This is a genomic window from Aeromonas sp. MTB, assembly GCF_056632455.1.
The window spans coordinates 230001-287671 of record NZ_CP147026.1 but is presented as its reverse complement, the minus strand read 5'-3'; the positions used below and the strand labels follow the sequence as shown (position 1 = coordinate 287671).

Sequence of the window (57671 nt, the reverse complement as noted above, 5' to 3'; positions counted from 1 at the left end):
TAAACCAGCGCTGATCCCGGCCAATCTCGCGCTGCACCTCGCCATCGATGGCCCGTTCGGTACGCCCCATGCAAAGCAGCAGGGTGAGGCCGACTGCCGCATAGCCGATGGTCGCCAACACCAGCGGCCCGCCGAGGGCGGCGCCAATGCCTATCTCCTGCTGGGCGGTTGTGTTGCCCATCAGCAGGGCGGTGAGGGTCACGATACACTCGGGCAGTGCCGTACCCAGTGCCGCCAGCAGGGAGCCGGTGGCGCTTTGGGAGAGTTTGAAGTGGTGACCGATCCACTCGATGCCGTTGACGAAGTATTCGCAGGCAAGGTAGATGGTGACCGCAGAGACGAGAAATAACAGCAGGGTAATCAACATAATAGATACCGCCAGGCGAGCAGAATAACCGATGGACCCGACATGGCTCGCCCGGCTGGCGTGCATATCGAGGCCAAAGGTCTTGCAGAGCGATAGTGCCTATCGCCGCCCATGCCATGGATACGAGGATCCAAGAGTGTTGACATGGGCCCGGCCCGGAATGCGGGCGGGTTGCTACTCCCCAATGACTGAGGGGACGTTTTAGCAACTCGACCGCCGCCTCACAAGGCAAATTAATGACAACTCATTCAATAAGTTGTAAGGGAATGTAACCTCGCCAGCCCCTCCTCCCCACCGCCATTGCGCTGTTGGCACACTGATTGCTCTAGGTAGTTCACTATCCACAACAGTTTGGGAAGGATGAACAATGAAACGGTGGATCCAACATTTCTATCAACTGAACCGCCTCAACTGGCTGATGGTCTGGTTGTTGCTCTGCTGCAGCATCATTCTGCTGTTTCCGGCCGGGCTGATGAAAGGGGCCGTCAGCCAGTGGGCTGCGGATCATGCGGCCTGGCTGGGGGTCGGTATGCTGATCGCCATCTCCTACTTCTGCAGTCAGGGCTTCCTGATCGCTTGGGAGTGGGCCTGTGAAGAGTGGCAGGCGCGCCGTCAGCAGGACCAGCTGGCCCAGATGATCGGCTTCCTCGACTTCAACGAGAAAGCGGTGCTGCGCGAGTTCGTGCTACAGCGTAAAAGCGTCATAAACTTGCCGATCACCGAGCCCGCCGTCAAAAACCTGATGGATGCCGGCGTCCTCACCTACGCCTACGGCAAGCCGACCCGGGAGAAGGATGACGAGAACCAGATCCGCGCCCTGATGATCGCCCTGCCCGCCCGACCGCTGCTCACCTACAAGGTGCTGGGGCTGTCGCGCGGCAAGATGAGCGACGAGCAGGTGGAGCAGATCATGAACGCCCGTCCCAAGTTCGCCCAGAAGGGGTTCCAGCGCTAACCGCCGCCCAACCGCCAGATGCAAAAGAGCCGGACACTGTCCGGCTCTCTCGTTTCTGCGCGACGCTCTGTACCATCCCTTCCGTCTTGCTGCGTCCTACCCCTTTAGGCTGGAGCAAAAGCTGACATCGTCCTGCACAGGATCATCGCTCATGCTGTGATAAAGCTCGAAGCAGGGACCATTGCCAAACTCCAGCCCGGCAACAACGATGTCGCCGATATGCTCCTGCCAACGCGGGCCATACTGGCTGCGGTCGGTAATAAGATAACGGGACTGGGCATAACGACCGGCGGGAATAAGCTGGATCTCGACCGCTCCCATCCCCACCGTCCCCGCAGGCACCGTCACACCGATGTCAGTGCGACACTGGGCTGGCGGAGTCACCTCGGGGTTATCGTGATAGATGAAGATCCACTCCCCACCTTCCAGACCGCGGGCGCTGGCCCACTGATGCAGCTGGCTGCAGACGGGGTCATACCCCTCGCCATATGGGCCGGTGACACGTATATAGGCCAGAGTGCGGGCGTCCATCTCGATAGTTTTCATGGTATTGCTCCTTGCTGATGAGTGACCCTCAGCATAAGGATTCGGCTGCACAAGTGCGTGTCCATCCTTGCTCATCAAGTGTCCATTCTTGCTCTTGTCGCGGCGAAACTCTCCCGGCGTGCAACCATAGTAACGGCGAAATACCTTGGCAAACGCCTGGGAGCTGGCGAGCCCCGCCCCCAACGCAATGGCCGTGACACTGACATCGGTATAGCAGAGCTGCCAAGCAGCCCGCTGGATGCGCAGACGACGACACATCTCCCCGGGCGTCTCCCCCGCCACAGCCGTAAACACCCGGTGAAAATGGTAGAAAGACAAGCAGGCACTGCTTGCCAGCGTTTCGATGGAGAGATCGGGATTCTGCTCCAGCGCCCGGATCACCGGGCGCAATCTGGCCTGATAATCGACCATACCGTTAGCGGCTGGCGCTCCCCGCAACTCTGGCCATATAGAGCGCATCCACATAACGCCCTTGGCGGAAGGCATAGTCACGGGCTCGCCCCTCCTCGGTAAAACCGAACTTGCGATAAAGCGCCTGTGCGGCCTCATTGTCGGTATAGACGGTCAGCTCAATCCGGTGCAGGTTGAGCCAGTTATCGGCCAGATCCAGCGCCGCGGCCATCAGGGTAGAGCCAACTCCCTTGCCAGCCCAGTCATCCCGTACCCCCATGCCAATCCCGGCCACATGCTTGCGTCTGGGATTGGGTTCTACGTGCAAGGAGATCTGGCCCACCAGCAGCCCCTCTACCTCCGCCACCCAGGCGACCACATCACTGCTCTCCAACCGCTTCTGCCACTGGCTAAGGGGAGGTGTGGGCAGGTGCAGAGTGCCCGCCTGGGCATTAGGCATGGCGTAGAGATCCCGCAAGGCGGGGGCATCGGTGGGTTCGGCATGACGGATAGTAATCTGCATATGAGGCTCCTTCTCGAAACCACCATCATGCAATATCCGGCGCGGTTACACATCCCCCAGCAACACCCATTTGTCTTGCCTATCAAAGGGCGAGGAAAGGCCCATTGGCCGAGCACGGCGCAGATCCGTAGGCTGACCCTATATCAACAAGGAGAGAAGCCATGACTGACAAGACCCTGCACAGCGCCAACGGCGCCCCCGTCGTCGACAACAACAACAGCCTCACCGCCGGCCCGCGCGGCCCCATCCTGATGCAAGATATCTGGTTGATGGAGAAACTCGCCCACTTCGACCGCGAGCGCATTCCCGAGCGGGTGGTTCACGCTAAGGGCTCGGGCGCCTACGGCACCTTTACCGTGACCCACGACATCAGCCAGTTCAGCAAGGCCGATCTGTTCAGCGCCATCGGCAAGCAAACACCGGTGTTCCTGCGTTTCTCCACCGTAGCTGGTGAGAAGGGCGCCGCCGATGCCGAACGCGATGTGCGCGGCTTCGCTCTCAAGTTCTATACCGAGCAGGGCAACTGGGATCTGGTGGGTAACAACACCCCGGTCTTTTTCATCCGCGATCCGCTGAAATTCCCTGACTTCATCCACACCCAGAAGCGGGATCCGCGCACCAACCTGCGCAGCGCCACCGCAGCCTGGGACTTCTGGTCACGCCATCCGGAATCCCTGCATCAGGTCACCATACTGTTCAGCGATCGCGGTATCCCCAAGAGCCTGCGGGAGATGAACGGCTACGGCAGCCACACCTTCAGCTTTATCAACGGCGCCAACGAGCGCTTCTGGGTCAAGTTCCACTTCAAGACCGAGCAGGGCCACAGCTTCTACACCGATGAAGAGGCCGCCACCGCCGTCGGGCAGGATCGGGAGACCAGTCAGGCGGACCTGTTCAACGCCATCGAGCGGGGCGACTTCCCGCGCTGGAAGGTCTATGTGCAGGTGATGCCGGAGGCCGAAGCCCAGACTTACAACATCCACCCGTTCGACCTGACCAAGGTGTGGCCGCACAGCGACTACCCGCTGATCCCGGTGGGCGTGCTGGAGCTCAACCAGAACCCGGACAACTACTTCGCCCATGTGGAGCAGGCCGCCTTTACCCCGGCTAACGTGGTGCCCGGGATCGGCTTCTCGCCGGATCGCATGTTGCAAGGGCGACTCTTCTCCTACGGTGACACCCAGCGCTATCGCCTTGGCGTCAACCACGGTCTGCTGCCGGTCAACGCCCCGCGCTGCCCGTTCCATCACGGAGCCCATCGTGACGGTGCCATGCGGGCGGACAGCAATGGCGGCGCCAGCCCCAACTATCAGCCGAACCGTTTCGGCACCCAGCAGCCGAGCGAGCAGCACGAACCGGCGCTGAGTCTGGAAGGGGCAGCCCTGCACTACGACTTCCGTGACTACGACAGCGACTACTACAGCCAGCCGGGTAACCTGTTCCGCATCATGGACGAGGGGCAGCGTTCACGGCTCGCCGCCAACCTGGCCCGCTCCCTTATCAATGTGGAGGATGACGCCATCGTCGCGGCCCAGCTCAAACACTTCGAGCAGGCCGACCCCGAGTATGCCAAACGGGTCGAACTGGCACTGGCCGCCTTGCAGCGCTAAGTCGCAGGCAGGCAACATCTGCAAAAACAAAACGGGGGCCTGATGGCCCCCGTTATTTTGCTATTGACGGTGAGAAATAGAAAACGGAGCCCGAGGCTCCGTTTTTTCAATGCTGTATCAATCCCGGACGGAACGCGCTTCACGCTCTTCCCGCTCCCTTGCCAACAGGCGTTTGTACCACCAGCTACTGCGACGACGTTGTGCATTGGAAGAGCGACGAGCCATTTCTTAGGTTCCAGCCAATAGAAGAAAGGAGCTGCATTATGCGACAGGGATCACGTCCATGTCTTTAGCTGGATCAAGAAAAGCCTCACTGACCCACGGAAATCGTCTTCTGATCTTTCGCACCACGGGTGGCAGGCAACACCACCGCAGGAGAGCGCCAGGCCAGCGCGCCATTGCTCTCGAGGTCGTTCTGCGGGCCGCACTCCAGCCAGATATCTCCTTGCAGAATGCGGGCCCCTTCGGAATATTTCTGATCCGCAAACCAGCAGACCCGCTCGGGCAATGAGCCCAGCGGCAACACCAGCTCGGGACTGGCAGACTCGCCCACCACAGTGGTTTTGGACGCAGCCAGAGCGGGGGTGAGCCAGAGGGAGGCCAGCAGGCAGAGCAGTACATTTTTCATGAGGGGGATCCTGTTGCGATGGGAGGCACTCTCGAAGAGTCGACCAGCCCCGGGGTTTACTTGACTGACAATCATACTGCCTGCTGGCATTGTGGAACCAATATGGTAGCCTGCCAGCGCCTGCGGGCAGTCTCTCGCTGCCACGCGCAAACTTCCGGTGAATTTGTCACGTCCTGGCAAAATATAACCTTATTTATCAAATCGTTATTTGGATATTATCCCAATGCGTATCATGCCGTTGCTTCAGGCGGCCTGCCTGAGCCTGATGTTGTCCGCCTGCGTTGCCCCATTGCTGATGATGAGCCCCACCAGCCAGCTGATGTGGGCCCTGCTCAAGCCGCTGGTCGGCTTTGACCCGAACGAGGTCAATCTGTTCGAACAACCCCTGATCAAGGATCGGATGACCGCCATCCTTGGTCCCAACTACGACAGCACCATGCAGTTGCTCAAGACTGCCGACAAGTTACAGCAGGAGGGGCCGCTTTTCTATGTGGTCTCCGAGTATGCGCCCGTGCCGGATATCGCCAAGCAGGCGGGGATGGTGTGGAACTCGCAAACCAACCAGATGTCGGTATTGCTGCAAAAAGGGGATGGCACCACCCTGACCTTCGGCGAAAATCTGGCGGGCACGGCACCGACCTGGCCAACCGCCATGCAGGGCTGGCAGACCCCCACCAACCAGCTCACCCCGGCGGCCAATGCCCTGACCGGGGCGGCGACCAGTCAGAGTGGCGCCTCCCCCTTCTCCCTTGGCAGCGCGCTGGGCACAGTGACCCGCGGCGTCACCGGCTCGCTGACCAACAGTGCAAGTCAGGCTATCAGCGGCGCAGCCTCCCACGCCACCAGACAGGCCACCGGACAGGCCACCCAAGCGGTGAGCCAGAGCGCGACCGACCTGACTCGCAGTGCGACCACCGCAGTCACCGCACCGGCCAAACAGGCGGTGAGCAGCACCACCGCCACCGTGACGCAAGAGGCCACCAAGGCCGTTGCCACTCCTGCCAAGCAAGCCGTCAGCAGCACTGCTGCCACCGTGACGCAGGAAGCCACCAAGGCTGTTACCGCGCCGGCCAAACAGGCAGCCAGCAGCGCCGCTGCGGCCGCGACCCAAGAAGCGACCAAAGCCGTTACCGCTCCTGCCAAACAAGCCGTCAGCAGCGCCGCTGCGACCGCGACCCAAGAAGCCACCAAGGCTGTTGCCGTTCCTGCCAAACTGGCTGTCAGCAGCACTGCTGCCACCGCGACGCAAGAGGCAACCAAGGTTGTTGCCGTTCCTGCCAAGCAAGCCGTCAGTAGCGCCGCTGCGGCCGCGACGCAAGAGGCAACCAAGGCCGTTGCCGATCCGGCCAAACAGGCTGTCAGTGCCGCATCCCATACGGCCGGAGAGAGCGTCGCCGATGCCGCCAGAGCGGCGGAAGCCAAGGCGCGCGCCAAGGCAGAGGCGGAGATGGAAGCCCTGCTCAAATAAACCGACAGGCCACCGCAAGGTGGCCTGTTTTTTATCCCGCTACCGGATCATGACGTTATGGAAAAGGCCACATAGACTGTTAGGTAACTGCCCGCACAAGGAGTGCATCATGCGTCGTCTACTCCCTGCTCTCGCTTCTCTCGCCCTGTTTATCGCGCTCCCTGCTCCGGCACTTATCTACTATTCGGAGCAGAACATGCCGCTCAATGGCCAGGATAAAAATGGTCAGCCAGTGGGGTTGGCGGTCGAGTTGCTACGCCTGATGTGGCGTGAAATGGGAGAGCCGGAGCAACCCATCCACTTTCTGCCCTGGGCCCGCGGCTGGTATCTGCTGACCCAACAGCAAGAGGCCGTGCTCTTTACCACGGCGCACACCAAGGAGCGGGATCCCCACTTCCTCTGGGTCTGCCCCATCAGCCACTCCAGGGTCGCGCTGGTCGGCCGCAAGCAGGATGCCCCCAAAGTGGCCAGCAAAGCGGATCTCGCCAAGCTGCAGATCGGTGTGATGCAGGCGGATGTCGGGGAGCAGTTGCTGCTCAACCGCGGGATCAGCCCGGGCAATATGATGTCGGTAGAGCGCATGGATCAGGTGGTGCGCCAGCTCATCATGGCACGCACCGATCTGGTGGCGGGCAACGAGGTGATGCTGCGCCATCAGGCCAAAGAGCTGGGTTTCCCCAGCGAGGATTTTGTCACCGTCGCGATCATTGAAGAGCAGGATAACTGCTTCGCCTTCAACCTGAGGGCAGACAAGCAACAGGTTGCCCGCCTGCAACAGGCGCTGGACAAGGTCAAACAGGGGGATGAATACAAGCAGTTGATGAAGCGCTACCAGTTGCTCAGTATCCTGCCCGAAACCACTCCCACCATCCCGCGCCTCGAGTAACCCCGGCCCGCCCTATGGCGGGCTCGTTGTATCTCCCATCGATGAAACGGGGGATGCCTCCACCGGCGCAGTAATGAGGTGGTTCAGAAAGAGATTGAACAGCTCGGCCCGCGAGCCGAGCCGCAGTTTGCCATAGAGATGCTTGCGGTGATTCTTCACCGTGCCACTGCCAATCCCGAGCTCCGCGGCAATCGCCTCGGTATCCAGCCCCTGCAGCAGCAACTCCGCCACCTGCCGCTCGCGCCGGGTAAGCCTATCGCCCCCGACACTCGCCATCGCCAGCTCCACCGCGATCTTGAGGCTGGCGCTATCTGGCAGTGCCGTGCTCTGGGCCAACAACGGCTGGCTCTGCCGCCACTGCTGACGACAGAGCGAATGCACCAGCGGGAACAGCTGCTCCAGCCTCGCCAGCTCGTCACGGCTGAGGGTACTGCGCTTGTCGAGTCGCCCGAGAAACAACATCAGCGTCAGTCCGTCCCGCACCGGCAGGATCAGTCCCACCTCTTCCTGCCAGCCGGTGGCCTGATAGAAGTGGTAGCGATATTCGGGATCGAGCCGCCCTTGGGAGACCTGCGCCAGGGTCCAGACGCCAGCAGGCAAGCCCTGCTCCAGCGCCTGCATAAAGGGATCCTGACTGAAGTGGCTGGTGAGGTAGCGATCAAACAGCAGAGCCCGCTGATGATTGAGGTTGTCGTAGAGGTAGACGGGCCGCTGCCCCACCCCGAGCAGCAGGGCACAATCAAACGCCACCTGCTGCTGGATCAGCCGCACCAGCGCCGCCGCAAAGGCGCTGCTGTGCAGGGCATCGACCACCTCGGTCATGCTGCGGGTCAAGGCATCTGTGGTGAATGGCTGGGTCATGGTGGCACGTTTCCGGCGACGGGGAGCGATTCCCCGCTATGGCTGAATGCTAGCACGAGAGTGGCAAAACTGTCCCTGAGGGGACATATCCGCCACCAGCCAGAACGGCGAGGATGACGGCTTTTCCCCCTGTTGTTGGAGCACCCATGATCAACCCCCACCTGCTCGATGAGCTGACCGAGCGCGGCCTTGTGGCCCAGAATTCCGACCCGGCGGCCCTAGCCGATCATCTTGCCACCCCGCGCACCGTCTATTGCGGGTTCGATCCCACCGCCGGCAGCCTGCATATCGGTCATCTGGTGCCGCTCTTGATGCTGCGCCGCTTCCAGCTGGCGGGCCACACCCCGGTGGCACTGGTGGGCGGGGCAACCGGCCTTATCGGCGATCCCAGCTTCAAGGCGACCGAGCGCAGCCTCAACAGTGCCGATACCGTGCAGGGTTGGGTCGCCAGCCTGTCGGCCCAAATCAGGGCGCTGCTGCCCGCCGATGAGGGCCTGTCGGCCCCGCAACTGGTCAACAATGGCGACTGGATGGGGCAGATGTCCGCCCTCGATTTTCTGCGGGATATCGGCAAGCACTTCTCGGTCAATGCCATGCTGGCGCGGGAATCGGTGCGCCAGCGGCTGGCTCGCCCGGATCAGGGCATCTCGTTCACCGAGTTCTCCTACGCTCTGCTGCAATCCTACGACTTTGCGGTGCTGCACCAGCGGCTCGGCTGCACCCTGCAGATTGGCGGCAACGACCAGTGGGGCAACATCACCAGCGGCATGGATCTCACCCGTCGCCTCCATCAGGCGCAGGTGCACGGCATGACCCTGCCCCTTATCACCAAGGCGGACGGCACCAAGTTCGGCAAGACCGAGGGTGGAGCCGTCTGGCTCGATCCGGCGCTCACCTCCCCTTACGCCTTCTACCAGTTCTGGCTCGGCACCGCGGATGAGGATGTCTACCGCTTCCTGCGCTACTACAGCTTTATGCCGCTGAGCGAGATTGATGCACTGGAGGCGGAAGACGCAAAGCGGCAGGGGCGCAAGCAGGCCCAGCAGGTGTTGGCGAACGAGCTGACCGAGCTGGTGCACGGCAAAGCGGCGCTGGCAGCGGTGCAGCGCATCAGCGAGCTGCTGTTTAGCGGCGATGTGGCCCGCCTCGGCGAGAGCGATCTGGCCCAGCTGGCGCAGGATGGCATGCCGAGCAGCACCGTCAGCGGCGAGACGGATCTGGTCAGCCTGCTGGTCAGCTGCGGTCTGGCGAACTCCAAACGCATCGCCCGCGAGCTGCTGGCGGCGGGGGCCATCAGCCTCAATGGTGTGATCAAGCAGGATGAACAGCTGAGTGCCGATGATCGGCTGTTTGGTCGCTACCTGCTGCTGCGCCGGGGCAAGAAGCAGTATCACTTGGTGGAGTGGCAATAAGCCGCAGGGCGGGGAGCACAGCCTCCCCGCCCGTACCCTCAATCCCTTTTGAATCCCGAGTTGCGATCCCCCTCACAGCCTCTCCCGTCAGCAGCCACCATACTGGCACCGGCGAACATGGAGTACGCCACACAATCTGTTCCTCACGAATCAACAAGGATGCTGATAAGGATGCTGATGATAAAGAGATGGCTTCTGGTGCTGCTCTGCACCCTGCCCATGCTGGCACACGCCAGCGGATACACCCAGACCCGCTACCCCATAGTGCTGGTGCACGGCCTGTTCGGCTTCGACAAGCTGCTCGGGGTCGATTACTTCTACGGCATTCCCCAGGCCCTGAGCCGGGATGGTGCCAAAGTCTACGTGGCCCAGGTGTCAGCCACCGCCAGTTCGGAGCAACGGGGGGAGCAACTGCTCGCCCAGGTCGAGCTGCTGCTGGCGGCCACCGGCGCCGAGAAGGTCAACCTGATCGGCCACTCCCACGGCGGCCCCACCATCCGCTATGTCGCCTCGGTCGCCCCCGAGCTGGTCGCCTCCGCCACCAGCGTCGGCGGCGTCAACTACGGCTCCGAGATTGCCGATCTGGTGCGGGCCAATGCCGCCCCCGGCAGTGCCGCCGAGAAACTGGCGGCCGCCGCGGCCCACGCCCTCTCCGGCATGATTTCACTGCTCTCGGGCGGGAGCCAGCTACCGCAAGATCCGGTCGCCGCCCTCGATGCCCTCACCAGCAAGGGGGCCAGCCAGTTCAACCAGCGCTACCCGGAGGGGCTGCCCAGCCGCTATTGCGGCGAGGGGCCGATGCAGGCCAGCAACGGCGTCTACTACTTCTCCTGGAGCGGACGCGGCAACCTGACCAATCTGCTGGATCCGGTGGATCCTGCGCTGGCGCTGACCGGCGCCTTCTTCAAGGAGCCCAATGACGGGCTGGTCGGGGTCTGCAGCAGCCACCTCGGCAAGGTGATCGGCACCGACTACCGGATGAACCATCTGGACGAAGTGAACCAGTCCTTCGGTATCCACCATCTGTTCGAGACCGATCCGGTCACCCTCTATCGCCAGCATGCCAACCGTCTCAAGGAGCTGGGACTATGAAGATAGCCACCCTGCTCGTCGTGCCCTGCGCCATCACCCTGCTGCTTGGCGGGGTGTTGCTCTGGCCCACAGCACCGACGGCAGACTCATCCCCCGCTCAAGCCAGCCAGCATGCACAGAGCCACCCGCACGATCCCGAGCAGGAGGCCGCCGATGCCCTGCAGGCGCGCTATCGCACCTTTGTCTCCGCCCAGAGCAGCCTGACGGTGCCCACCGAGATCTCCCTCGCCAGCCTGCAGATCCTGTTTGACGAGCGGGAGCAGCTGCGCCAGCAGAGCTTTACTCCGGCCGAGCAGGCCCAGCTGTTTGCCGAGGATCGGCTGATGGAGCAGCTGACCCTGCGCCGCAGGGCGCTGGCGGAAGCAAGAGACAGCGACAAGTCGCAGCTGGCCAGCGAGCTGGATCTCTGGCTGGCGGAGCAACCGGGCTGGTTTCGCGAGGCGGAGGCCAACAGCCGTCTGCTTGAGGAGTTGCAAGAGCTGGCGCAGATGGACCCGGCCAAACGGGAGGCTCTGCTGCTGGAGACAGGGGGGCCGGAAGCGGTGGATCGGATGCGCCAGCTGGAGCAGAACCGGCAAGGGTTCGAGGAGCAGCTCAGCGGCTTTCTGGTCGAGCTCAGACAACTGCCGAACGAGGCCCGGGCCGAACAGCAGCAGGAGCTGCTGGCCCGCTGGTTCGAGCCCGGACAGTGGCGCCGGGTCGAGGCACTCACCCGGCTCAAGCTGGGGGAGCCACACACCAAATGAGAAGGGGGCCCGTTATGGGCCCCCTTGCTATTGCGCTTATTGCGGCTTGTTGGCACCCGGCAGCGGATGCCAGGTGAGGCGGGTTACCTGAGTGCCCTGCACCTCGCACTTGAGGCTCAGCTCCTGCCACCCCTTATCCTGACGCAGGGAGACCTCCCCCTCGATCCCCTGCTCGCCAATCTTCAGCTTATCCTGCTCGAAGATCACCTTGTCGCCGTGGGCGAGATCCATCAGTTTGCCGTTGCAGAGCCAGTGAGCGAGATCCGCCCCCTTCAGCTTGACGCCCCCCTTGGCCACCTTCTGTTCGGCCGCGCTCACCACAAACAGCTTGCTCAGCTCGGCAGCCCGCTTGGTGAGCCACTCCTGACGCTGCTGCATGCTCATCTTGCTGACGAACTCGGCGGGCTGCCCCTTCTCGTCCAGCCATTGGGTCAGCTTGCCGCTGTCATCAAAGGCGAACTGGGCGGCGGGCTCTTTGACCCCGAACAGCTTGCCGCCCTTGAAGTAGTAGCGGCTCTCCCCTTCCAGCTTGCCCAGCTCGTTCATGATGGGCACGGCGATGATGACGGGGGCGCCATCGATCCAGGCCTTGATGTCGACGCCGTCATGGCTGAATTGACGGGTATCGAGGGCGCTCTCGGCCCCCTTCTCCATCAGGGTAAACTGCTCGGCGAGAGAAGCGGCCAGAGAAGGGAGGGAGCAGAATCCCAGGGTCAGCGCGATCGCTGTGTTGCGCATTGAGTTGTACATAACACTCCTGTGATGGGCCATCCGGCCCGTGGTTAACTCTCTGTCAGCCAGGCCCGCAGCCCTTCCCGGTGAGCATCGCTCAGGGGCAGGGATTGGCGGGCCCGGTAGTCAAAATGGATCAGGGTCGTTTCGGCGGTGACGGCCAGTTCGCCGCCCTGCCAGGCCTCCTGCCAGACCGTAAAGGAGCTGGTGCCGATGCGGCGCACGCCGGTCTTGATGGTGACCGGCTGGCCGTAGAACAGCTCCCGTTTGAACTGCACCGTATAGCCCGCGATGATCAGGTGCCAGTTATGCACATCCAGATCGGGGGAGAAGATCCGGAACAGGGGATCTCGCGCCGATTCGAACCAAACCGCCGGCACCGTATTGTTGATATGGCCGAGGGCATCCGTCTCCTGAAAGCGGGGTTGGATCTGCATTTCCAGCATGAGTTGACTCCTTGTCTCTTTGTTTCTGTCCTTGTCCGTTCATGGGACATCAGTGGCCAATGGGTGGCCGCCGGGCATCACCAGCGGATCAGCATGTTACATGATACTGCTGGCCCAAGCACAGGGATGCCCACGACCCTGCGATACCGGCCAGCAGGTGTCGCAGTGCGGCGAGTTTTGGTGCTCTGCAAAAAAAGCGGGCAGTAAAAAGCCCCGCACATCTTGGGTGTGCGGGGCTGGTGCAGATAACCAAACGGCTTGGGGACTAGCCGAGCAGATCGAAGCGATCCGCATTCATCACCTTGTTCCAGGCGGTGATGAAGTCACAGACAAACTTCTCCTTGTTGTCATCCTGGGCATAGACCTCGGCATAAGCGCGCAGCACCGAGTTGGAGCCGAACACCAGATCCACCCGGGTGGCCGTCCACTTCAGCGCGCCGCTGCGGCGATCGCGGATCTCGTAGAGATTGCTCGCTTTCGGCAGCCACTGGTAGCCCATGTCGGTCAGGTTGACGAAGAAGTCGTTGCTGAGCACCCCGACCCGATCGGTAAAGACCCCGTGCCCGGAACCGCCATGGTTGGTGCCGAGCACCCGCATCCCGCCGACCAGCGCCGTCATCTCGCAGGCGGTGAGCCCCATCAGCTGGGCGCGATCCAGCAGCAGCTCCTCCGCCGTCACCACATAGTCCTGCTTCAGCCAATTACGGAAGCCGTCGGCCAACGGTTCCAACACCTCGAACGAGGCCACATCGGTCTGAGCCTGAGTGGCGTCCCCCCGGCCCGGCGCAAACGGCACGCTCACCGTCACTCCAGCGGCCTGGGCAGCCTGCTCGATGGCGAGGTTGCCCCCCAGCACAATGAGATCCGCGACGCTGACGCCACACTCGGCCGCGAGCTTGTCATAGACCGCCAGCACCTTCGCCAGCCGCGCCGGTTCATTGCCCGGCCAATCCTTCTGCGGCGCCAGCCGGATGCGGGCGCCGTTGGCACCGCCCCGCTTGTCGGAGCCACGGAAGGTACGGGCACTATCCCAGGCTGTAGTGACCCGCTCGCTGATGGAGAGGCCGCTGGCGGCAATCCTGGCCTTGACCGCCGCCACGTCATAATCGGCACGGCCGGCAGGCACCGGATCCTGCCAGATCAGATCTTCTGTCGGCACATAGGGGCCGACATAGCGGCTCTTCGGCCCCATATCCCTGTGGGTCAACTTGAACCAGGCGCGGGCGAAGGCGTCGGAGAAGGCCGCCGGGTCATCGCGGAAGCGCTCGGCAATCTTGCGATACTCGGGATCGAATTTGAGCGCCATATCGGCATCCGTCATCATGGGTTTGCAGCGGATCGACGGATCCTCCACATCCACCGGCATATCCTCTTCGGCGATATTGATCGGTTCCCACTGATGGGCCCCCGCCGGTGATTTTTGCAACCACCAGTCGTACTTGAACAGCAGCTCGAAGTAGCCGTTGTCCCATTGGGTCGGGTGGGTGGTCCAGGCCCCTTCGATGCCGCTGGTCACTGTGTTGCGGCCGATGCCGCGGCTGTGGTGATTGATCCAGCCGAGCCCCTGCTCCTCGAGGCTGGCCCCTTCCGGCTCGGGGCCAAGCTGTTTGGCATCGCCGTTGCCGTGAGCCTTGCCGACGGTGTGGCCACCGGCGGTCAGCGCCACCGTCTCTTCATCATCCATCGCCATGCGGGCGAAGGTGACTCGCATATCCTGCGCGGTTTTCAGGGGATCGGGCTGGCCATCCACCCCTTCCGGGTTGACGTAGATAAGCCCCATCATCACCGCCGCCAGCGGGTTTTCCAGATCCCGCTCGCCGGAGTAACGACCGCCCGGCTTGCCGCTGGGCGCCAGCCACTCTTTCTCCGATCCCCAGTAGATATCCTTCTCCGGGTGCCAGATATCCTCGCGGCCAAAGGCGAAGCCGAAGGTCTTGAGCCCCATGGACTCATAGGCCACGGTGCCCGCCAGAATAATCAAATCGGCCCAGCTGATCTTGTTGCCGTACTTCTTCTTGATGGGCCACAGCAGGCGACGGGCCTTGTCGAGGTTAGCGTTATCCGGCCAGGAGTTGAGGGGGGCAAAACGCTGGTTGCCACTGCCGCCACCGCCACGACCATCGGCGATGCGATAAGTCCCGGCCGAGTGCCAGGCCATGCGGATCATCAGGCCGCCGTAGTGACCCCAGTCGGCGGGCCACCACTCCTGACTGTCGGTCATCAGGGCGGTCACATCCTGCTTGAGGGCCGCCATATCGAGCCCCTTCAAGGCTTCCCGATAGTTGAAACCGGCCCCCAGCGGATTGGTCTTGGTATCGTGTTGGTGAAGAATGTCGAGGTTGAGGCTCTTCGGCCACCACTCCATTCTGGACGTCTCGACGGAGGTGGTTCCCCCGTGCATGACCGGGCATTTTCCTGCGGAACTGTCTGAATTGTTGCTCATCGTTTTCCTCATTTGCTCTGCTGTCCATAACCTGAAACAGCATGGCACAGAGGCGTGACACAAACTGTGCAGCAGCGGCCGATTTACGAATCTTTCACGCAAGCGGCCCCGGAGCACTCGTCGGCCGCGACAGAAATTGGACGAACTATGGCGCCTCTGCGGGCTGATGGGGCGGCTCGGGCCGCAGCCAGGCGCTGCGAAAATCGAACCAGCCGAGCGCCGTCATCCGCACCCCGTGCACGCCGACCCGGCTCTCCAGCTCCAGCCAGTGGTGAAACAACGGCACAAACCAGCTCTGCTGCTGCACAGTTGCCAGCAGGGCGCGGGGGCCGGGCTCCTCACCGCTGGCGCGCCACTGCATCAACCCTTGCCACAACTCATGCTGACTGCTCCACACCTTGCGCAGCAACGGGGTGCCCTGCAACCAGGCGTAGGGGGCAAAGGGGCCGGCATGTTCGAGGTTGAGGGTGCCGAGCCAGAGATCCACATCTTCATCCTCGCCACTCACCCAGCGACCGTAATCGAGGGTGCGCACCTCCAGCCTGATCCCCTGTTCGGCCAGCAGGCTGCTCATGGCGTTGGCGCACTCGTTGAACTCCAGATGCTGGTTGAAGCAGGCAAGCACCAGTCTTCCCGGCAACTGCGCCGGTGTGGGCAAGGGCGCGGGCAGCGCTTCGCGCCAGTGGGGCAACAGGCCGAGGGCGCTGGTCCAGCCCCGTTGCAACTCGGGGGCGACCCGCCCCATCAGAGCCACCGGATTGAGCAACTGGCCGAGCCACTGGCGCAGGGCGGGATCCTGCAAGGATCCGGAACGATCGTCCTGCAGCAGGAAGTAGCAGCCCGACTCCAGCTCCGATTCGCCGCGCATGGTACCGAGCTCAGGGCTGTCGCGTCCCAGCTGCAGGTGGGTCTCCAGCCGCTCCGCCAGTTCAGGCAGCATCCAGATATCGATCTCGTCGAGCAGGGCGCGCAGGCCGAAGTAGTCGTCAAACGCCGCAAGGCAAAGATGCAGGGGATCGTTGGCGGCCACCCGGTAAGGGCCGGTGCCCACAGGTTGCAGGGCAAAGCCCGCCTCCCCCTTGAGCTCCCGTGGCAAAATGGTCGCCACCGGCTCCGCCAGCAGGTGGGGCAGCCAGGGATCCGGACTGTCGAGATAGAGATCCAGGGTGCGCGGCCAGGGGCTCTCCAGCCGAACCAGATGGGAAAACAGCGGGCGATCCCGCAGGGCCTGCAGACTCTCCATCACATCTTCCACCACCAGCTCGCGACCGTGCTGAAAGCGCACCGCCGGACGCAGGTAGAAGCGCCAGTGGCAGGGGCCCAGACACTCCCAGTGGTGGGCGAGATCCCCTTCGATTTCCCCATTTTCCTCATTTCGCCGGGTGAGACCGTTGAAGATCTGGCGGCTCAGGTGAATTTCGGAGCGGCGCATCGGGCCGGTGGGCAGCAACTGCGGCAGCGGTCGGTAGTAGGGCACCCGCAGGATCTGGCGCCCCTCGCGGGTGGCCTGACCGAGCTGTTCGATCAGCAACGGAGTGAGAAGATCGAGGCGATCCTCGGCCAGCCGCACCGCCTGCGCCAGCTGGCCCTGACTGAGCAGATCCCGCAAGCGGCGCCGGGTCAGGCTCTCCTGACTGTCGAGCAGGGTGAGCCGGGAGCGCCTCCCCCGCCCCGCTTCCGCCGACCAGCTGAGCCAGCCCTGATCCTGCATCCGCCGCAGCAGCAGACGGGCGTTGCGCGGGGTGCAGCAGAGCAGATCCGCTACCTCGGCGAGGCTGATCTCCTGCTCGTCGCTGCCAAGCAGCTGGGCGAGTCGTTGAAATTGCTGGTAGAGGCGACCGGTCGGCATAAAAGAGGAAATCCTGTTGCTGTAAGTCATCAGTTTTTACTTCCGCATTTTAGCTCAATACTGCTGATGAACGTGAGAACCACAGCAGAGGAGCACCATCATGAGCCACGCCAACCCCATCAAACCGAACCGGATCCAGCAGACCTTGCGCCGTTACTTCAAGCGGATCCTGCCACGCCCCTTGCCGCTCATCGAGGATCCCATGCAGCAGCTCAACCACCTGATGCAGTGGGATATGAACCAGATCGATGACAAGGAGTATCGCCGTCGTCTCTGAGTGCGGGCCATGCCAACCACTCAGGAGGCGCATCCCCTGCAGGCGACATTGCTTTGCCGGATCTTGCTGTTTACATCGGCCACGGGCCTGATAGATTGGACGTCTATCCATCTATAACTGCGACAAGCAACATCCAACAAGGAGTGTGTGATGAAAGATGCGACCCTGGCCCTGCACCATGGCTTTTCCAGCGACCCCACCACCAAGGCGGTCGCCGTGCCCATCTACCAGACGGTGGCCTACGAGTTCGAGAGCGCCCAGCACGGGGCGGATCTGTTCAATCTGGCGGTGCCGGGCAACATCTACACCCGCATCATGAACCCCACCAACGATGTGCTGGAGCAGCGGATGGCCGCGCTGGAAGGGGGGATCGCCGCGCTGGTGGTCTCGGCAGGTTCCGCCGCCATCACCTACGCCATTCAGGCGCTGACCGCCGCCGGTGACAACATTGTCTCCACGCCCCAGCTCTATGGCGGCACCTACACCCTGTTCGCCCACATGCTGCCGAGTTTCGGGGTCGAGGTGCGCTTCGCCAAGGATGACAGCGCCGAGGCCATCGCCGCCCTGATCGACGACAAGACCAAGGCGGTCTACTGCGAGAGCATCGGCAACCCGGCGGGCAACATCGTCGATCTGGCCGCGCTGGCCAAGGCCGCCCACGCCCGCGGTGTGCCGCTCATCGTCGACAACACGGTCGCCACCCCGGTCTTGTGCAAGCCCATCGAACATGGCGCCGACATTGTCGTTCACAGCCTGACCAAATATGTCGGCGGCCACGGCAACTCGCTGGGCGGCGTGGTGGTCGACTCGGGCAAGTTCCCCTGGGCGGATCACGCCGAGCGCTTCCCTCAGCTGACCAAACCCGAACCCTCCTACCACGGGGTGGTCTACACCGAGGCCTTTGGCCCCGCTGCCTTTATCGGGCGGGTGCGTACCGTGCCGCTGCGCAATACCGGCGCGGCGCTGGCGCCGATGAACGCCTTCCTGCTGCTGCAAGGGCTGGAGACCCTGAGCCTGCGCATGGAGCGCCACGTGGATAACGCCCTGCGGGTTGCCAACCACCTCAAGCATCACCCCAAGGTGGCCTGGGTCAGCTACGCCGGTCTGCCGGGTCACCCGCACTATCTGCTGGCGGAGAAATACATGGCCGGCCGCCCCTCGGCCATCCTCTCGTTCGGTCTGAAGGATGGCTACGAGGCGGGCGTGCGCTTCTACGATGCGCTGAAGATCTTCAAGCGGCTGGTGAACATCGGCGATGCCAAGTCGCTGGCCTGCCACCCCGCCTCCACCACACATCGCCAGCTGAGCGAGGAGGAGCAGGCCAAAGCTGGGGTGAAACCCGAGATGATCCGGCTGTCGGTCGGGATCGAGGCGATCGAGGACATACTGGCGGATCTGGATCAGGCGCTGGAGGCCTGAGTCAGTCAGCAAGGGAGCGGGCATCAAGCCCGCTCTTTTTTAGCCATCGGTGAACCGCCCCCCTCGCCTGCTCGTATACCCCATCCTGCCACCGAATCGAGGTCGTTATGATAGTCCTGCACCACCTGAACAAATCCCGCTCCCAGCGCATCATCTGGCTGCTCGAAGAGCTGTGCCAGCCCTATGAGATCAAGGCGTATCAGCGCGATGCCACCACCTTTCTGGCACCGCCCGAGCTCAAAGCCATTCACCCTCTCGGCAAGTCGCCGGTCATCGAGCTCGACGGCCGGGTGCTGGCCGAATCAGGTGCTATCACCGAGTACCTGATTGCCCGCTACGCCCCGGATCGGCTGGCACCGGCACCAGATAGCCCGGAGTATCCCGAATACCTGCAGTGGCTTCACTTTGCCGAGAGCTCCGGCATCCTACCGCTGCTGCTCGACATGTTCGTGCGCAAGGATGGCAGCCCGATGCGCTTCCTGCCGGACTACGCCAAGGCGGAGTGTGCCAAGGTGCTGGGCTACCTCAATGAGGTACTGGCGAGTCGCCACTATCTGGTGGGGGATCGCCTCTCCGGCGCCGACATCATGAACTCCTTCCTGGTGGATCTGCTGGCGCAAAGTGGTCAGCTGGCCCACTTCTCGCACCTGCAAGCCTATTGGCAGCGTCTCAATACCCATCCGGCCCGTCAGAAGGCGGTAGAGCTGGAGCGCGAGCTGGATCAGCGCCCCTGATCCAAACAGCCACCATGCAAAACGCCCCGACAGTCGGGGCGTTTTGTTATGCTGCGAGCGCGGTTTACTTGGTCACAGGCACCTTGTCTCGGCGCGACTTCCACCACCAGCGCAGCCGGATTTGAGAGATAAGCATTCCCGCCAACATCAGGGCGCAACCGGCGATAGCGCGCTCGTCCAGCGTCTCCCCCAGCAGCAACACGCCACCCACGGCGGCAAACACGGTCTCCAGACTGAGGATGATGGCGGCGTGGGCCGGATGAGCGCCCCGCTGCCCCACCACCTGCAGGGTATAACCGACCCCGACCGATACCAGCCCGGCATAGAGCAGCGCCTGCCAACCGGCCGCTGCGCCGCTAACAGTCGGGGTTTCGATAACAAAAGCAGTGGCGAGGCTGAGCAGGCCGCAGACCACGAACTGCACCCCGGCGAGCTTGATGGGGGCAACCCGGTTGGAGTAGTGATCCACCAGCAGCAGATGCACAGCCCAGAAGAGAGCACCGACCACCTGCAACAGATCGCCAAAGCCGATGGTGAACTCGTCGGTGACGCTCAACACATAGAGACCGGCCAGCGCGATGATGGCGCCGATCCAGGTATTGAGGCCGCTCTTGTGGCGCAGCAGTAGCCCCAGTACCGGCACCAGAATGATGTAGAGCCCGGTGATGAAACCGGCCTTGGCGGCAGTGGTATAGAGCAGCCCCACTTGCTGCAGGGAGGCGGCACAGAACAGCACCAGCCCGGCCAGCACACCACCGATCAGCAGTTGGCGATGGTCGCCCGCGATGGCAACAGGTTGTCGGGATTTGAGCCACCAGAGCAGCGGCAGCAGGGAGAGGGCGCCGAGCAGAAAGCGCAGGCCATTGAAGGTATAGGGCCCCATGTGATCCATCCCGAGGCGCTGGGCGACAAAGCCCATACCCCAGATGGTGGCAGCCATCAGCAACATCAGATTGGAGCGCATGGCGATTCTTCCTTAAATCGGCGCGTGACGGGTTATCCGCTCCAAGATACCCGCCTCCCTATCCTCTTGTCTCCACTCTTTGTCTTCGTTCTCGCTCTCCACGCTCTGCATCGCACTGCTTTTGAGCACAGCGAGTGTTACAGCAGCGAAGGCTTGGTGAACACGGCCAACAGGGCAATCAGTAGCAGATTGCCACGCAGGATCCACACCACCCGGAAGTGCTGCTGAATGGAGATCATCGGCGCCTTGCCCAGACGCAGGGCGCGACGCCAGCGATAGAAGAGGCGGCTGGGATAAACGAGGGAGCCGACAATCAGCAGAAACAGCCCCATCTTGAGGCCGTGGGCAGGATGGGCAAAGATCTCTGCCACCGAGCTGGCATGCTCGAGGGCCAGCAGAGACCCGGTGGCAAAGATAGAGAAGAGCGCCAGCGCCGCCACCCCATCTGCCAGCAGCAGGCGGCGCACTCGCAGCATGTTCAGGCCGCGCCGAAAGATCAGATACTCGACACAGAGGGCAAGGATCAGCACCGCTATGCTGCCATAATGAATCATTGAGAGCAGAGTGTGGTTCAGCATCGGAAACATCTCATTTTCTGCCTTTAGACGAGCCGCACAGCATCATATATGCTGGTGTCACCCGAGACGAAAAGGATCTGTTCATGTCCCCCGCCAAGCCCAAGAACACTTGGTCTTTGATCACCCGCATGCGGCTGGGCCTCCTCTTGCTCTTTATCCCTGTGTTACTGCTCGGCAGCATCTACTACCTGCATATGGAGCGCACCCTGCGCCACGAGCAACAACAGAACCTGATTGCTCGCAACACCCAGTATTTCCATACCCTGATCGAACCCTATCTAGCGACCCTCAAACGCCAGTTTACGCTCATTTATCAGCAGGTAAATTATCGGGATTTCAGCGGCCCGGAGATCCGCAACGGCGAGCGCTACCTGCAACAGTGGCAGGCCTATCACAAGGTGATGGAGCTCGATTACGTCTACGTGGGCACCGAGCATCGCAAGATGCTGATCCACCCCTCCTGGCAGGCCGACGAGAAGTTCGATCCCAGAACCCGCCCCTGGTATCTGCTGGCATCCAGCCATCCCGGACAGATTGTCTGGACTGATCCTTATTACGACTACACCTTGGGCACTCTCACCATGGCGCTGGCCAGGGTGATTGAAGATCCTGACGGCAAGCGGGTTGGCGTACTCTCGCTGGATACCCAGCTCACCCCCCTCACCAGCTGGCTCAACAACAAGCATGATGAGACTCACCCTCTGGGGGCTGGCTATCAGATCCTGCTCAACCATGACGGACTGGTGCTGGCCCATCAGGATCGCGAAAGGGTATTCAAACCCCTCGCCCACCCCGACTGGCTGGCCCGGATGCAACTGCCACAGGGCTTTTTCCTCGATGATGCCAGCGGCCTGATGGTCTCCTACTACCGCATCCCCGAGCAGCGCTGGATCCTGCTCAGCGTCGAGCCGACTGCCAGCATGCAGCAGGTGATCGACAGCGTCTCCATCAACGTGCAGCTGATGATTGCCGTCGCCTGCATCCTCTATCTGCTGCTGGCCCTGCTCTGGTCCCGTTACTTCCGCCGCATGCTGGGGGAGATCACCCTGCTGATCCGCGCCAGCCGCTCTGGCGGTATCGCCTACAACGGCCGCCGTATGCTGGAGCTGGCCAAGGTCTATGAAGAGATGGATGCCGCCAGCCAGGACTTTGCCCAGATCCGCCTGCAAGCCCATCAGGACAAGCTCACCGGGCTCTACAACCGCCGCTTCTTCGACGAGTGCCTGCAGAAGCAGCTCAACAGTGGCGCCCCCTTCGGGGTGGTGATGTTCGATCTGGATGATTTCAAGCGAGTCAACGATACCCATGGCCATCAGGCAGGGGATGTGGTGCTCAAGCGGGTGAGCAAGCTGGGCATGAATCTGTTCCACGAGTGGGGCTGGTTCTGCCGCTATGGCGGCGAGGAGCTGGTGCTGATCTTCCGTTACGGCGAAGAGCAGCCGATGCTCCCCTCCCTGCTGGAAGCGTTCCGGCTCGGGGTGGAGCAGCTGGAGTGGCGCGAATCCGACCTCACCATCACCATCAGTGGCGGGGTGGCCTTCAGCCGCTCCGGGCTCTCGGCCAAAGAGCTGGTGGAGCTGGCCGACAAGGGGGTCTATCAGGCCAAGCGGGAGGGGAAAAACCGTATCTGCTTCCCGCTGCGCCACGCCCCTCACCAGAGTGCCGAGGAGGACATTCCCGCCTTTGGCGAGCCCCGGCAACAAACCAACGAGGGGTAGCCACCGCCGCCAACATCAACCACAACGCCGTCAGCAAAAACAAAGAGAGAGGCTCCAGCCTCTCTCTTTGTTTTTCGTGCTTCTTGCCGCACGTTAAGCCTGTGTGGCGCGCGACTCAGCGCTGCCACTCCCACACCGGCCAGCCCAGCTCCTCGGCCTGCAGGCGCAGCACGGGGGCCGGATTGACCGCATGGGGATGGCTCACCGCCCGCAGCATCGGCAGATCGTTGTGGGAATCGCTGTAGCCAAAGCTCCCCTGCCAGAGATGGTCCCTGCCTGCAAACAGCTGGTTGATGCGGGCCACCTTACCCTCGCGAAAGCTGAGGGTGCCGCGGGTCTGGCCGGTCAGCATCCCCTCCTCCTCATCGAGCAGAATGGCGACGCAGTGATCCATCCCCAGCATCTTCGCCATGGGGGCCACCAGATGCTCGCCGGAGGCGGAGATGAGCACCAGATCGTCGCCCCACTCCCGATGCCATTCGATACGCGCCAACCCCTCGGGGTAGAGGCGCTCGCGCAGCACCTGCTCGGCAAAGCGGGTAGAGAGCGAGTCGAGCCACTGGCGCGTCTTGCCCGCCAGCGGTTGCAGGGTGAAGGCCATGTACTGGTGCATATCCATCTTGCCCTGATGGTAGAGGGACATCATGGCCTGCTCCTCCGCGATCATGCTGGCAGGAGCCAGCTCCTCGGCCACCATGTACTCCAGCCAGAGGCTGGCGGAATCCCCCGCAATCAGGGTCTCGTCCAGATCAAACAGTGCCAGTGCCATGAGGGCTCCTTGCGGTAACAACGAAAATGAAACGAGGCGTCATGCTACCTCACAGAGTTGATCCCGGGCCACCGCCAGGGTCACGGCACTCCCCGCGGCCAGCAGATCGCCAGCCGAGCGGTTGAGGCAATCCACCGTCAACAGCCCCGCCTCGCACTCCACCTGATAGCGGATCACGTTGCCGAGCAGCTGTTGCTGACGAACGATGCCGGGCAGGCTGGGTTCGCTGCTGGTCGCCCCTGCGGGCAGCAGGGTAATGGACTCCGGCCGCAGCGCCAGCGTGCCCTGAAAACGGGGGCCGAACAGCGACTTGCCCTGCTCGGCGCCAAGCAGGTTGTAGTTGCCGATAAAGCCCGCCACAAACTCGCTGGCGGGACGGGTGTAGATCTGCTCCGGCGTGCCGCTCTGGACGATGGATCCCTTGTTCATCAGGAAGATCCGATCCGACATGGTGAGCGCCTCCTCCTGATCATGGGTCACAAAGATGGTGGTGAGTTCGAGCCGCTGCTGGATCTCGCGGATCTGCTGGCGCAGGCTGCGGCGGATGCGGGCATCCAGTGCCGAGAGCGGCTCGTCCAGCAGCAGGATCCGCGGCTGCACCACCAGCGCCCGGGCCAGTGCCACCCGCTGGCGCTGGCCGCCGGAGAGCTCGGCCGGATAGCGGCGCTCGAAACCGATCAGCTCCACCAGCTCAAGCGCCTCCTGCACGCTGGCGGCGAGATCCCGTCCCGGCTGGGGTTTCATCTTGAGGCCGAAGGCAACGTTGTCCCACACCGTCATGTTGGGGAACAGCGCATAACTCTGGAACACCATGCCGATACCCCGCTTCTGGGGCGCCTGCCAAGTAATGTCTTCACCGGCCACCCGCACCTGACCGCCATCCACCGGGGTGAGCCCGGCCAGCGCCCGCAGCAGGGTGGACTTGCCACAGCCGGAGGGGCCGAGCAGGGTCACCAGCTCCCCCTTGCGAATGCCGAATTCGATCCCCTCGAACACTCTGGTGTCGCCGTAGGATTTGTGCAGTTGATTCACTTCTAGATGGAACATGTTGATTCACCGATGAAATCTGTTGGCCGCCCAGGTGAGCAGCAGGGTCAGCAGGAAGTAGCTCATCACCAGCGCACTGGTGAAGTGGCCCGAGGTTGAACGCATGTTGTAGAGGTAGACCTGCAGGGTCTCGTAACGGGTGCCCACCAGCATGTTGGCAAACACGAACTCGCCGAGCAGGAAGGAGAGCGAGAGAAACAGCGCCGCCAGCAATCCCTTGCGCAGGCAGGGGATCACCACCAGCAGAAAGGCGCGGCGACTGCTCGCCCCCAGCAGGTGGGCGGCATCCATCAAATCCCTGAGCGGTACCCCTTGCAGGCTGTTGGCCAGTGCCCGGTACATAAAGGGGAGCACCACTGTGAACCAGGTGCCGATCAGGATCCATGGCGTACCGATGATGGGCAGGACGCCGTCGGCGTAGATCTGCAGCAACCCCACCGAGGAGACCACCGGCGGCACTGCGAAGGGGAGCAGGATCAACAGGTTCATCCAGGGATCCAACTTGGGGAAGTAGTAGGCCACCACCAGCACAGTCGGTACCAGCACCAGGGTCCCCAGCAGCAGGGTCGCGAAGCAGACCAGCAGACTGCGGCCAAACGCCGCCAGAAAGCGCGGGTCGCCCCACAGTTTGAGATACCAGTCGAGGGTGAAGCCATCCGGCAGCAGGGTCGCCCCCCAGCGGGTGGAGATGGAGTAGAGAAACGTGGCCAACAGCGGCAGCAGCAGGGTGGCAACCAGCCCACCCAGCACCCACTTGGGCCAACGCGGCGTCAAATCATGCATGGGATTGCCCCTTGTTCACATAGCTCTTTTTCAGCAGCCACTGGTTGGCGGCCGTCACCACTCCCAGCAGCACCATCAGGATCACCGCCAGCGCCGCCGCCATATTGGGCTCGAGGAAGATATCGCCGGAGACCAGACTGGCCACCCGGATGGTCACCAGATTGAAGTTGCCGGTGGTGAGTGCGTAGGCGGAGGCATAGGCCCCCACCGCGTTGGCAAACAGGATGATCAGGGTACCGAGCAGCGCAGGCGTCAGCACCGGCAGCGCCACATGCCACACATACTGCCCCTTGCTCGCCCCCAGCAACGCGGCAGCCTGCGGCCACTCATCCTGCAGCGCATCAAACGCCGGGTAGAGTAGCAGCAGGGCGAGCGGGATCTGGAAGTAGGTGTAGATGAGAATAAGGCCGCTACCCGAGTAGAGGTTGAAGCCGTCGATCAATCCCCATGATTTCAGCAGCAGGGTCACCGCACCATTGATGCCGAGAATGATGATAAAGGCGAATGCCAGCGGCACCCCGCTGAAGTTGCCGGTCATGGTGACAAAGGCCAGCAGCACCCGTTTGACCCGCTCGCCACTGTGGCGCAGCGCAGCGGCCCCGAGGGTGCCGATAGCCAGCCCCGCCAGACTGGCGATACCGGCGATACGCAAGGAGTTGGCGAACGATTGCAGGTAGAAGGGAGAGCCCAGGATCTCCCGGTAGTAAGCGACCCCCCAACCATCCGGGGTTTGAAAGCTGCCCACCAGCACCCACACCATGGGGGCGAGCTGGAACAGGATCATCAGCAGGATAAACGGCAGCAGCACTAGCGCGGGCAACCAGTGACGGCGCCGCTTGCGCCGGGTGGCGACAGCTTGATCCAGCAAGATCTCGGTGGTTGCAGGCATCATCAGTGCACCTCGCGCATAAAGGTCGCCTTGAGCAGCGGAGGAGCCACCGGCTTGTCGTGGGGAATGCCCAGCAGATCCGCCATCAGGGCGCAGAGCTGGGTCTGGGCGATCACCACCCCATCAGGCCACTGCTCGATAAAAGCGTCGCCAAACAGCCAGAGCGGTACAGTGCGCTCTTCGGGCAAGGTGCCACCGTGGCTCAAGTCGTTGTTCATGCCATGATCCGAGGTGATCACCACCTGATACCCCTCCGCCAGCCACTGGGGCAGCAGATCGGCCAGCAGGCTGTCCATCCGGCGCGCCTGATTGCGGTACTGGCGGGAGTCGAGGCCAAACTTGTGGCCTGCATCGTCCACCCCCATCGGGTGGATCAGCAGAAAATCGGGATCGTACTGGCTGCGCAGCCACTCGCCATCCATCAGCAGATGGCTGTCGGGGTAGTTGTCATCCCAGTAGAAGCAGCCGTACTGGATGGGCAGCTGCTCGTCGTGGGTAAAGCGATCGCGGGCCGCCAGCCAGGGGCTCTTGTTGTAGAGCTCGCTCACCCAATGGTAGGCCGCCGCTGCGGTGCGTTTACCCGCGGCGCGGGCCAGATGGAAGATGGAGTCATGCAGACTGAGACGGCTCACCCCGTTGTGCGTGATGCCGCTCGCCACCGGCGGTACGCCGGTCAGGATGCACTCGTAGAGAGGCCGGGAGAGGGATGGCAGAGCGCAGCTGAGGGTCGTATAGAGGCCGCGCTCCGCCTCCACCATGCCTGCGAGGTAGCCCATCCCATGGGCTACCCCGGCAGAGAGGCCATCCACAAGTACCACTATCACCTTGTGTTGCACTGGATTCCCTTACTGCATGTAGATCATGACGTTCTCTTGCCACTGACGCGGCAGGGCCTTGGAGCTCTGCTCCCAGGCGGCGTGATCCTGCACCGGCTTGGCCTTGGCATACTGCTCGGCCGGCAGCAGCTTGGCCTTCACGTCATCCGGCAACGCAACGTTGCTGCGGATCGGGCGGGCGTAGCCACGGGCCAGGTTGATCTGACCGGCATCGGAGAGGATGTATTCACGGGCCAGTTTGGCGGCGTTGGGGTTCTTGGCCCACTTGTTGATGATGGTGGTGTAACCGGCGATGACTGAACCGTCGCTCGGGATCACCACATCAAACTTCTTGGGGTCGATCTGGTCGCGGTAGTTGAGGGCGTTGAAGTCCCACAGCACCCCCACTTCCACCTCGCCCTTCTCGATGTTGGCGATGGTCGGGTCATTCAGCGACAGGCGCCCCTGCTGGGCCAGCTTGCCGAACAACTCCAAGGCGGGCTTGAGATTCTTCTCGCTGCCACCGGTGGCATAGGCCGCCGCCAGCACGCCGTTGTTGGCCTGGGAGGCAACACCCACATCACCCAGGGTCACCTTGTAGTCGCCACCCAGCAGGGATTGCCAGCTGGTGGGGGCGGCCTTGACCAGATCCTTGTTGATCAGGAAGGCGATGGTGCCGGTATAGGCCAGCATCCAGTGACCGTCGGCGTCCTTGGCCCAGTTGGGAATATCGGCCCAGGTGGAGGGCTTGTAGGGTTGGGTAACACCCTGCTTGACCGCAACCGGACCGAAGGCGCCGCCCACGTCGCCGATATCGGCGGTGGCATTGGCCTTCTCGGCGGCGAACTTGGCGATCTCCTGCGCCGAGCTCATGTCGGTATCCTGATGCTTGATGCCGTAGATGCTGCCCAGCTGCTGCCAGGTATCCTTCCAGTTGGCCCAGCTGTCGGGCATGCCGATGCTGTGGAGCTGGCCTTCGCCACGGGCGGCCTTTTCGAGATCCGCGATATTTTCGGCGGCAAACAGCGGTTGACTGATGGCCACCAGGGCCAGTGCACTTGCGATCACGCTTTTCATCATCCCATCCCTCTGGACTAGGTCAGTTAAGGTTCGAGAGGGATGCTAGAGGGGAATTATGACGGTGGCGGGGCGCTTTAATGGCAGTTTGATGACAATCACCCTGTCATGGCGCTGTCATCCACAGCGGTTACAACTCTGAACCCGAGTGAGGCTGGACTATTCCAGTAAGGGATTGGCCAGCCACCCGCCTTCTGAATAAGCAACAGGGACAAGAGTGTGACCGAGCCGAGATTGAGCGAGCAGAGAGTGAACGAACAGAGCATGGCCGATGGCCGCGTCTCCTCCAAGTGCGAACAGATTTGCCAGACCCTGCGCCGCTATATCGGCAGCGGCCAATTGGGGGCCGGGCAGCAGCTACCCGCCGAACGGGCCCTGAGCGAGCGTTTCGCCACCACCCGCATCACCATCAAGGAGGCGCTCTCCAGCCTCGAAGCAGACGGCCTTATCTACCGTGCCGAGCGGCGCGGCTGGTTTGTGGCACCGCCCCGCCTCACCTACGATCCCGCCATCCACACTCACTTTCACCAGTGGATCGGCGAGCAGCAGCGCACCGCCGAAACCCGGGTGCTGGCCCACGGTAGCGAGCTGGCCAGCAGTGAACTCTGCCGCTGGATGGGGCTTGAACCCTTCACGCCGCTCTACGAGATCCGCCGCCAGCGGCTGATCGACGGTCGCCCGGTGCTCCACGTCAGCCACCACCTGCTGGCGAGCCGCTTTCCCGATATCGCCAGCGCACCGCTGGCCAGCTCCCTCACCGAGCTCTATCAGCAGCGCTATGGCATAGGCCAGGGTGGGGCGAGTCTCGAGATCACCCCCTCGGCGGCGCGCGGCGCCATCGCCCGCGCCCTCAATCTGGCGGAGGGGAGCGCCGTGCTGCGGCTGGTGCGGGTCAACTATGACGAGCGGGGTGGTCTGGTGGATTGCGATATCGAGCACTGGCGGCCGGATGCCATCCGCATTTGTCTGGATACGCGAGCATTGCAGCCGCTCGCAGGCAAGCTGCAACAAACCCGGGTCGCCGATTAGACTCCAGTCAACAGAGCGGATCCCGCAGGATCCGCCGGGATCAGTTGTCAATATTGGGGATCATGTCGTCGAAGCTCTGGTAGCCGCAGTCGGCCAGTTGCAGCGACATGGTGTAGGTCTTGGCGTGCTCCTGCTGGCCGATGGCGGGGCGGTTGAGCTTGATCTCCTGATGCCAATACTCCTTCATCCGGTCGATCAGCGCCATCGCCTCCCCCTCGTTGAGGTGCAGCTGGCAGAGCGCCATATAGTTGTTCGACTTGTGCATGTTCTCCACCAGATACTCCCCCAGCACCGACATTGCCTGCCGCGCCTGCTGACGGGCGAAACGGCTGTGCTGCTCGAAGCTGATCCGCTCGCTGATCAGGAAGTGGTAACTGTTGTCGATACCAAGCTGCAAAATGCCAAGCTTCTCCAGCTTGCGCAGATAGAGGTAGCAGGAGGCATCGGTCAGGCCGTACTCCCGCTTGAGATCGATCAGCGTCTTGTCGCGCCAGAAGATATTGGCGAGAAAGGCGTAGAGCCCCGGCTCGTTGTGAAACGCCTCGTCCTGCTCCTGAGTGAAGACGGCGCGTCGGCTCTGGGCGTCCTGAGTGCGATCCAGCAACTCCTCGAACGAGAGCCCGACCAGATGGCAGATCTCCAGCAGAGTATCGAACGGCAGCGAGGGCTTGTTCATCATCCGCTTCACGGTCGCGATGGAGACACCCATGGCTTCTGCCAGGGTCTGATAGCGAATCCCCTTGTCGGTCAGGGTCTTCTTCAGGGTGTCGAGAATATTGTTGGCCAGGGTCTGGCTGTAGGTCATGCCACTCTTCCTTGTTATCGCACTTTCATTGCATGGTTATGCCGAGTCAGCTTCTGACCTGTTTTTACCTTCAAGGCTCAGATATTGACACCGAAAAAACAGCCTAGAGAAAAAATCGCCTACAACGCCCATCAGGACAGACCAGTTGAACGGTGAGGTCTCAGAATGTGACACCAGACAGTGCATATCTTTCAACCCGCAAACATTTTGCTAGTGCTGCATAGAACATCGCGCATAATCGAAACGTATCGAATTCAAGACCCTTCCTGGTTGAGAAATCGATTGTTTGCTTCCAAATTTTTATCTTTTAAACCGTAAGGTTTTTTCTCTTTCCTGGCATTGGGCGGCGCTGATAGCACCGCCCTTTTCTTTTCCCTGAATTCGCAGGTCAGGTCAAGGGCCACGGCAAGGGGAAGTGTCACCGGCCACCCGCCGCCCACTGATGCGCCAGTCACCACGACCGTTCTGGCAAGATATCCTAAACGGCCATCAATACCGTCTCATTGCCATTAAATATATTTAAATGGCCTGCTTGGAAAGCTTCGTAAAATATACTAACGAATATAATCAAGTTATTTAAAACGCCAAAAAACTATCTTTTAAATGGCTTGTGTATATAAGCAGACAAAATTAATCAGGCCGCACGACCCATATCTGCTTATCGCGCCTCATGCCCTGCAGCTGGGTGAAGAGAAAAGCCACCCACAAGCGCCAATTCGCGTATCTGATGGGCAACATGGCCCACGTGAAAACAGCCTCAAAAGACCACCAAAACCCTCAATGGGAACAATCCCAAACCTCAAAAAGAGCAAAAAACAGGCAAAAAGATAGATTTTTTTCTCACGGTTTCACCTTGTGAGGCGTTCAAAAAATCATCGAAAAGAGCCTGGCGCCTGTGAGTGACATCTGAGATGCCAATTTTTAGACAACTCATCACGGCTACGCTCGAATGAAAATTTAATGCCGATATAAATCAATCACATAGAACCAAAACCGAACTCTCAGCCTGTCATTTGCCTCACCAGTTAATTATTTAAACCTCAATAAAGCTAAAACTCTAATAACACCATTTATTAAACAAAATGCCCCTGCTTGCAGCCAGTCATATTTAGAAGAATGGGGAAATCAGTCTCTTGTTATTCAGAAATTCGCTGACTATACTGCGGCCCCTCTGTGAAAGCAGAGCAATGACGGAAATATAAAAAGCTTCATGGATTGAGCAATATAAATCACACGCAGTTCACGCAACACAAGGTTATTTATCCATGAACAAGTTTAATAAAATTGCCGCTTTCTCCCTGCTTGCTCTGGCCATGAATGGCGGCGCCCATGCCGAAGGCTGGTATGCAGGTCTGGATCTGACCACTTCCAAGATGAATCTCGATGGTGCTGCCAAAGACGTCTATGACGCCAAAGTGATCGACGACCAGCTCGACGGCGGCAGCCTGATCGTGGGTTACAGCTTCAAACCCTGGCTGGCCGTTGAAGGTGGCCTGCACGCCCAACATATGGATCAGCTGACTTGGGTGACCTCCCCGATTGCAACCGGCTTTGCCGACACCACCATCGAAACCCGCAGCATCAGCCTGGCCGCCAAGCTGAGCCAGCCGCTGGCCTGGGGCTTCAGCGCCTATGCCAAACCGGGTATCGCCTACACCCGCACCGAAGTGGAAGTTGTCGGCAACGCCACTCTCCTCGGTTTCAGCGGTCAGGGAAGCAAGAGCGCAACCAAGAGCAAGGTACACCCCAATCTGGAAGTAGGTCTGGACTACGCCTTCAACGACCACTTCTCTGCCGGTATCGGTTACGAGCGCCAGTTCGACGCCCTGAGCCTGGGTGACGAGCACTACTCTCTGGATACCTTCAAGCTGGGTCTGCGTTACCACTTCTAAGTCGCGCCGCGTCAGTAACAATGCAAAAGGGCCGCAGGTTTCAAACCTGCGGCCCTTTTAACTGCTCTTTTTCCGTACCCCGCGTTAGCAGATTTGGTCTTTACCCAGCTGCTTGGCCTGATAGAGCGCCCGATCGGCACGCACCATCAGGCTCTCTTTCTGCTCATCCTGCTGATACTCCGCCAGCCCGAAGCTCATGGTAGCGGGCGCATGGGGGCAGATGGGCTCGCTCGCCATCAATGCCTGAAACTTGCTCGCCACCACCAGCGCATCCTCGCGGCCGGTGTTGGGCAACAACACCATAAACTCGTCACCGCCCCAGCGGGCCAGCAGATCGATCTCGCGAATATGGCGGCGCACCAGCGCCACTATGTTGATCAGGGTCTGATCCCCGGCGTTGTGGCCATAGCTGTCGTTGATCTGCTTGAAGTTGTCCACATCCATGGCGATCACCGTAAACGGCTGATGGAAGCGGCGCGCCCGCTCGCACTCCAACTGCAACGCCCGCTCCAGCCGATAGCGGCTGGCGGCACCGGTCAGGGCATCGGTCTCTGCCAGCAGACGGTTCTCCTCGGCTTTCTGTTGCAGCGCCTCGTTGAGTCGCACCAGCTCGGCGGTGCGCTCGGCAACCTGCTGCTCCAGCGACTGATTGCGCCGCTCCAGCTGCTCCAGCAACAACTTGCTGGCGTGGATATCGCGATGGGCACCGATCATCCGCGCCACAGACCCGTCGGGATTGCGCTCAATGATGCGGCCGCAATCCTCAATCCAGAGGTAACTGCCATCCCGGCAGCGGCAACGGTACTCTGCGCGATACTCATGGGCGCTGCCGCTCAGGCAGAGATCGAACTTCGCCATCACTGCCGCCAGATCGTCGGGGTGGATCACGTTCTCCCAGGTGAAGACGGTATTGCCGAGGGAGTGAGGCTCGTAACCCAGCATCCGGTACCAGCCGGGGTTGCGATAGACAAAACCGGTATTGGCATGCCAATCCCAGATGCCATCGCTGGTCACCTCCAGAATGCCATGCACCACGGCCTCGCTGACATCCGAGATCCTGATCGTGTCACTGTCCTGCACCATAGCAGTTATCCTTGTTCTTCCGCCCCGCGCCACCACGGGGAATCGCGCTGTTGTCGTGAGGCGCTACCTTGGCATATTGCAACAGATCTGTCAGCCAGAACCCCACCACACCACCGTTTCCCCGGTTATCGGCCACTCACGACGCAGGCTGAATCAGGGTGGCCATAAGTGTGGCTCAAGCGCGCCCCATTTACCGGATTTAACTCACGATTCAGTCATTTGGGGGATGGAATAATCGGGCGGCGCAAGAGGGGTGACCAAGTGCAGCATATTGTGCCAACCTGCGCCCCTCACCCTAGCCCTCTCCCAGAGGGAGAGGGGATAAAGCGGCACCGGTAATATGATCGTCAGCCACGTAGGTTCGATTAGCGAAGCGTAATCGGACTGCGGTAACGGCATTTTGTAGTGGTCAACTAAATCCGGACACTTGGTTAGGCCGTTCTTCGGCTTTTGCTGGCGGTATCCCGTCATTGTGTTGATGTGGACGCCGCCAGTTGTAGTAATCCATCAGGTAATAACTGATATCCCGCTTTGCCTCCCGTACGCTCATGTATCCCGTTGCCGGCAGCCACTCTGACTTCAGGCTTCTGAACAACCGCTCCATCGGGGCGTTATCCCAGCAGTTGCCACGCCGACTCATGCTCTGGGTCATGCGATAGCGCCACAGTCGTTGCCGAAATGCCCGGCTACCATATTGGCTGCCCTGGTCAGAGTGAAACAGCACGCCTGACGGACAACCTCGTTGCTGATACGCCATCTCAAGTGCTTTGATGGCCAGCTCGGCATCTGGTTTATCTGACATCGCCCACCCCACAACCCGTCGGGTATGCAGGTCAAGCACCGCTGCCAGGTAATGCCAACGGTCACCTGCCCAGACGTAGGTGATATCGCCACACCACACCTGATTGGGTTGCTGGACATCAAATTCGCGGGCCAGCAGATTGGGAATGTCCGGTCGTTCAGACCGTGCCACCTTGTAGCGGTGTGCGCCTGGCTGTTTGGATGCCAACTCGGCTTCCTTCATCAGGTTACGTACTTTGAATCGGCCAATCTGATACCCCAGCTCCCGCATCATCGACATCAAGGCGCGGCTGCCTGCCGAGCTCCTGCTTTCTTTGAACAACCGGCGCAACTCACAGCGCTGCTGCATGCGCTCACGGTTAATCGTCCGCCTGCGGGCCAGATAATCGTAAAAACAGGAAGTGGGCACATCGAAAGCGCAACAGACCAGGGTGATAGGGGCTTGCTCCCTTAATCGGTCTATCAGCGCGTACGTGTGAACTCGTCCGCCATCAAGAGAGCAGTAGCCTTTTTTAGTATGTCCTTTTCACGTTCGAGTCGATTGATACGGGCTTCCAGCTCCTGGATTTTCTGCTGCTCAGGAGTCAGTGCTTTTCCGGTGGGGGTTGTACCACAGCGTTCGGATTGAAGCTGCTGAACCCAGCGACGAAGCACGGTTTCACCGACATCCAGTGAACGGCTGGCTTCAGGGACAGAATATCCCTGGTCGAGCACCAGGGATGCGGCTTCGAGTTTGAATTCGGCAGTAAATGAGCGACGTAATCTTGTCATTGAAAACCTCAGGTCACGGTGGCGACTGTACCACCTAAAATGGTGTCCGGGATGATTAGACCACTACATTGCTCCCTTCTCCCGTTTATTAGAAAAGGAGGAGAAGGGTCGGTGATGAGGGGAAGGAAAAAGAGATTTCGCGGTAAACGTTGGGCTTCGCTACGCTCAGCCACAACCTACACAATCGGTAGGTTGGCGCTGAGCCTGCGAAGCCCAACATACGAGATATGCTAAGCCTTAGGAAGAAAATGCTCTTTCAATATTTTCAAAGCTGCATCATCAGAACTTGCCACATTCCTTATTTCATTCGGACCAAAAACCAAAAGATTAAATTTCTTTTTATTTGCTTCTTTAGTCCTTTCAATACGGGCAATTGACTCATCAGACAGACGTCCAGTTGTCCACAGCTCGAAATTAGGAATGCCACCATTTTTGTTCGTTATTTCTAGTCTCTGCAAATGCTCTCTGACTCGTTTAATTCTAATATCTAACCATCTATTTACTTCTTCATTACTCACAAAAGAACCTGGCTTCATGGCTTTACACTCGATGATTCTTGGCTCACCGACTTGAGGAACGACATAAACATCAACCTCAGCCTTTTCTCCACCATTATTTTGAAATGTTCTATTAAGATAGACATTGCCAGCAGTAGAATTTCTTATTATGTGACTGACCAGTATTTCAAAGAACGCGCCACGCATATTACCCATAGCACCTTCGAGACTGCCTAACCTTGTAATCACTTCATCAAAAGCTTTACTTTCAATCTCTCCTATAGCTGACTTTTTAGTAATATCGATTAAAGATATGAATGCTTCCGCTATATCTTTACCAAAAAGACTTTCTGGTGTTGCTGGTATAACGCCTTTTTCTTTAAGCTTATTCAGTGCTTCTTTTTCATAGCTAAGGGCAACAAAAATGTAAATAACCTTGTTTATTTTCTTCAATGCTTGCAGTGAGTTTATTTTATTTAAAAATGGCTCTATATGAATTAGCCCTACATTTTTTGAAAATAAAACATCACAAACAACAAAGCCAGGATTGGGCTTATCCTGCTTATTCCAATCGACTAATGGAGCTAAGTAACTAGGTGATGAAAGATCCCAAAAAAATGGTCCAACCATTGGTTGACTATTGATGTCACCTCTGGTCTTGATACAATCAAAACTTGCTATAGATAACCTTCTAAGCCACTCTTTCATGGCGCCAATAAATATTTCTTCAGCAAGTAACCTTGCACGAACAGAAATTATTTCCAGCTCTTTCAATTCATTCCTATCATATAAATCCTTAGTAAGGATACACTCCCCTATACCATCTACTTCGTCTTTTACAAAAATCCTCGCATCAAGCATTCTTTCCAATACACTAAATGCACTAATTTTTTTCTGCTGAGCTTTTGGTGAACCACAAATGGTATAAAAATGCTCTATAGGAACAATCCCTCTAGCCTGTACAGCACCTAGAGCTAAAGCGTACGCACCTTTCTGGCTATAAATTGCTTTAAACAAATGTCCCCAGAACATTGGAGAACCGTAATCTTGTTCTAAATATGTAAAGCGAGTCCCTCTAGAAAACGTTAAATATGCTAGCTGTTTTACTCGATTACTTGATCGTCTGATCCGTTGGCGAGCAGCTTCATGTGTCAATCCATGCTTCTCTACAAGGTATGCGGCCAAATCACTGCTCAGACAAGGGCCAAGATTCTTATACGAAAGTGCCTCTTCAATCACGACCTTCCTCCCTACTGGGTATGTCACGCTGCGCTATTTATAAAACAAAATTACATGTGCCGACCCACAAAAAGCGCACCGAGACAACACCCTTTAAAAATCAATACCTTAAGTAGCAAAAATGACAAGCACCATTACCGTGCGTCACGGTCATAAAACATACCGCTCATTGCCACAGCACTGTTGGTGCAATTAGCACAGCGTAACGGGTCAACAGCAACTCCCTTTACCGCCATCCAATCAATCACTCCCCCAACCTCTCCGCCAGACCGGAATAACGCTCGGTCTTTTTCCGTACTGCCTGTGCCAGCAGGGCGCGATCACCGTAGAGATCGAGCTGCGCCTTGGCGCGGGTGATGCCGGTGTAGACCAGCTCACGGGTCAGCAGCGGGCTGGGGCTGTCGGGCAGCACCAGCACGGTATGGGCAAACTCCGAGCCCTGGGATTTGTGGATGGTCATGGCGTAGACCGTCTCGTGGGGTGGCAAGCGGCTGGGCAACAGGGCGCGCAGAGAGCCATCCGGCTGCTCGAACCAGACCTTGAGCCGCCCGCTTTCATCGGGCAGGCAGAGCCCCATATCGCCGTTGTAGAGGCCGACCCCGTGATCGTTGCGCACCACCATCACCGGGCGACCGGCATACCAGTCGCCATCGCGGGCAATCAGGCCTGCCCGTGACAGGGCCAGTTCCAGCCGCTCGTTTAACCCCTGCACCCCGAACGGGCCGTCGCGCAGGGCGCAGAGGATCTGGAAGCTGTTGAATGCCTTGAACACGGCGGCGGGCGCTTCCCCCGCGCGGGCCGCCTTCAGATAGCTGCCGTAACCGGCTACCCCCTGGGCAATCAGGGCGTCGTAGGCCTCTCCCGCCCAGGGATGCAGGCTGATATCGGCGAATCCTGCGCCCCAGACTGATTCCACCGCCGCGGCATCGCCGCTGTTGCAGGCGCGCGCCAGCTGGCCGATGCCAGAGTGCTGATCAAAGCGCCAGCTCTTGGCCAGCAAGCAGAGGCTGTCGCGCACCGGGGCCCCCGCGGGCATGCCCTGCAAGCGGTAGCCGGTCTGACGGGAGAGCCAATCCGCCTGCGCCGGGCTGATGCCCTGTTCGATAAAGCTGCAGATATCGCCGAGCACGGCCCCCGCCTCCACCGAGGCGAGCTGATCCTTGTCACCGAGCAGGATCAGGCGGGCGTGGCTCGGCAACGCATCGAGCAGGCGCGCCATCATCGGCAGGTCGACCATGGAGGCCTCATCCACCACCAGCAGGTCGAGGTGCAGCGGGTTGCCCGCGTGGTGGCGGAACTGACTGCGCCCCGGAATGACCCCGAGCAGTCGATGCAGGGTGCCCGCCTCGGTGGGGATCGCTTCGACCCACTCGGGGGGCAGATCGAGGGCCTGCAGGGCAGAGCCGATACTCTCGGTCAGGCGCGCCGCCGCCTTGCCGGTGGGGGCTACCAGCCGGATCGCCGGGGCCTTGCCCGCTTGCAGGCCGGTCTCCACCAGAATGGCGAGCAGTTTCGCCACAGTCGTGGTCTTGCCGGTGCCGGGGCCGCCGGAGATCACCGCAAATGGGCGCGCCGCCGCGGTGGCCGCCGCCAGCTTCTGGCCGTTGCAACAGAGCGCCTCGGGCACCAGCGCATCCAGCTTGCTCAAATCGCTCGCCGCCTGGGCGCTGGCGAGCAGTGCCTCGATGGCGGGCCAATCCACCTCGTTCGGGAACACCAGATCCAGATACTTTTCGATAAAGTGGCGGGCCGAAAAATCGGGGGCGAGGCGGGCCTTGAGCAGCGCCGCGAACACCAACCCGTAGTCGCGGGCAAACAGCCGCGACAGGGCCGGGGCAATCTCCGGCCATTCGGCACGTTCACTCAAAGCACGCAGATGGCGGGCCACCCCCTGCTCATGATCGTGGTAGCGGGTGAGGTAGAGCCGCCCGTGCCACAGCCGCAGCGGCCAGCGCGGGGCGAGCCCCTCATCCTGTTCCGTACCCACGAGCGGGCTTGCCGCAAACAGGGCGGGCCAGCGGGCAGGATCCGCCAGATCAGACAACAGATCCCGGCTCTGCTGGGGATCCAGCCCGAACGGTCGCAGGGATCCGGCAGTCAACATTTCAAGCGGCAGACAGACATGGCCGCGCCCCAGCTCGAAGCAGGCGAGCGCCGCCCCCAGCACCAGCTCGGGGCTGCCGCCAAGGTCGGCCACCAGCCGGGCAAATTGCAGATCCAGCTGGCGGATGCGGCCAGCCAGCGCCAGTGTTTTCAACCGTTCAACCATCATTGCGCTGGTTGCGGTGCTGATCATGGTGCCGCTCATGCCTCTACCTCGTTCAATGCTTGAGATCCCGCTGCTGGCAGCTCACTACCTTCGCGAAACAACTTATCCAGCCCCAGCACCAGTTCACGGCTCGGGCGGGTATGGAAAATGCCCCCCTGCGGCATGCCGCGCAGGAACAGATAGAAAACGCCGCCAAAGTGCTGCTCGAAATCGTAACCCGGCAGGCGCAGGGTGAGCAGCCGGTGCAAAGCCAGCGAGTAGAGCTGGTATTGCAGGTCGTAGCGGTGCTCGGCCATCGCCCGCTCCAGCGCCGGACGGCTGTAATCGGCGGGGCTCATGCCGAGGTGATTCGATTTGTAGTCGAGCAGATACCAGCGCCCCTGCCACTCGAACACCAGATCGATAAAGCCCTTGAGCATCCCCTGCACGGTGGCAAAGCTGAGCGGCTTGTTGCCCCGCGACAGCGGGTCGTGCTGCTGGCAGAGCGCGGTCAGCGCCGGTGCCGTCACCCGCCCCATGGGCAGGAAGAACTCCAGCTCCACCTGTTTGCGCTCGGGGGCCAGATCCCGCAGCCGCACCGGCTCGCCAAAGCCTGTTTCCAGCGGGGTATCCAGCACCGCCTCCACCTGCTGTTGCAACACGGGGGCCCAGCTCTCGTCGAAGCCGTCCTGCGCCAGCAGGGTGGCAATATGCTCCGCCAACGGCTCGCCCGCGGCGCTTTGAAAGTCGATGGTCTCGAACAGACTGTGCAGCAAGGTGCCGGGGCGCGCCCCTTTCGGGAAGGTAAAGATGGAGGGCTGGGGCGCCTCGTCCGGTTGCTCGGAAGCCAGCGCGGCCGCCTCGGTCACTACCTCGTCATCGAAGCCGGGATTGGCCAGCACGCCTTTGCTGTGACCGTGACCCTGCGCCGCCAGCCCGGAGTAGGAGCTGATCCACCAGTCCCGCTCAAGGGAACCGCTAAAGTGGCGCACCTGCGGCTCGCCCAGCAGCTCCTCCTCTGGCGGCAGCGGGGCCGGACGGGTGAGCGAGGGCTCACCGATGGCTACCCCGGGCAGCGCCTGTGCCAGCTCGGTGAGGGCGGTCGCCAGCGTCTGTGCATCCCCCTCTTCGCCCTTTTGCAGCAGGTAGCCGATGGCGGTGTGGTGCAGGTCTGTCTTCTCCGACTTGCCCGCCCCCGCCCGCACCGGCGCCAGCCCCAGCCAGGTGGCGTAGACGCCCCGGGTCAGCGCCACATAGAGCAGCCGCAAATCTTCGGCAAGGCGCTCCCTGTCCGCTTCAGCGAGCGACGAGTCGGCGCCGGTGAGATCGAGAATGGTGCGATTGCCCGCCTCGTCCGCCTCGTGATAGAGCGGGGTCTCGGCGGTTCTGTGGCTGCAGATAAAGGGCAGGAACACCAACGGATACTCCAGCCCCTTGGATTTGTGGATAGTGACGATCTGCACCAATTTCCGCTCGGATTCGAGCCGCAGTACCTGCTCCGCATCCTGCCCGTTGGGGCGGCTCACCGCCTCCCCCAGCCAGCGCAGCAGGGCATATTCGCCATCCAGCTCGCTGCTCACCTGTTGCAGCAGCTCGCCAAGATGGAGGAAGTTGGTCAACCGCCGCTCGCCATAGGGGCTCGCCAACAGCGAAGAGGCGAGATTGCGCCGGTGCAGCAGGGCCCGCAGCATGGCCAGCACGCCACGGCGGTGCCAGATCTTGCGGTACTCCATAAACTCCTGCACCGCGCTCTCCCACGCCCGCTCGTCGCTGGCCAGCCCATCGAGCGCCTTGGCGTCGAGATCAAACAGCCCGGTGGCGAGCGCCGCCCGCAGGCTGCGCTCTTCGCTCGGGTTCTGGCAGGCGTGCAAAATCAGCAAAATCTCCCGCGCCTCCGTCTGCTCCAGCACACTCTCGCGGTTCGACAGATAGACGGAGGCGATGGCGAGCCGCGCCAGCTCCTGCTGCACCAGCTTGCCCTCGGCGCCGGTGCGCACCAGCACTGCGATATCTCCGGCCTTCACCGCCTGATCACCGATCAATGCCTTGCCCTCACGGGCCAGGGTCAGCAGACGGTGGATCTCGGCGGCGGTGGCGCGGGCCATCTTGCTCTGGTAATCCCCCCGGTTGAAGGTGGGCTGGCCGGTCAGCTGCCAGCAGTGGAGCACGGGCGCGGTGGCGCCATCGAGCAGCAGCGCCTTGCTCTTGCCCTGCGCCTCCACCGGCAGGAAGGGGATATCCGCCTCGTAGATAAAGGGATCCTTGGCCCGTTCGAACAAGCCGTTGACCGCCCCCACCAGCGCACTGCTGGAGCGCCAGTTGCGCCCGAGGGTGTAGTGGGCGCTCACATTTCGCCGCGCCTGAATGTAGGTAAAGATATCGGCGCCGCGAAAGCCGTAGATGGCCTGCTTGGGGTCACCGATCATCAACAGCGCCGTGTCTGTGTGGCCGCCGTAAAGCCGATGGAAGATGCGGTACTGCTGGGGGTCGGTATCCTGAAATTCATCGATCATCGCCACCCGATAGGTGGCGCGAATGCGCTCGCAGAGCCGCTCGCCAAGGCTGGAGCCAAGCGCCCCGTCGAGGTCTTTGAGCAAGTCATCGAACGAGAGCTGATGAGCCTGCCGCTTGCTCGCCTGCATCCGGCTGCGCACCACCTTGGCGGCCCGTTGCAGGATCAGATCCCGAATACCGGGGCGGCTAGCCAGAAGCTCGTCTATCTGACTGAACAGCGGCAGGGTCGGCACAGCGCCCCCCTTCTTGAGGTTCTCCTCCAGCACCGTCTGGCCGAAACGCTCCAGCTCCTTGGGAATGGCGTAGCCACTGCTCTCGTCTTGCGCCCAGTCGGCTATCTTGGCGAGCCACCCTTCGTAGTTCTTGCCGGTGTAGCGGCTGATCTGGCCGTCGGTCTGGCGGCGGATCTCGTCCGTCTGCGCCAGCCATTCGCTCTTCACCGCCGCGATGCGACTCATGGCCGCCTGATGGCGGACGGCGAGGGTCTCGTCCCCCAGCGCGGGGTGGATCTCCAGCTCGCTGTTGTCGAGCCAGCTGCCCATCTCCCGCAGCAGGGCGGCGGGGCTCGGCCAGAGCGCACGCACCGCGCTGGCGAGGGCTTTATCCACCGGATAGAACTCGGATCGCCAGTAGTCGCTCACCGCCTGCAACCTGAGCTGGCTGTCGTCGGTAAGAAATTCGGTTTCAAAGAGGGCGCCGGATTCGAAGGCGTTCTGCTTGAGCATCCGCTGGCAGAAGCCATGGATGGTAAAGACCGCCGCCTCGTCCATCTGCCGCTCGGCGGCCAGCAGGCGGCGGGCCGCCAGCTCGTGATCATCCACCTCGTCCAGCAGCATGTTCAACAGAGCGTCATTGCTATGGCCGCGCATAAAGGCGAGCCGCGCCTCGTGAATGCGACCGCGGATCCGCCCGCGCAGCTCGGCGGTGGCCGCTTCGGTAAAGGTCACCACCAGAATTTCGGTCACCGAGAGTGGCCGCTCGTGGGCGCTCGGCTGACCGGCATCAGCCCCCTCTTCGATGAGCGGGCCGTGGCCCAGCAGCAGACGCAGATAGAGACCGGCGATGGTGTAGGTCTTGCCGGTACCGGCAGAGGCTTCGATCAGTCGTTCACCATGGAGGGGAAAACGCAGGGTATTGAGCGGGTTAGCCATTATTTCAGCTCCTCCAGGGTCTTGAGCAGCGGAGTCAGGTGTTCGCGGGCCAGCGCCTGCAACTGCCCCAGCACCTCGTCATCGAGTTCGGGGAAGCAGCGGGCGACGTAAACGTCTTGCCCCTCCCCATTGATCATCCAGCCGCCGTTGAAACGGGTGAGGGCCGCCTTGTCGGCTGCCTCCGGCTTGTCGGGATCCTTCTCGATCGCCTTGAGCCAATCCCAGGCGGTGTTGGGGAAGAAGGGCAGCGGCCGCTTCATCCCCTGCGCCCAACAGGCCACCAGCGCCGCCAGTTTGGGGCGCGCCTCGTCGGCAGAGAGCTTGGGCAGTCGCAGACTCTGTTTGGCATCGAACAGCAGGGTGTCGCCGGGGGCGCCACTCAATGAGAGGCAGAGGTGCTGGATCCAGCCCAGCAGCAGATCCTTGCCGTTGAAGCTGCCGGGTTTGACCACCAGCAAGCGCCCCTTCTGGGTGTCGATCCACCCTTGCAGCTGGCCCTGAGTGAGGGAGATATCGATCTCCACCGCCTGCTTTTCTGACTCATTGGCCGCAACCCATGGCCGCAGCCGATCCGCCAGCTTGCCCATCTCGGCATCCAGATCGTCCAGCAGCAGGCTGCCGAACCACCCTTGCGGCAGCAGGCCGGTGAGCTGCAACCGCTCGCGCCGCTCGGTGCTATCCCCCTCTGCCAGATGGGCATCAAGCAGCAGATCTTTCAGCTGATAATTTTGCAGGCCATCCAGCTCGAACGGCTCGCTGTCCTCGATGTTGGCTTCGTTCAGCTCAAACCACACCTTGAGGCGGCGGTTGAGGAAATATTTGGTGGGCTGGCGATAGAAGCGCAGCAGCTCCGCCAGCTCCAGCCCCTGCTCCTTGCCCCATTCGGGAGGCAGCGGCAGCTCGCCACTCTGGAAGTTGGCCGCGCCACGCACCGGATTGAGGGCGGGCAACCAGTCGGCGGCATAGGTAAAGAGGCGCGAACCCGGCTCCGGATAGAAGTAGTTGCGGCTGTAGGGGGTGAGCGGATGCGCCACCATCAGGTGGTTGAGCAGCCGCTTGCCGGAGGTTTCGTCGTCCAGCTCCTCATCCCCCGCCAGCACAAAGCCCTGCCGCACATAGTCGATCAGCTCCGCCAGCAGCACCGAGGGCACCTTGTCGCTGTTGTCCTGGGCGCTGAAACCCTGATAGCTGATATAGAGCCCCTGCTGGGCGCTGAGCAGCGCCTCGAGGAAGAGGTAGCGGTCATCATCACGACGGGAGCGATCCCCGCGCCGCGACGCCACCGCCATCAAGTCGAACCCCATGGGAGCCAGGGTGCGCGGGTAGACGCCATCGTTCATGCCGAGCAGGCAGACCTGTTTGAAGGGGATGGAACGCATCGGCATCAGGGTGCAGAAGTTGACCTGACCGGCGAGGAAGCGCTGGCTGGAGCGGGACTCCCCCAGCACGCTGCCGAGGTAATCCTGCAACAGGTCGGCGGTAATGGGCTGCTCGAAACGGGCCTCGCCGAGCCGAGTCTGCCACTCGGCCAGCTGACTGCGAATGAGCTGGAGCTGACGTTCTTCATCTTCGTCGGCCAGATAGAAGCGCTCCAGCAGCGCCAGCAGGCAGGCATTCCACTCGGCCAGCGGCTGCGCCTGTTGCAGGCGGGGCAGGAATTCGGCCAGCGAATCGACGAACCAGGCGAGCTTGCCGAGCGCCAGCCCCTGCTGACCCTCGATATCGGCGTAGGGCAGGATGCCCGCCACCGGCTCGCCATCCCCCATGGCAAAGCCGAGCAGCATGCGGCGCAGGCCGAACAGCCAGCTGTTGCCAGACATGGGCGGCAGATCGAAACGGACGGGATGGCCGTCATCCAGCCCCCAGCGGATGCCGGTCTCCTGCACCCAGACCCGCAGCTGGTTGAACTCGTCATCATCCAGCTCGAAGCGGCGCAGCACGGCGGGCACCTCGAGAATGGCGAGCAGCTCGCCAGCCCCGAAGCGGGCGTTGGGCAGCCTGAGCAGGGCGAGGAAGCTTTGCAGCAGCGGGCTCTCCTGACTCGCCGCCCGATCCGAGACCGCAAACGGGATCTGGCCGCGCGCACCAAACACCGCCTGAATATAGGGGCCGTAGCTGTTCACATCCGGCATCATCACCACCACATCTTTCGGGGTGAGGGTCGGGTCCTGTTCGAACAGCGCCAGCAGCCGGTCGTGCAGCACCTCGAGTTCGCGCATCGGGCCATGGCAGGCGTGGATCTGCAAGGATCCATCCGCCGGATCTATGGGGCTCTTGTGGTGGCTGCTGTCGAGATCGAACTGACCGGCGCCCCGTTCTGCCAGCTCCAGCACATCCTTCTGGATGGCATGCAGCAGCTTGATATTGCCCTTGCCATCCAGCTCGTCGATATCGACGAAGGCCTCGATTTGCGGCACCTCCAGCTCCATCAGCTGATGCAGGTAGTCGCGCCCCAGCTTGCCCATGGAGGCGAGCAGCGGGTTGGCGGGGCCTTGCAATGTCTCTATATCGGTGCCGGGTTTGAGCTTGTTGTCGAGGCGCGCCAACGTCTTGCGATCCAGCAGATCCCCCCAGTAGTAACGGCAGGGGTTGGTGACGAACAGGTGCACCTCCACCTCCGGCCGGCTGCCGAGTGCCAGCAGCGCCTCCACATAACGCGGCGGCAGCGCCGAGATGCCGAACACAAAGACCCGCTGCGGCAGCTTGCCCGGCAGATCGGCGGTACGCTCCAGCTCGTGGATAAACTCCTCGTAGAGGTTGGCACGGTGGTAGCCGCTCGGAGAGAGCGCCAATGTGCGGGCCACCAGCTCGCGCCACAGCTCTGGCTGCCAATCCTGACCGCTCACCCCGGCCAGCTCCTGACTCAATCCTTCCCCCTCTTCCCAACGGGCAATCCAGTCCGGCCGGTAGACCAGATACTGGTCAAAGAGATCCGCTACCTTCTGGCAGAGCTGCCACAACCGCACCTGCTCGGGCTCCTGGGCAGGATCCTCCTCATCTCCCCCGCCCAGATAGGCGGCGAGCGGGGCAAAGGCGGGGCGCTCCAGCAAGGCAGGCAGAATGGTCATCAGCTGCCAGCTCATGGATCCCTTGTTGTAGGGGCTCTGGCGCGGCACATCTGCCAGCACCCGAGTGAACATCTCCCAGATAAAGCTGGCGGGCAGCGGAAAGTCGATATTGGCGGCAATGCCGAAGGCTTTGGCCAGCTCCAGCTTGAGCCACTGGGCCATGCCCGGACTCTGCACCAGGATCTGCTCCCGATCGAAGGGGTGAGAGAGAGGGGCCTGCCGGATGCGGCTCACCAGCAGCTCTTTGAGCAGATCCAGCTGATTGGAGTGGTAGAGGGTAAACATGAGCAATTCCCGCCTGTGGATGAGAGGGGGCGAGGGAAAAGGCGAGCCATTTCCGTCACTTCACAAGAGAGGGAATTGTCGGGGATCGGGGGGGAAGATGCAAAAGGCTCTTGCGGCCAGCGGCGGGCAAGAAGCGGAATCATGAGGGGCGCCGCAGATTTGTGCCGTCGCCTCACCTATCCAGAAAACGCAGACAGAAAAAAGCCGGTGCAGTTGCACCGGCCAAAAGGCATTGGAAAACTTGACTCTTCAGGGCATTACCAGTTTTTGCCGAGACGGGCATCCACACTGAAAGCCCCTGCTCCGGCCGCCGCCAGCGCCAGGAAACCACCGGCCACTGAGACGTTCTTCATAAACATCAGCATCTGCATCTGTTCTGCAGGCTGATAATGGAAAATAAAGGCAGCCATCAGGGTGAAACCGGCCAGCAGCACGGAGAGGCTGCGGGTAAAGAGACCCAGCACGACGGCAAGGCCACCACCCAGCTCAAGCAGGATCACCAGCGGCAACATAAAGCCCGGCACGCCCATCGCTTCCATATAGCCCTGAGTACCGGCATAGCCGCCGATCTTGCTCCAGCCCGCCATTACGAACATCAGCGCCAGCAGTACACGACCCGCCAGCAGCGCTACATCTTTCATCTTGTCCATTTCATATTCCTCGTTTGTGTCACATCACCGCTGACTGCTTCAGGGTAGGTCAAATAACAGAGCTTGGCTGGCACTGGTCGCAACCAGCTCCCACCGGTATTCATCACGACTGAGTACCCCGTCGCCGGGTCGGGCAGCCAGACCGTTGGCGGTCAACTCCCCTGAAATCATCTGCAGGTAACCGTGCCGGCCAGCCAGTGCCCATTCGAGCGTCTCGCCCGGGGCCAGTTCCAGCCGCCATACGCGGGCCTGTTGGCGGATCCGCAGCGATCCATCCTCGCCATCCGGTGACGCCACCAGCGTCATGCCCGGTCTAGACTCGATCTTCTTCTGCTGATACCCGGGTGGCGTGCCGAACTCGTTCGGCTCGATCCAGATCTGCAACAGGGAGAGAGGATCCGTCTGCGAGGGGTTGTACTCGCTGTGGCGGATCCCGCTGCCTGCGCTCATCAGCTGGAAATCCCCTGCCGGGATCTGCTCGGCATGGCCGAGGCTGTCCTTGTGCTCTATGGTGCCTTGCAGCACGCAGGTGAGGATCTCCATATTGGCGTGAGGGTGGGTGGCGAATCCGCCACCCGGCGCAACCAGATCCTGATTGATCACCCGCAGTACCGAGTGTCCCATCCACTCCGGGTCATAGTAGTGACCGAAGGAGAAACTGTGGCGCGCGTCCAGCCAGCCAAAGTTGGCCTTGCCCCGCGCTTCTGCGGCTCTCAATTGCATCATGGTCTGCTCCTCACCTACCGGGACGGTTGATTAACGCTGTTTGCCGCTACCGATACCGAACGGAATACGGTATTCGCTGCTCTGGTCAGCCAGGCTGACAGTAAGGTTGCCCTGGGTACGGCTCGGGATCCGCACCTGCTGGGTGCCTGTCAGATTGGCGTGGACTGATGCCAGCAGATCGCCAGACTCGTCACGCACTTCCAGCATCGGATTGGCTTTGCCATCCAGTGCGGCAGTGGCGTTCCAGTTCACAAACAGCACGCCGGGCATGGCGTTGAAGTCAGCCGGTACGGAAGCTTGGGCGAAACCAGTGGTCATCAGGCCTGCAACGGCCAGCATCTTGATTACGTTTTTCATGTTCATTCACTCTCTTGTTTTATATGTCATTGCCAAGGCCTTTTCGGCCAGAATCAATGCATCCATGCAAGAGGTTATTCAAATAGTGTGTTGTTCTTTCACCGACATCAGACAGACCGATTTGGTGTGTCACAGTGCGGAACTACCCGCATATTTGGCCGCTCGACGTTCCTGCCTAAGCGTTGATTGAATATTAAAGTGACATGACCTAACTTGTTAGCGAGATAAACTGGCAAACATATTCAAAAAAATTGAAGGTAAGGAATGGCCAAGGAATCGAACAAGGAGCGGGCGCTGACCCTGGAAGCAATCCGGGTGCTGGACGCCATCGACCGCCGCGGCAGCTTTGCGGCGGCGGCCGACGAGCTGGGCAAGGTGCCCTCGGCATTGAGCTATACGGTGCAGAAGCTGGAAGACGAACTGGATGCCATGCTGTTTGACCGCAGTGGCCACCGCACCAAGTTCACCCCGGCCGGACGTATGCTGCTGGAGCGCGGCCGGGTGCTGCTGGAGGCAGCCGAGCATCTGGTGGGAGAGACCCGGGCGCTGGCCCGTGGCTGGGAGACCGACATCACAGTCGCCGTCGATGCACTGGTCCCGGTGCAGGCCCTCTACTCCTTGGTGGAGAAGCTGGCCGAGCAGACCGATACCCGACTGCGGCTGCGGGCCGAGGTGCTGGCGGGTAGCTGGGAGTGTCTGGAAGATGGTCGCGCCGACCTGCTTATCTCCTCCATCAACCCGGACATCATGATGACCGGCATCAAGCATCAGGTGATCAAGGACGAGGTGATGCTCTACGTCGCCCATCCCGATCATCCGCTGCATCAGGAGCCCGAACCCTTGGCCGACGAGACCCTGCGCCGCTACCGCGCCATCGCGGTCGCTGATACAGCCCTGCGCAAACCGGTACTTACCTACCGCCTGCTCGACAAGCAGCCGCGCCTCACCGTCAGCACCATGACGGAGAAACGGGATGCCCTGCTGGCAGGGATCGGGGTCGGCACCATGCCACAGAGCTGGATTGAGGAGGACATCCGAGCCGGACGGCTCAAGGTGATCAGCCCAGAATATCGCCATCAGCTGCAGGTGGTGCTGGCCTGGCGGCGAGACACCATGGGCAAGGCCAAGAGCTGGCTGGTACGGGAGATACCAAAACTGTTTGCGGCTGGTGAGAAATGAGATCCAGTTAACAGAAATGTTAATTGCATGCCTCACTTGACGCCCAATATCTTTGCTGATTTCATAGCCGCCTCATTGAACCCATGGAAGCTGTAGAAAATGAAAAAGAGTTTGCTGGTTGCCCTCACCACCCTGCCCCTGTTTGCCAATGCCGGCCTGATGGATTCGCTGACCGACAGCGTCACCAGCAGCGTCAAGGATGCAGCTAATACCGCCGTATCAGGTGCAGTGGACAGCGCATCCAACGAAGCCATCAAAAAGGCTCTGGATATCAAGGAAGGCGGCTCCAACAAGCAGGCAGTCAAAGAGAAGCTGGGCGCTCCTGCCACCACCAAGACCGAATCCGGTCTGGAAGTGTGGACCTATGATCTGGATGCCCTGAAGAAGGCCTCTCCGCTGCTGGCAGAAACCACCAAAACCCTGCTGAAAGATACCGACGCCGCCAAGAAAAACGTGGTCATCAAGTTCGAAGGCGAAACCGTCAAGAAAGTAGACCTGACCGACAAGGCTCAAGGCTAAGTTCGATCGTCCGGTGGAGTGGGCTGAACACCCGCATCGGCACAGATAGCAAGAGGGGGAGCACTGGGCTCCCCTCTTTTATTGGCAATCACCAGCGTTCAACCAATCTGCTGCTCAACGCAGTAAACACAAAAAGGGTGGCCTCGGCCACCCTTGGTTTTAACAGCGGGCGTAGTTACTGGTTCGCTTCGGCGAACTGCTTCATCGCTTCGGCGTGCTTGGTCATACCGGCGGCACGCTCGTTGAGCTTCTTGATGAACTCCGCCTTCTTGGCCGGATCTTCAATACGGTCATAACGTTGCTGCAGGTTGGCCTGGATCTGCTCCGGGGTCATGTTCTGCATACGGGCCATCTTGTCGTGGCGACCACCGTGGTGTTTGCCACCCATCATGCCGCCACCGTCCATCGGGCAATCCACCATGGCACCGGGCTGGCCGGTGGGGGCTGCTTCACTGGCTGCATAGGCGCCCAGCGGCAGGCCAAGGATCAGGGTGGCGGTCAGCAGGGTTTTGGTCAGCTTTTTCATGGTCTATCTCCTGTAGGGATGATTCTGGTTCGGCGCTCTTGCCTTGCCCTCAAATAAACACCCTATCGGTGTCTGAACTTTGCCAGCATCGCCCTTTTTTGTAGCAGAGTGTGGCATCGTGCGGATCTGGCACACTTTGACACAAACCGCCGTCCGGATTTTCGTATACTCGGGCCAACGCCAAGCAGGGGAGGTATTCATGAACCAGGGCAACACCCACATTCTGGTGGTCGACGATCACAGCGAGATCCGCGATCTCTTGAAACGCTTTCTCGAACAGCACGGCCTGCGGGTCAGTTGTGCCCGGGATGGCAAGGAGATGAAGCGACTGCTGGAGGAGCGGGAGTTCGATCTGCTGGTGCTGGATCTGATGATGCCGGGTGAAGATGGTCTGACCCTCTGCCGCGAGCTGCGGGTCAAATCGAACCTGCCCATCATTATGCTGACTGCCATGGGGGAAGAGACCGACCGCATCATAGGGCTGGAGATGGGCGCCGATGACTATCTGGCCAAGCCCTTCAACCCGCGCGAGCTGCTGGCGCGCATCAAGGCGGTGATGCGCCGCACCCAGGCCGACACCCAGCCCGCCGCCGAAACCCTAACCCGGGATCTGCGCTTCGATCGCTGGCTGCTCGACGTCAATCGCCGGGAGCTGGTCGATGAGGATGGGGTGGGCCTGAGCCTCTCCACCGCCGAATTCGATCTGCTCAAGGTGTTTCTCGAACGCCCGCAACGGGTGCTGAGCCGGGATCAACTGCTGGATCTGGCCCGTGGCCGCGAGGCGGTAGCCTTCGATCGCGCCATCGATACCCTGGTGAGCCGCCTGCGCCGCAAGCTGGAGCGGGATCCCAAGAATCCGGAACTGATCAAAACCATCTGGGGTGGTGGCTATATGTTCTCCGCCGACGTGACGCAGGTTTAAGCAGTGGGCACCTTGCGACGACTGTGGGCACGGATGTGGCCCAAGGGGCTGACCGGCCAGATCATTCTGGTGGCGCTGGCAGGGTTGATCCTGATCCAGCTGCTCAGTATCCAGATCTACCGCACGGATCGGGAGGAGGCGCTCGGCTTCGTCAACAGCCGCAACGCCATGCAGCGGATCATCTCGGTGGTCAGGCTGCTCTCCCTCTCCCCCCCGTCCCTCTATGACGAGATCCTCAAGGCGAGCCGCAGCGAGACCCTGCTGCTGCGCCTCTCCGACGAGCCGCTGCAACCGGATAACCGCAGTCCCCGCTTCGAGCAGCTGGTGCGCTCGCGCCTCAACTACCCCGCCGGCCTCACCGTCGAGATCAGCGCCGAGCTGAAAGAGGATACCCAGCGCAGCAAGGCGTGGGAACATCATGCCCGCATGATGCGGGATCGCAAGGGACCGCCCCCGCCACGGGATATGCGGCTCTATGGCTCCATCGAACTGCCGCAGGGGGGCTGGCTGCAGTTCAGCTCGCTGGTCGACAAGGAGGCGGGCAGCTGGTCGTGGCAGACCACCCTCAACCTGATGCTGGTCGCCAGTCTGGTGATCGGGCTGATGGTGCTGCTGTTTCGCCGTGCCACCCGCCCGCTCAAGCAGCTGGCAGGCAATGCGGAGCGGCTAGGACGGGGCGAGGATATCGAACCCTTGAAAGAGGAGGGGCCGACCGAGATCCGCGAATCGATTCAGGCCTTCAACCGGATGCACACCCGGCTCGACCGCTTCGTGCAGGACAGAACCCGGATGCTGGCGGCCATCTCCCACGATCTGCGTACCCCCATCACCAGCCTGCGGCTGCGCACCGAGTTTCTGGCCGATAGCGAGGACAAGGAGCGCATCCAGCAGACCCTGCAACAGATGGAACAGATGCTGGCCGCGACCCTCAGCTTTGCTCGCGAGGAGGGGCAGCAGGAGGCCACTCGCGAGCTGGATCTGGTCAGCCTGCTGGTCAGCCTGTGCGATGACTATGCCGATACCGGCCAGCCGGTCACCTGTCTGGCGGAGGGCAAAGAGGTCTACGCCTGCCGGGCCAACACCCTGCGCCGGGTGCTGCAGAACCTGATCGGCAACGCCATCAAATATGCCGGCAGCGCCGAAGTGTCGCTGGAGCGGCGCAAGGAGGAGCTGTTGATCCGGGTCTGCGATAACGGGCCGGGGATCGATCCGGCGCGGCTGGAGGATGTGTTCAAGCCGTTCGTGCGGCTCGATGAAGCGCGCAACACCGAGTCCGGCAGTGTCGGGTTGGGCCTCTCCATCGCCCGCACGCTTGTCCATCAGCACGGCGGCGAGCTGACCCTGCTCAATCGGCCACAAGGGGGACTGGAGGCGCGGATCAGCCTGCCGCTGTAAGTAGTCACTCTATCCGCCAGCCTTGTCATGGCGCCATTTGCATCATGCAAACTTCATCATTTGGGCGCTTGTTCTTCGATGAGAAAGGCGGTGATAATCGATGACCACGGGACGGCATACGGCAACGGATTGGAGCAAGGATGGCCTCTTCCAGGACTGGAGTCATAGTCAGTATCGGGTGGGGGCTCCTGCTGCTCGCCCTTGCCCTGCCAGTTTGGGCCAAAGCCCCGGAAGAGCCGCTCATCATTACCAACTCCAAAGCCTGGCAGCCCTTCTCCTATATCAATGAGTCGGGCCAGCCGGATGGCCTGCTGATCGATTTGTGGCGTGAATATGCCCGGGTGACCGGCCAGAAGATCGAGTTCAGGCTGGTCGACTGGCAAGGCTCCCTCGACCAGCTTCATGAGGGGAAAGCGGACGTTCACGCCGGACTGCTCTGGTCACCGGAGCGAGACAAACTGTTCGACTATGGCCGGCCTCTCGCCCAGCTCGACTCCCAACTTTTCTTCTCGAGCGAACTGCGCGGCACCGATGTACATTACTACCTGCTCCATGAAACGGTCGGAGTGGTAGCCGGTGGCTACGAGGAGTATTACGCCAGACGCTACTTCCCCGGCACCAGACTGCAGACCTTCGACGACAATGACACCCTGCTGGCGGCTTCGGGGCGACATAAAAGCCTTTATCGCCGATCTGCAGGTCGCCAACTTCTACATCTATACCTCGGACGATCCCACCCGCTTTATTCCGGTTCGCCACCTCTATACCGACCAGATCCGCTTTGCGGTGAAAAAGGGCGACATTGCCCTGTTAAACCGGCTGGAAGAGGCCTTCGCCAAGCTCAAAGAGAGCGATCGGGAGAGGATCATCCGCAAGTGGATGCATGTCGAAACCGTCTACCCCATCCATCTCGGTCCCTGGCTACTGTTTGCCGGAGTGTTAATCATGGTGGCCTACATAGTGCAACTGCGCCGCGCTGTTGCCAGCCGCACCACCGAGTTGAGCCGAGCCAACACCAGACTGGAGAAACAAGCCAGTACCGACCCCCTGACCGGCCTCCTCAACCGACGGGCATTTATGCCCGCCATGGAGCAACGGCTGGCAAGCGGGGCTCCCTGTGCTCTGCTGCTGTTCGATGTGGATCACTTCAAGGAGACCAATGACCGCTTTGGTCATGGCATCGGAGATCTGTTGCTGGAAAAGCTGGCCACGACTGTGACCAACCTGTTGCCCGAAGAGGCTCTGCTGGCTCGCATCGGCGGCGAGGAGTTTTGCCTGCTGCTGCCGCTGGCCACATTGGCTGAGACAGAGCAATGGGCCGAGCGTATTTGCCTGGAGAGCAACCGGCAAACCCTGCACACCAGCAGCGGCGAGGTGACCCTCTCCATCAGCACCGGGGCAGTCTGGGTAGCCGCAGAGAGAGAGGCTGATGCCGACCAACTACTACGGCAGGCTGACGCCCTCATGTATCAGGCCAAGGGACTGGGGCGCAATACCTGGCAAGCCGCCCCCTATCAGGCATAGCCCCCCTGACGGACACGCAATAAAAACGGCCGCCATCGGAAGGTGGCGGCCGCATAACAGGTTCCCTATCAGAAGTTGTAGGTTACGCCCAAGTTGTAGCGACGACCATCCAGCACAGTGCCATAACTGCTGTAATCCACCGTCTTGTCGAACAGGTTGTAGACCCCGGCAGTCAGATCCAGATGCTTGTTGGCCTTGTAGACCAGGCCAATGTCAAAGAAGGTGTAGGAAGGCGTCCCCTCCGCCATCTTGACCCGGCTCAGGTACTCGGAGGTCTCGCCACGGAAGTTGACCCGTGACCAGAGGCTGAGATCCTCGGTGGTTTGCCAGTCAACACTGCCGTTGAACATGTGACGGGGCATCTGGTTGAGGGCATGACCCGCCAGTGGACCACTCTTCTGCTCGGACTGGGTAAAGGTGTAGCTGGAGCTGACCGACCAATCCTCATTGATGGCCCAATCCATCATCCCCTCGACACCGCGCATGTTCGCCTTGTCGACGTTGACCCGATCACTGATGAAGTCATAGCTGTGACCATTGAGGGTACAGGCGGGATCGCTCTTGCTGGTGCAACGACGCACTTCGGAGATCTTGTTCTTGAAGTCGGTGTTGAACAGGGTAACACCGGCGTTAAAGCCCTGATGACCGTTCCACAGCAGGCCGATCTCTTCACTCACGCTAGTCTCGGGTTTGAGGTCCGGGTTACCGACCAGCATGCCATCCAGGCTGCCACCACCGGTGACCTGACCCCAGTTGGCCGCCGACATTCGCAAGTCAGGGGAGCGGTAACCGGTCGATACGCCCCCTTTCAGGGTCCAGCTATCATCCAGATGCCAAACTCCGTAGAGGCGCGGGCTCCAGTGAGAGCCGTAATTCTGATCCCGATCCATGCGGGCGCCACCGGTCAGGGCAAAGCTGTCGGTGAGTGACCACTCATCCTCGACAAACATCGCCCAGCTCCAGCGAGTCAGCTGCTCGGCAGGGTTGGCCACTTTCAGGGTATTGCCCTGATCGTGCAGATCCTCATAGCGATACTGACCACCGACGCTCAGGTAGTGATCACCCAGAATAAACTGGGTATGGGTATCGGCGATAGTGTTGGTTAGCTCCATCTTGCGGCCGGGGTTGGTGTTGGTTTCCTGCTGCAGATAGCTGCTGGAAGAGCCGAAATCATACTGGCCATCATGGGTCAACGCATAGTTGGTGCGCTCGTAGCGGTTAAGGCTATCTTTCGCCTTGGCAGCCAGCGAATTGCCGGCCGTGCGATCCCGATCCTGCAGACTACGACTGGCTTCCAGATCAAAGCGGTTATGGTCATCAGGCTTGAAGCTGAGCACCGCCGTGCCACTGCGAGTCTCTTGCTCGGCAAAACCCTGGGTAAATTTGTCTTCACCACGATGGGCGAGCTGACCATTGAAACGCAGGCCCAACACGCCATCGATCAGTGAACCTGCGGTATAGGTATCGGTCTGGAAGCTATTGCCGGCATCCTTGTTCTCCTGGAAGGTCGAATCAGCATGAACCGAGCCCTGCCAGGCCAGGCCGGTGGTCTTGCGGGTAATCACGTTAATCACGCCCCCCATAGCATCGGAACCATAACGGGATGACATGGGGCCACGGACGACCTCAATGCGCTCAATCGCCTGCAGTGGCGGCAACCAGCCCTGCTCGATACCCGGACCATCGCTGTTCGGGCGAGTGCCACGGCTATCCACCTTCTTGCCATCAACAAGCATCAGAGTGTATTTCGACCCCATACCGCGAATGCTGATATCACTGCTGCTGCCACCGCCAGTCACCACAACACCGGGCACATCCTTCAGGGCATCGGTCACATCGCGATAGGCCCGCTTTTCCAGCTGCTCACGGGTAATCACGGAGATGGAGGCGGCAGAGTCTTCAATCTTCTGCTGGAAGCCGGAAGCGGTGACGACCATCACCTCTTGTTCGGCAGCATAGGCCTGGGTCGTAAGAAGGGAGCAGATCAGCAAGGCAAGCTTGTTCGGTTTCAAAATTGTCATGTTTTAGCCTGAACATTATTAGTAGGAAGGTGACGTATTCCCTTACTTCACTCATTACAACGCCCTGGCATCCGGCCAGACGCAGTGCTAGAAAAGGCTCATTTGAAAAGCACTTTATTAATCAGCCCGCATTGTAACGACCCCGACCGGATCATTCAAACAATAATGATTATCATTTACCTCGTGTGGTATTCCTGCTACAAAACAGCTCATTCTTGATAAGAGACTGTTTTAATGGAATAAATCCATAAACAAACACGGGAATTAAACAAACAAGCGGAAGCGATGACGTACCGTTGCAAGATGACCTGATTTAATCCTCAAGCTCTATCAGCTCGCAGCGGAACAATATCGCCAAGATGGGATGTGCTGCGATACAGAGGTGGAAACAGTAGCAAGAACACCAACAGGGGAAGGTATTGCCATCGTGGTGGGATGTCGGCAGCTCACCAGCAGGCTAAAACATCAAAACCCGGTCGTGAGACTGGGCTTTGTGTTCGTTCTGGTATGCAAACCTGTGGGTCTTATGGACAAAATCGCCCATAGCAAAAAGGCCTTCCCAATCGGGAAGGCCTTCAAATTAGTGGCGGAGCGGACGGGACTCGAACCCGCGACCCCCGGCGTGACAGGCCGGTATTCTAACCGACTGAACTACCGCTCCGCATTCGGTTAGCTTGCGCTAAATCTTCTGCTGCATTTTCTGAGGTGTCATCCTCGCAGCCAGTGACATGATTCTTCACATCACTGTTTAATTGGGTGCCTGGCAGTGTCCTACTCTCGCATGGCGAATGCCACACTACCATCGGCGCTACCGCGTTTCACTTCTGAGTTCGGCATGGGATCAGGTGGTTCCACGGCGCTATGGCCGCCAGGCAAATTCTTTAATCTAGAAAGCTGACGTGAGTAACGACTTGGTCATTATCACTGAATTAGTAGTTCGTTCATTCGCTACAAGGCCAGAAACACTTCTTGGGTGTTGTATGGTTAAGCCTCACGGGTAATTAGTATGGGTTAGCTCAACACGTCGCCGCGCTTACACACCCCACCTATCAACGTTGTGGTCTCCAACGGCCCTTTAGGACCCTCAAGGGGTCAGGGATGACTCATCTCAGGGCTCGCTTCCCGCTTAGATGCTTTCAGCGGTTATCGATTCCGAACTTAGCTACCGGGCAGTGCCACTGGCGTGACAACCCGAACACCAGAGGTTCGTTCACTCCGGTCCTCTCGTACTAGGAGCAACTCCCTTCAATCATCCAACGCCCACGGCAGATAGGGACCGAACTGTCTCACGACGTTCTGAACCCAGCTCGCGTACCACTTTAAATGGCGAACAGCCATACCCTTGGGACCGACTTCAGCCCCAGGATGTGATGAGCCGACATCGAGGTGCCAAACACCGCCGTCGATATGAACTCTTGGGCGGTATCAGCCTGTTATCCCCGGAGTACCTTTTATCCGTTGAGCGATGGCCCTTCCATTCAGAACCACCGGATCACTATGACCTACTTTCGTACCTGCTCGACCTGTCCGTCTCGCAGTTAAGCTGGCTTATGCCATTGCACTAACCTCCTGATGTCCGACCAGGATTAGCCAACCTTCGTGCTCCTCCGTTACTCTTTGGGAGGAGACCGCCCCAGTCAAACTACCCACCAGGCACTGTCCGCGAGCCCGATTCAGGGCCCTGCGTTAGAACATCAAACATACAAGGGTGGTATTTCAAGGACGGCTCCAGCGCAACTGGCGTCACGCCTTCAAAGCCTCCCACCTATCCTACACATGTAGGTTCAATGTTCAGTGCCAAGCTGTAGTAAAGGTTCACGGGGTCTTTCCGTCTAGCCGCGGGTACACCGCATCTTCACGGCGAATTCGATTTCACTGAGTCTCGGGTGGAGACAGCATGGCCATGGTTACACCATTCGTGCAGGTCGGAACTTACCCGACAAGGAATTTCGCTACCTTAGGACCGTTATAGTTACGGCCGCCGTTTACCGGGGCTTCGATCAAGAGCTTCGCTTGCGCTAACCCCATCAATTAACCTTCCGGCACCGGGCAGGTGTCACACCCTATACGTCCACTTTCGTGTTTGCAGAGTGCTGTGTTTTTGATAAACAGTCCCAGCCATCTGGTCACTGCGACTCCCGACAGCTCCATCCGCAAGGGACTTCACCATCAAGAGCGAACCTTCTCCCGAAGTTACGGTTCTATTTTGCCTAGTTCCTTCACCCGAGTTCTCTCAAGCGCCTTGGTATTCTCTACCCGACCACCTGTGTCGGTTTGGGGTACGATGACTTGTAATCTGAAGCTTAGAGGCTTTTCCTGGAAGCAGGGCATCAATGGCTTCCGCACCGTAGTGCGTTCGTCTCGTGTCTCAGTGTTGTGTCTCCGGATTTGCCTAGAAACACCACCTACGCACTTTCACCAGGACAACCGTCGCCTGGCCCACCT

Annotated in this window: 46 protein-coding genes, 1 tRNA gene, 2 rRNA genes, 1 pseudogene and 1 riboswitch (2 of these 51 cut by a window edge); of the genes and pseudogenes, 18 read left to right on the top strand and 32 right to left on the bottom strand. The window is 60.5% G+C overall.

The annotated features are described in order from the left end of the window. A protein-coding gene (locus WBR25_RS01365) for a sodium:calcium antiporter (protein WP_069528524.1) crosses the window boundary here: on the bottom strand, positions 1 to 367 show its 5' portion. It extends 620 nt beyond the left edge of the window; the window shows 367 of its 987 coding nt (coding positions 1-367); the start codon lies at positions 365 to 367; the stop codon falls past the left edge of the window. An 87-nt stretch (positions 368 to 454) separates the two neighbouring features. Further along, a riboswitch (yybP-ykoY riboswitch) is annotated at positions 455 to 562 on the bottom strand. A 172-nt stretch (positions 563 to 734) separates the two neighbouring features. Between WBR25_RS01365 and WBR25_RS01360 the strand changes: the two genes are divergently transcribed. Further along, positions 735 to 1322 carry a superinfection exclusion B family protein gene (locus WBR25_RS01360; protein ID WP_005336432.1) on the top strand — a complete coding sequence of 196 codons (588 nt, stop codon included), beginning with the start codon at positions 735 to 737 and terminating at the stop codon, positions 1320 to 1322. 96 nt (positions 1323 to 1418) lie between these two features. Here WBR25_RS01360 and WBR25_RS01355 read toward each other — a convergent pair whose 3' ends face one another. Together WBR25_RS01355 and WBR25_RS01350 are read right to left on the bottom strand one after the other, a co-directional pair. Further along, a complete protein-coding gene (locus WBR25_RS01355; RefSeq protein ID WP_479749289.1) occupies positions 1419 to 2279 on the bottom strand; it encodes an AraC family transcriptional regulator in 861 nt (286 codons plus the stop codon). 4 nt (positions 2280 to 2283) lie between these two features. Beyond that, on the bottom strand, positions 2284 to 2781 hold the full coding sequence (locus WBR25_RS01350; protein WP_479749288.1) for a GNAT family N-acetyltransferase: 498 nt from the start codon (positions 2779 to 2781) through the stop codon (positions 2284 to 2286). Positions 2782 to 2942: 161 nt separating this feature from the next. Between WBR25_RS01350 and WBR25_RS01345 the strand changes: the two genes are divergently transcribed. Beyond that, on the top strand, positions 2943 to 4391 hold the full coding sequence (locus WBR25_RS01345; protein ID WP_139495420.1) for a catalase: 1449 nt from the start codon (positions 2943 to 2945) through the stop codon (positions 4389 to 4391). A gap of 310 nt (positions 4392 to 4701) precedes the next feature. On the opposite strand, the gene WBR25_RS01340 is transcribed toward WBR25_RS01345, so the two are convergent. Continuing rightward, complete coding sequence (locus WBR25_RS01340) at positions 4702 to 5019, bottom strand: DUF1496 domain-containing protein (protein ID WP_479749287.1); 318 nt, start codon at positions 5017 to 5019, stop codon at positions 4702 to 4704. A gap of 223 nt (positions 5020 to 5242) precedes the next feature. Here WBR25_RS01340 and WBR25_RS01335 point away from each other — a divergent pair, with 223 nt between their 5' ends. Together WBR25_RS01335 and WBR25_RS01330 are read left to right on the top strand one after the other, a co-directional pair. Continuing rightward, a complete protein-coding gene (locus WBR25_RS01335) occupies positions 5243 to 6487 on the top strand; it encodes a hypothetical protein (RefSeq protein ID WP_479749286.1) in 1245 nt (414 codons plus the stop codon). Between the two features lie 109 nt (positions 6488 to 6596). Beyond that, on the top strand, positions 6597 to 7373 hold the full coding sequence (locus WBR25_RS01330; protein ID WP_042053448.1) for a substrate-binding periplasmic protein: 777 nt from the start codon (positions 6597 to 6599) through the stop codon (positions 7371 to 7373). A gap of 12 nt (positions 7374 to 7385) precedes the next feature. Here the strand turns inward: WBR25_RS01330 and WBR25_RS01325 are convergent, their stop codons facing one another. Next, positions 7386 to 8234 carry a helix-turn-helix domain-containing protein gene (locus WBR25_RS01325; RefSeq protein ID WP_302246210.1) on the bottom strand — a complete coding sequence of 283 codons (849 nt, stop codon included), beginning with the start codon at positions 8232 to 8234 and terminating at the stop codon, positions 7386 to 7388. A 146-nt stretch (positions 8235 to 8380) separates the two neighbouring features. Here WBR25_RS01325 and tyrS point away from each other — a divergent pair, with 146 nt between their 5' ends. The 3 genes from tyrS (at position 8381) to WBR25_RS01310 (ending at position 11484) form a co-directional block, all read left to right on the top strand. Next, a complete protein-coding gene (gene tyrS, locus WBR25_RS01320) occupies positions 8381 to 9646 on the top strand; it encodes a tyrosine--tRNA ligase (RefSeq protein WP_265783951.1) in 1266 nt (421 codons plus the stop codon). 180 nt (positions 9647 to 9826) lie between these two features. After that, positions 9827 to 10738, top strand: coding sequence for a lipase family alpha/beta hydrolase (locus WBR25_RS01315; protein WP_031227935.1), 912 nt, complete (start codon positions 9827 to 9829; stop codon positions 10736 to 10738). After that, on the top strand, positions 10735 to 11484 hold the full coding sequence (locus tag WBR25_RS01310) for a lipase secretion chaperone (RefSeq protein WP_479749285.1): 750 nt from the start codon (positions 10735 to 10737) through the stop codon (positions 11482 to 11484). Before WBR25_RS01315 ends, WBR25_RS01310 begins: the two co-directional genes overlap by 4 nt. Positions 11485 to 11520: 36 nt before the next feature. Here the strand turns inward: WBR25_RS01310 and WBR25_RS01305 are convergent, their stop codons facing one another. The 4 genes from WBR25_RS01305 to sgrR form a co-directional block, all read right to left on the bottom strand. Beyond that, positions 11521 to 12222: a hypothetical protein gene (locus tag WBR25_RS01305; protein ID WP_236373559.1), complete on the bottom strand. Its 702-nt coding sequence runs from the start codon at positions 12220 to 12222 to the stop codon at positions 11521 to 11523. Positions 12223 to 12266: 44 nt separating this feature from the next. Beyond that, complete coding sequence (locus WBR25_RS01300) at positions 12267 to 12662, bottom strand: acyl-CoA thioesterase (RefSeq protein ID WP_005336457.1); 396 nt, start codon at positions 12660 to 12662, stop codon at positions 12267 to 12269. A 265-nt stretch (positions 12663 to 12927) separates the two neighbouring features. Then, on the bottom strand, positions 12928 to 15105 hold the full coding sequence (katG, locus tag WBR25_RS01295) for a catalase/peroxidase HPI (protein WP_270819464.1): 2178 nt from the start codon (positions 15103 to 15105) through the stop codon (positions 12928 to 12930). A gap of 145 nt (positions 15106 to 15250) precedes the next feature. After that, positions 15251 to 16954, bottom strand: coding sequence for an HTH-type transcriptional regulator SgrR (gene sgrR / locus WBR25_RS01290; protein WP_479749284.1), 1704 nt, complete (start codon positions 16952 to 16954; stop codon positions 15251 to 15253). A gap of 100 nt (positions 16955 to 17054) precedes the next feature. Between sgrR and WBR25_RS01285 the strand changes: the two genes are divergently transcribed. The 3 genes from WBR25_RS01285 to WBR25_RS01275 all read left to right on the top strand — a co-directional run bounded on the left by WBR25_RS01285 (position 17055) and on the right by WBR25_RS01275 (position 19384). Beyond that, positions 17055 to 17231 (top strand): hypothetical protein, encoded by a 177-nt coding sequence (locus tag WBR25_RS01285; protein WP_144716069.1) that lies wholly within the window; start codon positions 17055 to 17057, stop codon positions 17229 to 17231. A gap of 150 nt (positions 17232 to 17381) precedes the next feature. Further along, entirely contained in the window at positions 17382 to 18650 is a 1269-nt protein-coding gene (locus tag WBR25_RS01280) for an O-acetylhomoserine aminocarboxypropyltransferase/cysteine synthase family protein (protein ID WP_042013457.1), read from the top strand. 107 nt (positions 18651 to 18757) lie between these two features. Beyond that, entirely contained in the window at positions 18758 to 19384 is a 627-nt protein-coding gene (locus WBR25_RS01275) for a glutathione S-transferase family protein (protein ID WP_439984677.1), read from the top strand. Between the two features lie 64 nt (positions 19385 to 19448). Here WBR25_RS01275 and WBR25_RS01270 read toward each other — a convergent pair whose 3' ends face one another. Then, complete coding sequence (locus WBR25_RS01270; RefSeq protein ID WP_479749283.1) at positions 19449 to 20348, bottom strand: DMT family transporter; 900 nt, start codon at positions 20346 to 20348, stop codon at positions 19449 to 19451. 137 nt (positions 20349 to 20485) lie between these two features. Continuing rightward, positions 20486 to 20926: a DUF2214 family protein gene (locus WBR25_RS01265; RefSeq protein WP_019445450.1), complete on the bottom strand. Its 441-nt coding sequence runs from the start codon at positions 20924 to 20926 to the stop codon at positions 20486 to 20488. Positions 20927 to 21009: 83 nt separating this feature from the next. Between WBR25_RS01265 and WBR25_RS01260 the strand changes: the two genes are divergently transcribed. Further along, positions 21010 to 22644: a sensor domain-containing diguanylate cyclase gene (locus tag WBR25_RS01260; protein WP_479749282.1), complete on the top strand. Its 1635-nt coding sequence runs from the start codon at positions 21010 to 21012 to the stop codon at positions 22642 to 22644. Between the two features lie 115 nt (positions 22645 to 22759). Here the strand turns inward: WBR25_RS01260 and WBR25_RS01255 are convergent, their stop codons facing one another. Genes WBR25_RS01255 through WBR25_RS01230 form a run of 6 tightly spaced genes read right to left on the bottom strand, consistent with a single transcriptional unit; the run spans position 22760 to position 28024 of the window. Further along, positions 22760 to 23413, bottom strand: a complete 654-nt coding sequence (locus WBR25_RS01255) for an HAD family hydrolase (RefSeq protein ID WP_479749281.1) — start codon at positions 23411 to 23413, stop codon at positions 22760 to 22762. Between the two features lie 39 nt (positions 23414 to 23452). Beyond that, entirely contained in the window at positions 23453 to 24460 is a 1008-nt protein-coding gene (locus WBR25_RS01250) for an ABC transporter ATP-binding protein (RefSeq protein ID WP_479749280.1), read from the bottom strand. Between the two features lie 6 nt (positions 24461 to 24466). Beyond that, positions 24467 to 25243: an ABC transporter permease gene (locus WBR25_RS01245; RefSeq protein ID WP_017765538.1), complete on the bottom strand. Its 777-nt coding sequence runs from the start codon at positions 25241 to 25243 to the stop codon at positions 24467 to 24469. Then, positions 25236 to 26135 carry an ABC transporter permease gene (locus WBR25_RS01240; protein ID WP_479749279.1) on the bottom strand — a complete coding sequence of 300 codons (900 nt, stop codon included), beginning with the start codon at positions 26133 to 26135 and terminating at the stop codon, positions 25236 to 25238. Before WBR25_RS01240 ends, WBR25_RS01245 begins: the two co-directional genes overlap by 8 nt. After that, the gene (locus tag WBR25_RS01235) at positions 26135 to 26968 is read right to left on the bottom strand and encodes an alkaline phosphatase family protein (RefSeq protein WP_479749278.1); all 834 of its coding nucleotides are present in this window, start codon (positions 26966 to 26968) and stop codon (positions 26135 to 26137) included. Before WBR25_RS01235 ends, WBR25_RS01240 begins: the two co-directional genes overlap by 1 nt. Positions 26969 to 26977: 9 nt before the next feature. Next, positions 26978 to 28024 carry an ABC transporter substrate-binding protein gene (locus tag WBR25_RS01230; RefSeq protein WP_479749844.1) on the bottom strand — a complete coding sequence of 349 codons (1047 nt, stop codon included), beginning with the start codon at positions 28022 to 28024 and terminating at the stop codon, positions 26978 to 26980. A 264-nt stretch (positions 28025 to 28288) separates the two neighbouring features. On the opposite strand from WBR25_RS01230, the gene WBR25_RS01225 reads away from it, so the two are divergent. Beyond that, the gene (locus WBR25_RS01225) at positions 28289 to 29053 is read left to right on the top strand and encodes a UTRA domain-containing protein (RefSeq protein ID WP_088868366.1); all 765 of its coding nucleotides are present in this window, start codon (positions 28289 to 28291) and stop codon (positions 29051 to 29053) included. Positions 29054 to 29093: 40 nt separating this feature from the next. Here WBR25_RS01225 and WBR25_RS01220 read toward each other — a convergent pair whose 3' ends face one another. Next, positions 29094 to 29858: a helix-turn-helix domain-containing protein gene (locus WBR25_RS01220; RefSeq protein WP_005336490.1), complete on the bottom strand. Its 765-nt coding sequence runs from the start codon at positions 29856 to 29858 to the stop codon at positions 29094 to 29096. A 1265-nt stretch (positions 29859 to 31123) separates the two neighbouring features. On the opposite strand from WBR25_RS01220, the gene WBR25_RS01215 reads away from it, so the two are divergent. Then, entirely contained in the window at positions 31124 to 31750 is a 627-nt protein-coding gene (locus tag WBR25_RS01215; RefSeq protein WP_479749277.1) for a porin family protein, read from the top strand. A gap of 84 nt (positions 31751 to 31834) precedes the next feature. On the opposite strand, the gene WBR25_RS01210 is transcribed toward WBR25_RS01215, so the two are convergent. The 9 genes from WBR25_RS01210 to WBR25_RS01170 form a co-directional block, all read right to left on the bottom strand. Beyond that, positions 31835 to 32833, bottom strand: coding sequence for a sensor domain-containing diguanylate cyclase (locus tag WBR25_RS01210; protein WP_058057085.1), 999 nt, complete (start codon positions 32831 to 32833; stop codon positions 31835 to 31837). A 409-nt stretch (positions 32834 to 33242) separates the two neighbouring features. Then, a protein-coding gene (locus tag WBR25_RS01205; protein WP_479749276.1) for an IS3 family transposase occupies positions 33243 to 34405 on the bottom strand; the annotation gives its coding sequence in 2 pieces (ribosomal slippage) (positions 33243 to 34150 and positions 34150 to 34405; 1164 coding nt in all). Positions 34406 to 34635: 230 nt separating this feature from the next. Then, complete coding sequence (locus WBR25_RS01200; protein ID WP_479749275.1) at positions 34636 to 36141, bottom strand: hypothetical protein; 1506 nt, start codon at positions 36139 to 36141, stop codon at positions 34636 to 34638. A gap of 244 nt (positions 36142 to 36385) precedes the next feature. Then, a complete protein-coding gene (recD, locus tag WBR25_RS01195) occupies positions 36386 to 38449 on the bottom strand; it encodes an exodeoxyribonuclease V subunit alpha (protein ID WP_479749274.1) in 2064 nt (687 codons plus the stop codon). After that, positions 38446 to 42054 carry an exodeoxyribonuclease V subunit beta gene (gene recB / locus WBR25_RS01190; protein ID WP_479749273.1) on the bottom strand — a complete coding sequence of 1203 codons (3609 nt, stop codon included), beginning with the start codon at positions 42052 to 42054 and terminating at the stop codon, positions 38446 to 38448. Before recB ends, recD begins: the two co-directional genes overlap by 4 nt. Further along, the gene (recC, locus tag WBR25_RS01185; RefSeq protein WP_479749272.1) at positions 42054 to 45407 is read right to left on the bottom strand and encodes an exodeoxyribonuclease V subunit gamma; all 3354 of its coding nucleotides are present in this window, start codon (positions 45405 to 45407) and stop codon (positions 42054 to 42056) included. Before recC ends, recB begins: the two co-directional genes overlap by 1 nt. A 257-nt stretch (positions 45408 to 45664) precedes the next feature. After that, positions 45665 to 46057: a DoxX family protein gene (locus WBR25_RS01180; RefSeq protein WP_005336513.1), complete on the bottom strand. Its 393-nt coding sequence runs from the start codon at positions 46055 to 46057 to the stop codon at positions 45665 to 45667. A 39-nt stretch (positions 46058 to 46096) separates the two neighbouring features. After that, the gene (locus WBR25_RS01175) at positions 46097 to 46783 is read right to left on the bottom strand and encodes a pirin family protein (protein WP_005355292.1); all 687 of its coding nucleotides are present in this window, start codon (positions 46781 to 46783) and stop codon (positions 46097 to 46099) included. A 30-nt stretch (positions 46784 to 46813) separates the two neighbouring features. Then, on the bottom strand, positions 46814 to 47146 hold the full coding sequence (locus WBR25_RS01170) for a hypothetical protein (RefSeq protein ID WP_041202176.1): 333 nt from the start codon (positions 47144 to 47146) through the stop codon (positions 46814 to 46816). 258 nt (positions 47147 to 47404) lie between these two features. Here WBR25_RS01170 and WBR25_RS01165 point away from each other — a divergent pair, with 258 nt between their 5' ends. Together WBR25_RS01165 and WBR25_RS01160 are read left to right on the top strand one after the other, a co-directional pair. Then, on the top strand, positions 47405 to 48319 hold the full coding sequence (locus WBR25_RS01165; protein WP_150389906.1) for a LysR family transcriptional regulator: 915 nt from the start codon (positions 47405 to 47407) through the stop codon (positions 48317 to 48319). 99 nt (positions 48320 to 48418) lie between these two features. After that, positions 48419 to 48838: a hypothetical protein gene (locus tag WBR25_RS01160; RefSeq protein ID WP_150389907.1), complete on the top strand. Its 420-nt coding sequence runs from the start codon at positions 48419 to 48421 to the stop codon at positions 48836 to 48838. 175 nt (positions 48839 to 49013) lie between these two features. Here the strand turns inward: WBR25_RS01160 and WBR25_RS01155 are convergent, their stop codons facing one another. Further along, positions 49014 to 49364 (bottom strand): hypothetical protein, encoded by a 351-nt coding sequence (locus WBR25_RS01155; protein ID WP_005355311.1) that lies wholly within the window; start codon positions 49362 to 49364, stop codon positions 49014 to 49016. A gap of 199 nt (positions 49365 to 49563) precedes the next feature. On the opposite strand from WBR25_RS01155, the gene WBR25_RS01150 reads away from it, so the two are divergent. From WBR25_RS01150 to WBR25_RS01140, 3 genes and pseudogenes are all read left to right on the top strand, one after another. After that, positions 49564 to 50286, top strand: a complete 723-nt coding sequence (locus tag WBR25_RS01150; protein ID WP_040068709.1) for a response regulator — start codon at positions 49564 to 49566, stop codon at positions 50284 to 50286. A gap of 33 nt (positions 50287 to 50319) precedes the next feature. Continuing rightward, positions 50320 to 51681 (top strand): ATP-binding protein, encoded by a 1362-nt coding sequence (locus WBR25_RS01145; RefSeq protein ID WP_323906432.1) that lies wholly within the window; start codon positions 50320 to 50322, stop codon positions 51679 to 51681. Positions 51682 to 51821: 140 nt separating this feature from the next. Beyond that, a pseudogene (locus WBR25_RS01140) lies at positions 51822 to 53205 on the top strand (transporter substrate-binding domain-containing diguanylate cyclase). Positions 53206 to 53273: 68 nt separating this feature from the next. On the opposite strand, the gene WBR25_RS01135 reads toward WBR25_RS01140, so the two are convergent. From WBR25_RS01135 to WBR25_RS01120, 4 genes are all read right to left on the bottom strand, one after another. After that, positions 53274 to 55226, bottom strand: coding sequence for a ligand-gated channel protein (locus WBR25_RS01135; protein ID WP_479749271.1), 1953 nt, complete (start codon positions 55224 to 55226; stop codon positions 53274 to 53276). Between the two features lie 584 nt (positions 55227 to 55810). Then, positions 55811 to 55887: transfer RNA gene (locus WBR25_RS01130), tRNA-Asp, on the bottom strand. Between the two features lie 97 nt (positions 55888 to 55984). Then, positions 55985 to 56099 (bottom strand): 5S ribosomal RNA (gene rrf / locus WBR25_RS01125). Positions 56100 to 56206: 107 nt separating this feature from the next. Then, positions 56207 to 57671, bottom strand: a 23S ribosomal RNA gene (locus WBR25_RS01120) (it continues 1423 nt past the right edge of the window).

Excerpts from the sequence above, each read along its gene's own strand:
- WBR25_RS01360 (WP_005336432.1), top strand. The coding sequence starts at position 735 with ATGAAACGGTGGATCCAACATTTCTATCAACTGAACCGCCTCAACTGG.
- WBR25_RS01355 (WP_479749289.1), bottom strand. The coding sequence starts at position 2,279 with ATGGTCGATTATCAGGCCAGATTGCGCCCGGTGATCCGGGCGCTGGAG.
- WBR25_RS01350 (WP_479749288.1), bottom strand. The coding sequence starts at position 2,781 with ATGCAGATTACTATCCGTCATGCCGAACCCACCGATGCCCCCGCCTTG.
- WBR25_RS01345 (WP_139495420.1), top strand. The coding sequence starts at position 2,943 with ATGACTGACAAGACCCTGCACAGCGCCAACGGCGCCCCCGTCGTCGAC.
- WBR25_RS01340 (WP_479749287.1), bottom strand. The coding sequence starts at position 5,019 with ATGAAAAATGTACTGCTCTGCCTGCTGGCCTCCCTCTGGCTCACCCCC.
- WBR25_RS01335 (WP_479749286.1), top strand. The coding sequence starts at position 5,243 with ATGCGTATCATGCCGTTGCTTCAGGCGGCCTGCCTGAGCCTGATGTTG.
- WBR25_RS01330 (WP_042053448.1), top strand. The coding sequence starts at position 6,597 with ATGCGTCGTCTACTCCCTGCTCTCGCTTCTCTCGCCCTGTTTATCGCG.
- WBR25_RS01325 (WP_302246210.1), bottom strand. The coding sequence starts at position 8,234 with ATGACCCAGCCATTCACCACAGATGCCTTGACCCGCAGCATGACCGAG.
- tyrS (WP_265783951.1), top strand. The coding sequence starts at position 8,381 with ATGATCAACCCCCACCTGCTCGATGAGCTGACCGAGCGCGGCCTTGTG.
- WBR25_RS01310 (WP_479749285.1), top strand. The coding sequence starts at position 10,735 with ATGAAGATAGCCACCCTGCTCGTCGTGCCCTGCGCCATCACCCTGCTG.
- WBR25_RS01305 (WP_236373559.1), bottom strand. The coding sequence starts at position 12,222 with ATGCGCAACACAGCGATCGCGCTGACCCTGGGATTCTGCTCCCTCCCT.
- WBR25_RS01300 (WP_005336457.1), bottom strand. The coding sequence starts at position 12,662 with ATGCTGGAAATGCAGATCCAACCCCGCTTTCAGGAGACGGATGCCCTC.
- katG (WP_270819464.1), bottom strand. The coding sequence starts at position 15,105 with ATGAGCAACAATTCAGACAGTTCCGCAGGAAAATGCCCGGTCATGCAC.
- sgrR (WP_479749284.1), bottom strand. The coding sequence starts at position 16,954 with ATGCCGACCGGTCGCCTCTACCAGCAATTTCAACGACTCGCCCAGCTG.
- WBR25_RS01285 (WP_144716069.1), top strand. The coding sequence starts at position 17,055 with ATGAGCCACGCCAACCCCATCAAACCGAACCGGATCCAGCAGACCTTG.
- WBR25_RS01280 (WP_042013457.1), top strand. The coding sequence starts at position 17,382 with ATGAAAGATGCGACCCTGGCCCTGCACCATGGCTTTTCCAGCGACCCC.
- WBR25_RS01275 (WP_439984677.1), top strand. The coding sequence starts at position 18,758 with ATGATAGTCCTGCACCACCTGAACAAATCCCGCTCCCAGCGCATCATC.
- WBR25_RS01270 (WP_479749283.1), bottom strand. The coding sequence starts at position 20,348 with ATGCGCTCCAATCTGATGTTGCTGATGGCTGCCACCATCTGGGGTATG.
- WBR25_RS01265 (WP_019445450.1), bottom strand. The coding sequence starts at position 20,926 with ATGCTGAACCACACTCTGCTCTCAATGATTCATTATGGCAGCATAGCG.
- WBR25_RS01260 (WP_479749282.1), top strand. The coding sequence starts at position 21,010 with ATGTCCCCCGCCAAGCCCAAGAACACTTGGTCTTTGATCACCCGCATG.
- WBR25_RS01255 (WP_479749281.1), bottom strand. The coding sequence starts at position 23,413 with ATGGCACTGGCACTGTTTGATCTGGACGAGACCCTGATTGCGGGGGAT.
- WBR25_RS01250 (WP_479749280.1), bottom strand. The coding sequence starts at position 24,460 with ATGTTCCATCTAGAAGTGAATCAACTGCACAAATCCTACGGCGACACC.
- WBR25_RS01245 (WP_017765538.1), bottom strand. The coding sequence starts at position 25,243 with ATGCATGATTTGACGCCGCGTTGGCCCAAGTGGGTGCTGGGTGGGCTG.
- WBR25_RS01240 (WP_479749279.1), bottom strand. The coding sequence starts at position 26,135 with ATGATGCCTGCAACCACCGAGATCTTGCTGGATCAAGCTGTCGCCACC.
- WBR25_RS01230 (WP_479749844.1), bottom strand. The coding sequence starts at position 28,024 with ATGAAAAGCGTGATCGCAAGTGCACTGGCCCTGGTGGCCATCAGTCAA.
- WBR25_RS01225 (WP_088868366.1), top strand. The coding sequence starts at position 28,289 with ATGGCCGATGGCCGCGTCTCCTCCAAGTGCGAACAGATTTGCCAGACC.
- WBR25_RS01220 (WP_005336490.1), bottom strand. The coding sequence starts at position 29,858 with ATGACCTACAGCCAGACCCTGGCCAACAATATTCTCGACACCCTGAAG.
- WBR25_RS01215 (WP_479749277.1), top strand. The coding sequence starts at position 31,124 with ATGAACAAGTTTAATAAAATTGCCGCTTTCTCCCTGCTTGCTCTGGCC.
- WBR25_RS01210 (WP_058057085.1), bottom strand. The coding sequence starts at position 32,833 with ATGGTGCAGGACAGTGACACGATCAGGATCTCGGATGTCAGCGAGGCC.
- recD (WP_479749274.1), bottom strand. The coding sequence starts at position 38,449 with ATGAGCGGCACCATGATCAGCACCGCAACCAGCGCAATGATGGTTGAA.
- recB (WP_479749273.1), bottom strand. The coding sequence starts at position 42,054 with ATGGCTAACCCGCTCAATACCCTGCGTTTTCCCCTCCATGGTGAACGA.
- recC (WP_479749272.1), bottom strand. The coding sequence starts at position 45,407 with ATGTTTACCCTCTACCACTCCAATCAGCTGGATCTGCTCAAAGAGCTG.
- WBR25_RS01180 (WP_005336513.1), bottom strand. The coding sequence starts at position 46,057 with ATGGACAAGATGAAAGATGTAGCGCTGCTGGCGGGTCGTGTACTGCTG.
- WBR25_RS01175 (WP_005355292.1), bottom strand. The coding sequence starts at position 46,783 with ATGATGCAATTGAGAGCCGCAGAAGCGCGGGGCAAGGCCAACTTTGGC.
- WBR25_RS01170 (WP_041202176.1), bottom strand. The coding sequence starts at position 47,146 with ATGAACATGAAAAACGTAATCAAGATGCTGGCCGTTGCAGGCCTGATG.
- WBR25_RS01165 (WP_150389906.1), top strand. The coding sequence starts at position 47,405 with ATGGCCAAGGAATCGAACAAGGAGCGGGCGCTGACCCTGGAAGCAATC.
- WBR25_RS01160 (WP_150389907.1), top strand. The coding sequence starts at position 48,419 with ATGAAAAAGAGTTTGCTGGTTGCCCTCACCACCCTGCCCCTGTTTGCC.
- WBR25_RS01155 (WP_005355311.1), bottom strand. The coding sequence starts at position 49,364 with ATGAAAAAGCTGACCAAAACCCTGCTGACCGCCACCCTGATCCTTGGC.
- WBR25_RS01150 (WP_040068709.1), top strand. The coding sequence starts at position 49,564 with ATGAACCAGGGCAACACCCACATTCTGGTGGTCGACGATCACAGCGAG.
- WBR25_RS01145 (WP_323906432.1), top strand. The coding sequence starts at position 50,320 with ATGTGGCCCAAGGGGCTGACCGGCCAGATCATTCTGGTGGCGCTGGCA.
- WBR25_RS01135 (WP_479749271.1), bottom strand. The coding sequence starts at position 55,226 with ATGACAATTTTGAAACCGAACAAGCTTGCCTTGCTGATCTGCTCCCTT.